A 54,538-nucleotide genomic window follows, 5' to 3' on the forward strand; every position below is an offset into this window, starting at 1 on the left:
GGTCAGGCGGGTGGGGGGCGCCATTGGGCGGCGGCGGAGGCGGCGCTGGAGAGCAGGCGGGGGCTGATCGTGCCGAGGGCGGCGTCCCGGGCCCGCAGGGCCAGCCGGCCCCGGGCCTGCAGGACCGCCGACATCCGGCGGGTCTGCCGCACCACCGTCGCCGCGCGGGGGCGGCGCAACCGGTCGTACGCCTGCACCGCGTCGGGTAGCCGGGACTCGCGCAGCAGCGAGGAGAGGGTGGCGGCGTCCTCGAAGGCGAGGCAGGCGCCCTGCCCCAGGTGCGGCGGCATGGCGTGGGCCGCGTCGCCGAGCAGCACCACCCCGCCGGGGCCGGCCGGGAAGCCGTACGCCCGGGGCAGCGGGCGCAGCTCGCGGACCTCCTGCTGCACCAGGTCGGCCGGGTCGGTGGCGTCGAGCAGGTCGCCGATCGGGGCGGGCCAGCCGGCGTACCAGCGCTTGAGCAGGGCGAGCTGCGTCTCCGGGGGCTCGGGGCGGGGCGCTCCGGCGGCGGTGGCGACCCAGTAGATGCCGCCCCGGCGGGAGGCGCCGGAGGAGCCGCGCTCCCCCAGCGAAGCGGCCACGAAGCGGTAGCCCGCGCCCAGCACCTCACCGCCGACCGGCTGGTCGGCCGGCAGCCGGGGTGCCCGGTACCAGGGGATGACCGCCCGCCAGGCCGCGCAGCCGGAGCTGACCACGGCCGAGGAGGGGGCGAGCCGGCGGCGTACCGCGCTGTCGGTGCCGTCGGCCGCCACCACCAGGTCGGCCTCGACCAGGTGCCCGGCGGTGCCGACCGCGGGCCGCTGGCCGGGGCCGACCCGCACGGTGTCCACGGCCACGCCGGTACGCAGCTCCACCCGGTCGCCGAGCCCGGCGATCAACGCGTCGTGCAGATCCTCCCGGTGCACCACCACCGGCATCCGGTCGGCCGGGGTCGGCCGCGGCTGGACCAGCCAGTGGCCGTCCGGGCGGCGCACCCCGGCGTCGGGCAGCGGGGTGGCGATCGCGTCCAGCCCGGCGCCGAGGCCGAGCGCGTGCAGCGCGCGTACCCCGTTGGGCCAGAGCACCACGGCCGTGGCCTCCGGGCGGACCCGGTCCGCCCGTTCGAGCAGGGTGACCTGCCAGCCGGAGCGGGCCAGCGTGCCGGCCACCGCCAGCCCGCCGAGCCCGGCGCCGACCACCACCGCGGTGCGCATCCCCGCCCCGCTCAGCTGTCCCGGTCGGTGGGCCGGGCGCCGGCGGCGCCCGCCCGGTCGTCCCGCTCCGGCACGTCGCCGTCACCGTCGCGCCCAGCGGCGGCGTCGGGGTCGGGGTCGCCCGAGGGCTCGTCGTCGGTCGCCGGGCGCGTCTCGGCCTCGGGCTCGCCGGGGACCTCGCCGGTCTCCCGGTACGCCCGGAACTGTTCCTCGCTGACCGTCCGGTAGCCCTCCGGGGCGACCGCCCGGGGCCCGTTCTCGGTGCGGGAGAGATCGACCTGGGAGACGTCCCCACCGGCCGGCGGGGCCGGGACGGTCGGCCCGCCCACCGGGATCACGTACTCGCGCGGGCCGCGCACCCGCAGGAAGTAGATCAGCGCGCCGATGAAGACCAGGCCGGCGGTCCAGACGTTGAGGCGGACGCCGAGGATCCGGTTCGCCTCGTCGTTGCGCATGATCTCGATCCAGAACCGGCCGGCGGTGTAGCCCATCACGTAGAGCGCGAAGGCCCGGCCCTTGCCGAACTTGAACCGGCGGTCGAGGGCGAACACCAGGGCGGCGACGCCGACGTTCCACAGCGCCTCGTAGAGGAACGTCGGGTGGTAGAGCCCCGGCTCCAGGACCGGCTGGCCGGAGGCGTCCCGCAGCGCCCGCCCCGGGTCGGCCGGGTCCATCCGGTGGATCTCCAGCCCCCAGGGCAGCGTGGTCCGGCCGCCGTAGAGCTCGTTGTTGAACCAGTTGCCGAACCGGCCGACCGCCTGGGCCAGCGGCAGGCCGGGGGCGAGCGCGTCGGCCACCACGGCGAACGGGAGGCCGAGCTGCCGGGCGGCGATCCAGGCACCGACCGCGCCGCCGGCCACCGCGCCCCAGATGCCGAGACCGCCCTCCCAGATGGCGAACGCCTTCAGCGGTTCGCCACCGGCGCCAAAGTACTTCTCCGGCGAGGTGATCACGTGGTAGATCCGGGCGCCGACGATGCCGGCCGGAACCGCCCAGACCGCGATGTCGAGCACCGCGCCGGGAGCGACGCCGCGCTGGCGCAGCCGGCGCTCGGTGATCCAGCAGGCCAGCACGATGCCGAGGATGATGCAGAGCGCGTAGGCCCGGATCGGCACCGGCCCGAGCTGCCAGACCGCGGTGGTCGGGCTCGGCAGGGCCGCCTGGGGGCTCAACGAGGCGAGGGTCACGGGTGAAGAGGCTACCGTTGCGCACCGCATCCGCGGCACCCCGGTCCGCCGCACTTCGGCCTCGGATGACTTCCGGTTTGCCGGGCCGTACGCTCTTTGTCCATGAGCACGCTCACCTGGGCGGTCGCCGCGGTCCTGACCGACGAGGCCGGTCGGGTGCTGCTGTGCCGGCGCGACCGCGGCGGGCGGTGGGCGTTGCCCGGTGGACGGCTGCACCGCCTGGAGTGCCCGACCGGCGCGGTGGCGGGCGAGGTACGGCGGGAGTCCGGGTGCCCCGTCGAGGTGGCCGACCTGGTCGGCCTCTACCACCTCAGCGGCTCGCCCTGCGGCGGGCCGCCGACGCCGGACCCCCTGCCGGACGTGCTGGTGCACGTGTTCCGGGCGCGCGCCCACCGGGACGCGGCCCTCGCCCCGCCGGCCGGGTACACGCTCTCCTGGCACCTGCCGGACCGGCTGCCGGCGGAGGTCACCCCGGTCACCCGGGCCGCCGTCGCCGACGCCCGGGCCGGACGCTCAGGGGTACTGCGCGACCTGCGTCCCGACCCGGCGACGGGCAACCCGACGGGCGATTCCGTCCCGCCCGCGCCGCGTGGCGCGTCGACGGTCCGGCCCACGCCCTGACCGTCGGAGCGGCCCTGGGCCGCGGGGCGCGCTCCTGTCTGCGGCGGGTCGGGGTGTCCCGGCTTCGGGACATCCCGGCACACCGCAAACCGGGTTGATCACGGTCTGCGGAGCGCGAAACCCGGACGTGTTCAGCGGACGGGGTGGCGGACGCCCTCGGCGAGTTCGGCGCTGAGCGTGCGCAGCGCGGTCAGCCCGGCGGCGAGGTCGGGGGCGTCGAGCACGCAGCGGACCAGGGCGCTGCCCACGATCACGCCGTCGGCGTACCCGGCGACGGTGGCGGCCTGGGCGCCGGTGCCCACGCCGAGGCCGACGCCGACCGGCAGGTCGGTGACCTCGCGGAGCCGGGAGACCAGGACCGGCGCGGCGTCCGAGGTCTGCGCCCGGGCGCCGGTGACGCCCATGAGCGCGGTGGCGTAGACGAAGCCGCGGCAGTGCTCGACGGTCATCTTGAGCCGCGCGTCGGTGGACGAGGGCGAGACCAGGAAGGTGCGGTCCAGGCCGTGGGCGTCCGAGGCGGCCAGCCACTCGCCGGCCTCGTCGGGGATCAGGTCCGGGGTGATCAGGCCGGTGCCGCCGGCGGCGGCGAGGTCGCGGGCGAACGCGTCGGCGCCGTACTGCTCGATCGGGTTCCAGTAGGTCATGGTGACCACCGGCGCGCCGGTGGCCGCCACCGCCTCGATGATGCGCAGCGTGTCGGCGGTGCGGACCCCGCCGGCCAGGGCGATGTCGCTGGCCCGCTGGATCACCGGCCCGTCCATCACCGGGTCGGAGTAGGGAATCTCCACCTCGATGACGTCGACGCCCGCCTCGACCATGGCGGTCATCGCGGCGATGCTGCCCTCGACGGTCGGGAAGCCGGCCGGCATGCAGCCGACCAGCAGGGCCCGCCCGTCGGCGCGGGCCTTGTCGAAGGCCACCCCGATCCGACTCACGCTGTCACTCCTTGTCGAGGATGCCGAAGTACTCGCCGGCGGTGTGCACGTCCTTGTCACCCCGCCCGGAGAGGTTGACCACGATGACCGGCTCCCGGCCGAGTTCGGCGGCGAGCCGGGGGGCGATCGCCAGCGCACCGGCGAGCGCGTGCGAGCTCTCGATCGCCGGAATGATCCCCTCGGTACGGCAGAGCAGCTCGAACGCGGCCATCGCCTCGCGGTCGGTCACCGGCAGGTAGGTGGCCCGGCCGCTGTCGTGCAGCCAGGCGTGCTCCGGGCCGACGCCCGGGTAGTCCAGGCCCGCGGAGATCGAGTGCGACTCGATGGTCTGGCCGTCGGCGTTCTGCAGCACGTAGGTGCGGGTGCCGTGCAGCACGCCGGAGGTGCCGCCGGTGATGCTGGCCGCGTGCCGCCCGGTCTCCACCCCGTCGCCGCCGGCCTCGAAGCCGTACAGCCGCACGTCGGCGTCGTCGACGAAGGCGTGGAAGATGCCCAGCGCGTTGGAGCCGCCGCCGACGCAGGCGGCGACCGCGTCCGGCAGCGAGCCGGTCAGGTCGAGGCACTGCCGGCGGGCCTCCTCGCCGATGCCGCGCACGAAGTCCCGGACCATCTCGGGGAACGGGTGCGGGCCGGCGGCGGTGCCGATCAGGTAGTGGGTGTCGTCGACGTTGGCGACCCAGTCCCGCATCGCCTCGTTCATCGCGTCCTTGAGGGTGCGCGAGCCGGTGGTGACCGGGACGACCGTCGCGCCGAGCATCCGCATCCGGGCCACGTTGAGCGCCTGCCGCTCGGTGTCGACCTCGCCCATGTAGACCACGCAGTCGAGGTCGAACAGGGCGGCCGCGGTGGCGGTGGCCACCCCGTGCTGGCCGGCGCCGGTCTCGGCGATCACCCGGGTCTTGCCCATCCGCTTGGTCAGCAGGGCCTGGCCCAGCACGTTGCGCACCTTGTGCGCCCCGGTGTGGTTGAGGTCCTCCCGCTTGAGCAGCACCCGGGCGCCCACCTTCGCGGAGAACCGCTCGGCGGAGTACAGCAGCGACGGGGTGCCGGCGTAGTCGCGCAGCAGGGCGTCGAACTCGGCGAGGAAGGCCGGATCGGTCATCGCCTTGCGGTACGCGGCGTCCAGCTCGTCCAGCGCCGCGACCAGCGCCTCCGGCACGAACCGCCCGCCGAAGCGGCCGAAGTGACCGGCGGCGTCGGGAAGCTGGCCGGCCGGAGCCGAGGCGTCGGCGCTCATCACGGTGTCCTCTCGCTGCTGACGTCTCCCGGGCGCGGGATCAGCGCACCGGGCGGGGCGTTGCCGGGTGGTTCCCGGCGTTGACCAGCTCGGAGACCGCCTCGCGGGGGCTCTTCTGGGTGACCAGGCCCTCACCCACCAGCACGGCGTCGGCGCCGGCCGAGGCGTACCGGATGAGGTCGTGCGGGCCACGCACGCCGGACTCGGCGATCTTGACGACGCTGCTGGGCAGGCCGGGCGCGATCCGCTCGAAGACCGACCGGTCGACCTCCAGGGTACGCAGGTCGCGGGCGTTGACCCCGATCACCTGCGCACCGGCCTCCAGGGCGCGGTCGGCCTCCTCCTCGTCGTGCACCTCGACCAGTGCGGTCATGCCGAGCGACTCGATCCGCTCCAGCAGGCCCATCAGCACGTTCTGTTCGAGGGCGGCGACGATCAGCAGCACCAGGTCGGCGCCGTGCGCGCGGGCCTCGTGCACCTGGTAGCTGGAGACCACGAAGTCCTTGCGCAGGACCGGCACCCGCACGGCGGCCCGGACGGCGGCCAGGTCGTCCAGCGAGCCGCCGAACCAGCGCCCCTCGGTCAGCACGCTGATCGCCCGCGCGCCACCGGCGGCGTACTGCCCGGCCAGCTCGGCCGGATCGGCGATCTCGGCCAGCCGGCCCTTGGACGGCGAGGAGCGCTTGACCTCCGCGATCACCGCCACGCCGGGCCGGCGCAGGGCCGCGTACGCGTCCAGCGGTGGCGGCGCGGCGGCGGCCAGCTCACGGATCCGCTCCAGCGGAACCTGCTCCTGTCGCCGCGCCACGTCCTCGCGGACGCCGGCCAGGATCTCGTCGAGCACGCTTCCGGACCCGGCCGAACCGGCCTCGTCCCCCTCCGCGTGCGCATGCTCAGCAGTCACCAACGGACTCCCCTCTCCGGGTGTCATGGGCCGATGCTAGGGGGCGGCAGCTGGCGGCGGGTGCCGGGGGTATGGCGCTCCTCACGAAATGGGCTGTGGCATGATGGCCGACTTCCGGTGAACGCGATGTCACGCAGCGCCACCTCTTCCGCCGACCGGCCCGCCTGCCTGCGGCGGAGCCGTCCCGCGAGCATCGATCTTCGCCCATGAACAATGAGAGCACGGCGGCCGGTCCCGCGCAGTGCAATGACGTCCATCGATGCTGTGAGCAAGCTCAAGGATGAACGGCCCTAGTCAGCTCGTTCGCCTCGACGGACAGTTGATCCGGCCGTCACCACGGTGAAACGTGAACGGGGCAGCCTGTCCACCGGCAGACTCGATGACGCGCCTGCCGCAACGTCGGACTCCACCTGCGGGGTGACCTCATGAGCACGACCGAGCCGAACGCCATCGGACTCACCACCATCTCCCGCACCGTCGCGTCGCTGGCCGTCGGCGTGGTGCACACCCTGGAACGTGCCGTGGTGGGCGAGGGCCGGATGCGTACCGCGCGCGGCAACGCCTGGGAGGCCGTCTGCGCCGACCGGGCCCGCGCCGACCAGCGGGCCGAACTGGACCGCCTGGTGGCCGAACTGGCCGCCGCGCGGGCCGCAGCCCGGGACCGCCGCGAGGTCCGCGAGCGGCAGCCGGTCAGCTGACCGTCGGGTCCTCGCCCCGGTCCAGCGCGTCCCACGCCTCGCGGGTGCCCCGCTCGGCGGCCGGGCGCCCGCCGGCCCCGGCCGCACCGCCGCCGCGGCGCTCGTACCGGGCGCCCATCGCCGGCCAGCGCTGACCGCGGGCCGCGGTGAGCGCACCGCCGAGCGCCGCCAGCGCCCCGCCGAGCAGGCAGAGCGCCGGCCACTGCCGGCTCACCTCGCCGTCGAAGGCGGCGAGCAGCCCGTAGCCGCCGCCGGCCGCCACCGCCGCGCCGAGCAGGGCCAGCAGCCCGCCCAGCAGGCGGCGGGCGCGACCCCGGGTGGCCAGCACCGCGCCGCCGCCGGCCAGCCCGACCAGCGCCAGCGCCGACAGCCAGGGCAGCAGGTCCGCGCCCGTGCGGCCCTCCCGGGCCGACGGCAGCGACCCGCGCGGGGTCACCTCCACCACCCAGGTCCGGGTCACCGCCCAGAAGGCCAGGCCCGCCCCGGCCAGGCAGAGCAGCACCGCGTACGCCAGCTCGCGCCGGCCCGGCGCGGACGGCGTATCCGCCCGGGCGGGGGTGTCCGGCGCGGCGGGCGTGTCCGGACCGGTCACCGGGTCGCTCATCGGGCGGGCCGGAGGGTCTCGGCGGCGGCGATGGCGGCGAGCACCGCGGCGGCCTTGTTCCGGGTCTCCTGGTCCTCGCCGGCCGGATCGGAATCGGCCACCACCCCGGCCCCGGCCTGCACGTACGCCCGCCCGTCGCGGATCAGCGCGGTGCGGATGGCGATCGCCATGTCCAGGTCGCCGCCGAAGCCGAAGTAGCCCACGGTGCCGCCGTAGAGGCCCCGCCGGACCGGTTCCAGCTCCTCGATGATCTCCATGGCGCGTACTTTCGGGGCGCCGGAGAGGGTGCCGGCCGGGAAGGTGGCGGCGAGCGCGTCGAAGGCCGTCCGGTCCGCACGCAGCGTGCCCACCACGGTGGAGACGATGTGCATCACGTGGCTGTACCGCTCGATGGTGGCGAACTCCGGCACCTCCACGGTGCCCGGGCGGCACACCCGGCCCAGGTCGTTGCGGCCCAGGTCGACCAGCATCACGTGCTCGGCCCGCTCCTTGGGGTCGGCGAGCAGTTCCGCGGCGAGGTGGGTGTCGGCGTCGGCGGTGGCGCCCCGCGGCCGGGTGCCGGCGATCGGGTGCAGCAGCGCCCGCCGCTGCCCGTCCGGCCCGGCGTTGACCTTCAGGTGCGCCTCCGGGGACGAGCCGACGATGTCGAAGCCGTCGAAGCGCAGCAGGTACATGTACGGGCTGGGGTTGGTGGTGCGCAGCACCCGGTAGACGTCCAGCGGGTCGGCGTGGGTGTCCCGCTCGAAGCGCTGGGCGAGCACGATCTGGAAGCACTCGCCGGCCCGGATCGCCTCCTTGGCCGCCTCGACCGCCTTCGGGTAGCCGCCGTCCGGGGTCCGGCTGACCACCTCGCCGGCCGGCGGCCGGCCGACGGTGGAGATCATGGGCGGAATCGGTCGGGACAGCGCGGTGGTCATCGCGTCGAGCCGCCCCACCGCGTGGTGGTAGGCCGCCGCGACCAGCGCCTGGCGGTCCGGTGCGTCCAGCGGCGGCAGCACCGCGTTGGCGACCAGGATCGCCGAGCCGTCGTAGTGGTCGAGCACCACCAGGTCGGTGGCGAGCATCATGCCCAGCTCCGGCATCCCGAGGTCGTCCTCGGTCAGCTCGGGCAGCCGCTCGAAGCGCCGGATCAGGTCGTAGCCCAGGTAGCCCACCATGCCGCCGGTCAGCGGCGGCATGTCGCTGGCCGGGTCCCAGACCGGACCGGCGAGCGCCTCGACGGTCTCGCGCAGCACCTCGACCGGGTCGCCGGAGGACGGCACCCCGGCCGGGGGCCGGCCGGTCCAGACCGCGACGCCGTCCCGCTCGATCAGCGTCGCGCCGCTGCGCACACCGATGAACGAGTACCGGGACCAGGACATCCCGGCCGAGCCGACGCCCTGCTCGGCGGACTCCAGCAGGAACGTGCCCGGGCCACCGGCGAGCTTGCGGTAGACGCCCACCGGGGTCTCCGCGTCGGCCAGCAGCCGCCGGGTCACCGGCACCACCCGCCAGCGGGCGGCCAGCTCGGTGAAGTCGCCCAGGTCGGGGCTCAGGGTGCCGTCGGTCATCGCCGGGCCTGCCTCTCGTCTGCGCGGGCGCGCTGCGGTCGCGCCCCGCGGTCCGCGCTCACCGCTCGCTCCCGGCGCCGCTCACCGGCAGCTCGGTGAAGAAGCAGGTGCGGTGCCCGGTGTGACAGGCCGCCCCGACCTGGTCGACGCTGACCAGCAGCGCGTCGCCGTCACAGTCCAGCGCGACCGAGCGGACGTACTGGTGGTGGCCGGAGGTGGCCCCCTTGACCCAGTACTCCTGCCGGCTGCGCGACCAGTAGGTGGCCCGGCCGGTGGTCAGCGTGCGGTGCAGCGCCTCGTCGTCCATCCAGGCGACCATCAGCACCTCGCCGGTGTCGTGCTGCCGCACCACGGCGGCGACCAGGCCGTCGGGGGTGCGGCGCAGCCGGGCGGCGACGGCCGGATCGAGGCGGGACGGGCGGACCGCGCCGGCGTCGGCGTCGCTCGGGGAAGACTCAGTCACGGGCACAGTGACCCATTGTCCCGCACGCGGCGCGGGCACCTGCGGGGCGTACCCGTCCCGGCGGGCCGCCCGGGCGAGCTGGGCGACGTAGCGGTCCAGCCGCCCGTCGGCGAGCGCCGCGGCCAGGCCCGGCCCGGCCACCTCCGCGATCCGGTCGGCGTACGGCCGGACCAGCGGGACGACCCCGGCGACCAGGCGCGCCGCGGCGGCGCCGAGCCGGCCGGTGGAGCCGGGGCGCAGCCCGAGGCAGAGCAGCATGTCGTCGCGGTAGCCCGGCGGGGCGACCGGCAGCGCGAGGGCGGCGGCGAAGGCGGCTCGCCGGGACACCACCCGCACGCTCGGATTGGCCAGTCGCAGCACCGAGGGGCAGAGCCGGGCCAGATCGGCGGCGGCGAGGCGTACCCCGAGGTGGTCGCCGGCGGCGCGGGCGCCGGCCACCTTGCCCAGCGTCGCCACCAGCTCCTCCAGCCGGGGCTGGTCGGCGGGCTGGCAGAGCACCGGCAGGTCGATCCGGGGCCGCCAGCCCTCCTCGGCCCAGAGCAGCCGGACCGGCGCGGTGACCGGCAGGCCGAACGCCCAGTCGGCCGGCTCGCCGAGCCGGTCGACCCAGGAGCGGACGTCCCGGGCGGCCACCGAGACGTGCACCAGCCGGCCGTCGACCTCCACCAGGTAGGCCTGACGGGCGGCGTACGGGGTGCGGCCGGCACCGGTGGACTCTCCCGCCGCGCCGACGGTGGCCGGGGCGGACCGGTCGTCGTCGGCGACGAGCACGTCGAAATCGACGTCGCTGTGCGCCGTGGCGGCCCGTCGGGCGTGGCTGCCGCGCAGCAGGATTCCGACGACGGGGCGCTCGGCACCCTCGCGCAGCCGGGTCGCCCAGTCGTCGAAGAATGCACCCGCCAACAACGGAGCGTGATCCACCGCGCCATCGTGCCGTACGTCCGATCGGGGTGCAATGCCCGATGACGGACCTGGTGTCCGATGAGGAGGCTAGTGCCCCACGGTTCGCATTGATGCCTCGGGATACCTTTCGCCGGCGACGGCGTCGGCGGGAACCGCCGCGCGGAGCCGGTCCCGCTGCGCCGGGGTGAGCCGGATCTCGGCCGCCGCCGCGTTCTCCTCCAGGTAGCGGACCCGCTTGGTGCCGGGGATCGGCAGGACGTCCTCGCCCTGGGCCAGCAGCCAGGCCAGCGCGGCCTGGGCCGGGGTGCAGCCGATCTCCTCGGCCACCGCGCGCACCGCCGCGACCAGCCGCAGGTTGGCGTCGAGGTTGCCCTCCGCGAAGCGCGGCACGCCGGCCCGCCAGTCGTCGGCGGCGAGCTGGTCGCGCCCGCCGATCGCCCCGGTGAGCAGCCCCCGCCCGACCGGCGAGTACGCCACCAGCGCCACCCCCAGCTCCCGGCAGGTGTCCAGCATCTCCCCCTCGACGTCCCGGGTGAACAGCGAGTACTCCATCTGCACCGCGGCGACCGGGTGCACCGCGTGCACCGCGTGCGCCGCGCGCAGCGTGGCCGGGCTGACCTCGCTGAGCCCGATCAGGCGGACCTTGCCGGCCGCGACCAGCTCGGCCATCGCGCCGACGGTCTCCTCGATCGGGGTGCCCGGGTCGCGCCGGTGCAGGTAGTACAGGTCGATGGTGTCGATGCCGAGCCGGCCCAGCGAGGCGTCGCAGGCCTCGCGGGCCCAGGCGGCGCTGCTGTCCACGTACGCGCCGGGGGTGCCGGTGCCGCCGGAGCCGTCGCCACGGGTGCGGTTGCCGAACTTGGTGGCCAGGAAGACCTCGTCGCGGCGGGCACGCAGCACCGGGGCGAGCAGTCGCTCGTTCGCGCCGGCGCCGTACATGTCGGCCGTGTCCAGGTGATCGACGCCCAGGTCCAGGGCCCGGTGCAGGGTACGGGTGGACTCGGCGTCGTCGCGACCGCCGTAGGCGAAGCTCATCCCCATGCAGCCCAGCCCGATGGCCGAGACCTCGGGGCCGGCGGCCCCCATCCGACGGCGGATCATCGTCCCTCCTCGGCCTTGCGGTAGATGTCGATCTTGTAGTTGAGCACCTTGAGGTCCTCCTCGAGTTCGGCCATCCGGGCCAGCACCCGGGCCCGGTGCGCCTCGAACAGCGCCCGTCGGGCGCCCAGCGTCCGGTCCCCGAGCCGGGCCAGCTCGGCGTAGCGGCGCATGTCGCGCACCGGCATCCCGGTCCGGCGCAGCCGGGTGAGCAGGCGCAGCCAGTCCAGGTCGGCACCGGTGTAGCGGCGTCGGCCCGCCGAGTCCCGCCCGACCGGGGCGACGAGCCCCTCCTGCTCGTACCAGCGCAGCGTGTAGGTGGTCAGGCCGACCCGGGCCGCTGCCTCGCCCACGGAGATGCCCGTCTCCTGCGTGCTGATGTCCACGCCGCCAGGCTTCCAGTTCGAGAGCACTCGAAGTCAACCGTTGCGGCCGGACACGTATCTCATCTAGCGTTGAGTTCAACATGTGATGAGTTTTGGAGGTGGGCGGTGGAGGACGCGATCTCAGTCCGCGACCTGGTCGTCGACCGGGGCCGGCGGAGGGTGCTGCACGGCATCGGCTGCACCGTTCCCCGGGGCTCGGTGACCGGGCTGCTCGGCCCCAGCGGCAGCGGCAAGACCACCCTGATGCGGGCGGTGGTCGGGGTCCAGGTGATCACCTCGGGCACGGTCACCGTGCTGGGCCGGCCGGCCGGCACGGCGGAGCTGCGCCACCGGGTCGGCTACCTGACCCAGGCGCCCAGCGTCTACGCCGACCTGACCGTGCGGGAGAACGCGCGCTACTTCGCGGCGTTGCAGGGCCGGCCCGCGGCCGACGCCGACCGGGCGATGGCCGACGTCGGGCTGGCCGACGCGGCCACCCAGCTCGTCGGCACCCTCTCCGGCGGGCAACGCAGCCGCGCCTCGCTGGCCTGCGCCCTGGTCGGCGCGCCGGAGCTGGTCATCCTCGACGAGCCGACGGTCGGGCAGGACCCGGTGCTGCGGGCCGACCTGTGGGCCCGGTTCCACGAGATGGCGGCGGCCGGCACCACGCTGCTGGTCTCCAGCCACGTGATGGACGAGGCGGCCCGCTGCGACCGGCTGCTGCTGATCCGGGAGGGCCGGCTGGTCGCCGACGACACTCCGGACGCGATCCGGGAACGCACCGGGGTCGACGACCTGGAAGAGGCGTTCCTGCGGTTGATCCGGTCGAGCGAGGCGGACCGTCGGCCCGCCGGCAAGGAGGCGTGATGAGTGCGAGGATCCTGGCCGCCACGACCGGGCGCATCCTGCGCCAGTTGCGGCACGACAAGCGGACGGTGGCGCTGCTGGTGCTGGTGCCGACGGTGCTGCTGACCCTGGTCTACTACATGTTCGCCGACCAGCCGACCGCACCCGGGCAGCCGTCGGCGTTCGACCGGATCGCCCTGATCATGCTGGGCTTCTTCCCGTTCATCGTGATGTTCCTGGTGACCAGCATCGCGATGCTGCGGGAACGGACCACCGGCACGCTGGAGCGGCTGCTCACCACCCCGCTGAACAAGCTCGACCTGCTCTTCGGCTACGGCATCGCGTTCGGGCTGGCCGGGGCGGTGCAGTCCACCGTCGCCGCGGCCGTGGCGTACTGGCTGTTCGGGATGGAGACCGCCGGCAGCGCCGGGCTGGTCATCCTGGTGGCGGCGCTCAACGCCGTGCTGGCCGTGGCGCTCGGGCTGTTCTGCAGCGCCTTCGCCCGCACCGAGTTCCAGGCGGTCCAGTTCATGCCGGTGGTGGTCGCCCCGCAGCTGCTGCTCTGCGGGCTCTTCGTGCCGCGCGGCGAGATGGCCGGCTGGCTCCAGGCGGTCAGCGACGCGCTCCCCCTGTCGTACGCGGTCGAGGCCCTGCAGGAGGTCGGCGCGCACGCCGAGCCGACCGGCACCATGTGGCGGGACGTGGCGATCGTCGCCGGCGCGGCGCTGGTCGCCCTGGTGCTGGCGGCGGCGACCCTGCGGCGGCGCAGCGGATGATGGCGCGTCGCACCGGCCGCCGTCCCGGCAACCCGGACACCCGGCAGGCCATCCTCGCCGCGGCCCGGACGGCCTTCGCCGAGCGCGGCTTCGACGCGGCCTCGATCCGGGTCATCGCCACCGCCGCCGGGGTCGACCCGGCGCTGGTGCACCACTACTTCGGCAGCAAGGAGGAGCTCTTCCGGGCCACCGTCGAGATCCCGCTGGACCCGGCGGAGCTGCTCCCCGAGGTGCTGGCCGGCGGGGCGGACGCCGTGGGCGAGCGGCTGGTCCGGACGTTCCTGCGGGTGTGGGACTCGCCGGCCGGCAAGGCGGCGGTGGCGCTGCTGCGCTCGGCGGTCAACAACGAGTGGACCGCCCGGTTGCTGCGGGAGTTCCTGGTCACCCAGGTGCTGCGCCGGGTGCTCGACCACCTCGACGTCCCCCCGGCGGAGCTGCCGCTGCGCGGCTCGCTGGTGGCCACCCAGGTCAGCGGGCTGGCCATGATGCGGTACGTCATCCGGTTGGAGCCGGTGGCCTCCGCCGATCCGGAGACCCTGGTGGCGGCGATCGGCCCGACTGTGCAGCGCTACCTCACCGGCGACCTGGGCTGACCCGCTCAGCGGCCGTCCGCCACCGGGCGGGCGGCCGCCGCGCGCGGGCAGAGCATCGGGTGCAGCAGCCGGGACAGCTCCGCCGGGTCGGCCACCGGGTGTCCGAAGGCCAGCCGGGCCCGCCGCCGGTCGCCGGGGCCGCCGTGCGCCACGACCAGGCCGTACCGGTCCAGCCGCACCACCCGGGGCTGCCCGCCCAGGTCGAGGCGGCGCCGCAGGTACGCGGTGACCTGGGGCTCGTGGTGCTCGGCCAGGTCGGCCAGCAGCTCGGGCTCCACCGGGTGCAGCGGGTCCGGCTCGGCGGCGGCGTACTCCCCGGGGTCGATCCGGCGCACCGAGTCGGCGTTCTCCAAGCGGGCCTCGGCCACCTCGAAGCGGTGCAGCCGGAAGCGGGTGCCGACGTCGAGCAGGTCCCCGGTCGGGTCGACGGCCGCGAAGTCGGCGGCGCCCCGACGGGCCTCCGCGCCCCGCAGCGGCGCCGCCCAGCCGGAGACCCAGGCCCGGCCGAGTGACGGCGCACCCGGGGCGGGGGGCAGGTCCAGCACGTCGAGCACCACGGCGACGTCGTCGTCCGCCCCCGGGTCCAGCTCGGCGGCGAGGTCGCTGACCACCGGTACGAGCATCAGCACCCGTCCCTCGGGGTCGGTGGCGTGCCGGACGTGGTACGGCCCCGGGCGGTGCGCGAGGTGGACCAGACCGGGCAACCGGCCGGCCACCAGGGTGCGGATGATCTCGGCGGGGCTCGGTCCCATCGGGGCACCTCCTGCATAGGTTAGGCTTACCTAAGTAGCACCCTAAAGCACCCGAGCGGAGACGTCCACGTGAACCACCCCCGCCCCAAGGCCCGCCTCTCCCGGGCCCTCGGCATCCCCTTGACCCGCAAGTGCGTCCAGTACCTCGAGCGCCGCCCGTACCCGCCGGGCGTGCACGGCCGCGCCCGCCGGCGCACCTCGGACTACCAGGTCCGGCTGCTGGAGAAGCAGCGGCTGCGGCACCAGTACAACGTCAGCGAGGTGCAGCTGCGCCGCGCCTTCGACGACGCGGCGCGGGCCGCCGGCAAGACCGGCGAGACCCTGGTCGCCCTGCTGGAACGGCGCCTCGACGCGGTGGTGCACCGCGCCGGCCTGGCCCGCAGCATCTACCAGGCCCGGCAGCTGGTCGCCCACGGGCACCTCACCGTGGACGGGCGCAAGGTCGACCGGCCGTCGTACCGGCTGCGGCCCGGCCAGGTGGTCGCCGTGCGGGAGCGCAGCCGGCAGCTGCCGCCCTTCCAGCTCGCCGCCACCGGGGCGAACGCGGACGAGGGACCGGGCCGGCCGTACCTCTCGGTCGACCTGACCGGCCTGCGGGCCACCCTGCTGCGCGAGCCGGCCCGGCACGAGGTGCCGGTGATCTGCGACGAGCAGCTGGTGGTCGAGCACTACTCCCGATGAGCGGCGCGGGTCCGGCGCGGTGTGCGCCGGACCCGGCTCAGCGGTTCCGCTCGGCTCGGGATCAACGGGTCCGGCCGGCCCGGCTCAGCGGGTCTGCTCCAGCCAGGAGGCGTAGAGCAGGCCGTAGACGGACTCCGGGTCGCGGACCAGCTCCTCGTGCGGGCCGCGCTGCACGATCCGGCCCCGGTCCACCACGATCACCTCGTCGGCCGCCTGCGCGGTGGAGAGCCGGTGCGCGATGGCCAGGGTGGTCCGGCCCCGGGTGACCGCGTCCAGGGTGCGCTGCAGGCGCACCTCGGTGGCCGGGTCGACGGCGCTGGTGGCCTCGTCGAGGACCAGCAGGTCCGGGTCGGCCACGTACGCCCGGGCGAGCGCGACCAGCTGCCGCTCCCCCACGCTCAGCGACTCGCCGCGCTCGCCGACCGGGGTGGCCAGGCCCGACGGCAGCCCGTCCAGCCAGTCGGCCAGGCCCAGCTCGGTGAAGGCGGTGGTGAGCTGCGCGTCGGTCAGCTCGGGGCGGGCGAAACGGACGTTGTCGCCGACCGTGGCGTCGAAGAGGAAGCCGTCCTGCGGCACCATCACCACCCGGGCGCGCAGCGAGTCGAACCGCACCTCGTCCAGCGGCACCCCAGAGAGCAGCACCTGCCCGGCGGTCGGGTCCATCAGCCGGGTGAGCAGCTTGGCGAAGGTGGTCTTGCCGCTGCCGGTCTCGCCGACCACCGCCACCCGGCTCTTCGCCGGGATGTCCAGCGTGACGTCGTGCAGCACCGGCGGGCCGCCCGGGTAGGCGAACGTCACCCCGGCGAAGCGGATGTCCAGCGGGCCGGGCGGCAGCTCCCGCCCCTGCTCGCCCGGGTCGGCCACGTCGGGGGCGACGTCGAGCACGTCGAGCACCCGGCGCCACCCGGCGATGGCGTTCTGCGCCTCGTTGAGCACCTCGGTGGCGATCTGCACCGGCTGGATGAAGAGCGTGACCAGGAACAGGAACGCGGTGAGCTGGCCGATGGTGAGCGAGCCGTCCACCCCGAGCAGCACCCCGAGGACGACCACGCCGGCCAGCGCGAGACCGGCGGCCAACTCCCCCACCGAGCTGCCCAGGATGCTGATCCGGATCGCCCGCTGCTGGGCCCGCTGCTGCCCCTCGATCGCCGTGTCCAGCCGCCGGGCGGTGCGCCCGGCGATGCCGTACGCCCGGATCACCGGCGCGCCGACCACGCTCTCGGCGATCGTGCCGAGCAGGGTGCCCGTCCGCTGCCGGACCACGCCGTAGGCGGCGCCGAGCCGACGCTGGAGCTGCCGGATCACCAGCACCGCCGGTGCGAAGGCGACGAGCACCACCAGGGTCAACTGCCAGGAGTACGCCAGCATCACGGCCGTGGTGACCACGAGCTGGCCGAGGTTGACGATCAGGATCACGCCGCCCCACTGCAGGAACTGGGTGATCTGGTCGACGTCGCTGGTGACCCGGGAGACCAGCGACCCACGCCGCTCGGACTGCTGGTGCAGCATGGACAGGTCGTGCACGTGCCGGAACGCCCGGGTCCGGACGTTGGCCAGCGCGGTCTCGCTGACCGTGAACAGCCGGCGCATCATCAGGTACCCGCAGCCGGTGGTGATCACCAGCACCGCCGCGGTGACCGCGACCACCGTCCAGACCACGTCCAGGTCGAGGCCGCCGACGATGCCGCCGTCGATGCCCCGCTGCACGGCCACCGGCACGGCCACCCGGCCGACCATGTAGACCAGGGCCAGTGCGAGGGTGCCGGCCAGGCCGGTCCGCAGCTCCGGGGAGAGCGCCAGCCCGCGCCGCAGCGTCCGCCAGGTCGACTCGGCACGCTCCTGCGGCTCCTCCTGCCGCTCCGGCTCCACCGTCGTCGCGCTCACCGGGCCAGCCTCTCGTTCGCGACTGCGGGGCTCCGCTCCGCTGCACTCCTCGCGTTCACCGGGCCGACCTTTCGTTCGCGACTGCGGGGCTCCGCTCCGCTGCACTCCTCGCGCTCACCGGGCCGACCTTTCGTTCGCGACTGCGGGGCTCCGCTCCGCTGCACTCCTCGCGCTCACCGGTCCACCTCCAGGCCTGAGGTCAGTGGCGCCACCTCGTCGTACGTGCGGTTCTGCTCGCGTTCGTGCTCGGCCTGCTCGTACGCGGTCACCAGGTCGGCGTAGCCGGGCACGGTGGCGAGCAGCTCGGTGTGCGTGCCCCGGGCCACCACCCGCCCCTGCTCCAGGTAGATCACCTCGTCGGCGAGCGCGATGGTCGCCCGCCGGTACGCGACCACCAGGATCGACGCGGCGGCGCCCTGCGCCCCGGCCGGGGCGCGCAGCCCGGCCAGGATGGCCGCCTCCACCCTCGGGTCGACGGCGCTGGTCGCGTCGTCGAGCACCAGCAGCCGGGGCCGGCCGGCGAGCGCCCGGGCCAGGGTGAGCCGCTGCCGCTGCCCGCCGGAGAGCGAGGTGCCCCGCTCGCCGACCATGGTGTCCAGCCCCTCGGGGAGCGCGGCGACGAAGCCGTCCGCCTCGGCCAGCCGCAGCGCGGCCCACACGTCCTCGTCACCGAGGCCCGGCCGGTCCAGGGTGATGTTGGCACGCACGGTGTCGTCGAAGACGAACGGCACCTGGGCGACCAGGGCGACCGTCTCCGCCAGCGAGTCCGCGGCCAGCTCGCGCACGTCGACGCCGTCCAGCCTCACCGTGCCGGCGCGCGGGTCGACCAGGCGTACGGCCAGCGAGGCGATGGTGGACTTGCCGGCGCCGGTCGGCCCGACCAGGGCGACCGTCTTGCCGGCCGGCACGGTGAAGGTGACCTCGCCGAGCACCTCGGCGCCGGGCAGGTGCGCCTCGGCCGGTTCGTAGGAGAAGCAGACGTCGGCGAAGGCGAGCGTGGCGGGGGTCGGCTCGGCCGGGTCGAGCCGACGCGCGCCGTACGGCATCTCGCCGGTGGCGTCGAGGACCCGGCGGACCCGGTCCCAGCCGGCGACGCTGCGCGGCAGCTCGGCGAGGACCCAGCCGATCGCCCGCACCGGGAAGGCCAGCACGGTGAAGAGGAAGGCGACGCTGACCAGCTCGGCGACGCTGATCGCGCCGGCTCGCAGCCGGAACGCCCCGACCACCAGCACGGCGAGGGTGCCGAGGCTGGGCAGGGTCTCCAGCAGCGGGTCGAAGACGCCGCGCAGCCGGCCGACGGAGATCAGCGCGTCGCGCAGCTCACCGGCGCGGGCGGAGAACCGGGCGGTCTCCTCGGCCTCGCGGCCCATGGTCTTGACCACCAGGGCGCCGTCGAAGCTCTCGTGGGCGATGCCGCTGACCTCGGCGCGCAGCCGCTGGGCGCGGGCCTGCCGGGGCGCCATCCGCCGGGAGTAGATCACGTTGAGCGCGAAGAGCGCGGGGAACACGGCGAGCCCGACCAGGGCCAGCGCCCAGTCGGTGAGGAAGAGCGAGACGATCGCCCCGACCAGCATGACCAGGGTGCCGACGGCGAACGGCAGCGGGGCGATCGGGTACCAGGCCGCCTCCACGTCCGAGTTGGCGTTGGAGAGCAGCGTGCCGGTGGCGTTGCGCTGGTGCCAGGCCAGCGGCAGATCGAGGTAGCGGCGGGTCACCCGGCGCCGGTAGGCGGCCTGGAGGCGGAACTGCATGTAACCGGCGCCCAGCCGGCGGCCGAAGATGCCCACCACCCGCAGCACGCTGATGCCGAACAGCGCGGTCGCCGCCAGGGCCAGCGCGCCCGTCCCGACGGAGCCCCGGGCGACGGCCGGCACCACCACCTCGCCGACCACCGCGCCCACCACGAAGGCGCTGGCGATGACCATGAGGCCGAAGAGCACGCTGCCGGTGACGGCCACCGCGAAGATGCGCGGTTGTTCCCGGATCGCCCGGCCGAGAACCCAGAGTCCTCTGCCCAGCACGTCCCGACTTGTCCCGCCTGCCACGCTGTCCCCCGCCGTAAGCCGCCTCGTACTCTCTCATCCTTACCGCTCCCGGCCACCTCCGCCGACCCGGAACGGGTATGTCCGCCGTCACGTGCGCAGCGCAGGGCGCTCCGGGCGCCCGCCGGGGGCTGCGCCGGCGCGCCGAGGGCCGCCGGCGGGCCTACCATCTCCCTCATGCCGCGGTACGCCCGATCGGAGCGCGAGGCGCTCGCCGATCTCATGCTGGAGCTGGGACCGGACGCACCGACCGTCAACGAGGGGTGGACGACCCGCGACCTCGCCGCCCACCTGGTGGTACGCGAGCGCCGCCTGGACGCCGCCGGCGGCATCGTGCTGCCGCCACTGCGCGGGTACGCCGAGCGGGTGCGCCGGCGGATCGCCGCCCGGCCCTGGGCGGAGCTGGTGGGGCTGGTGCGCCGGCCGCCGGTGTGGAGCCCGGTCAGCAACCCGCTGGTCGACGAGCTGGCCAACACCCTGGAGTTCTTCATCCACCACGAGGACGTCCGGCGGGCCGGGGCGGGCTGGCAGCCGCGCGACCTGCCGGCGGGCCTGCGGGGGCGGCTCTGGAAGCCGGTCTCCCTGCTGGCCCGCACGGCGCTGCGCCGGTTCCCGGCCGACCTGCTCGTGCAGGCCCCCGGTCACGGCGAGCTGTCGGTGGGCCGGGGCGGCGACCGGGTCCGGCTGGTCGGGTCGCCGGGCGAGCTGGCGCTCTTCCTGTCGGGGCGGCAGCGGGTGGCCCGGGTCCAGGTCGACGGTCCGGCCCCGCTCGCCGACCGGCTCCGCCACGCCCGCCTCGGCCTCTGAGCCGGGTTTCCCACCATGCGCGCCCAGCGACGCCTGCCAATGTGAGGGTGTCGTACTCTTCTGCGCGCCGATCCCGTTCGGGGGCGGCGGGACAGGGGGGCACCATGCGCGGCATCGCCGGGTCGGGACTGCACGAACCCCCCTTCCCGGGCCGGCGGCATCCCGCCACCGACCGGGTGGCCGGGGAGAGCCTGGCCTGGGCCCGCAGTCTGCGGCTGGTCGAGGACGGGCCACGCTGGCGCCGGCTGCGGGCCGCCGAGGCCGCCGAACTCGCCGGCCGGGCCTGCCCACGCGCGCCGGTCGACCGGCTGCGGCTGCTCACCGACCTGATCACCTGGCTGTTCGTGGTGGACGACAGCTGCGACGAGGACGCGCTCGGCGCGGAGCCGGGCCGGCTGGCGCCGACCGTCGGCGAGCTGCTGGGCGTGCTCGACCGGCACGGCACCCACGGCCCGGCGGCACCCGCCGTCGGGCCGCTGGGCGCCGGGCTGGCCGACATCTGCCGGCGGGTACGCGAGCACCGCCGCCCGGCGCTGCTGCTGCGGCTGGCCGCCCAGCTCCGCGAGTATCTGCTGGCCCTGCTCTGGGAGGCGGCCAACCGCCAGCACCGGCGGGTGCCGGAGCTGGCGGAGTACCTCCAGATGCGCCGGCACACCGGCGGCGTACGCCCCAGCCTCACCCTCACCGACCTGGCGTGCGACGTCCACCCCGGGCCGCAGCGGCGGACCGACCGGGCGGTGCTCGCCCTCGACGACCTCACCGCCGACCTGGTCTGCTGGTGCAACGACCTCTTCTCGCACCGCAAGGAGGTCCGCGGCGCCCCCGATCCGCACAACGTGGTGACCGTCATCGCGGCGCGCCACGGGCAGGACGTCGACGCCGCCCTGCGCGCGGGTGCCCAGCTGTACAACGACGGGCTGGAGCGCTACCTCGCCGCCGAGGCGGCGCTGGCCGAGGATCCGGCCATGGCGGCGTACCTCGACGTGCGTCGATCCTGGATCCGGGCCACCTACGACTGGTCGCTGCGAGCGGTCCGGTACGCCTAAGGGTTCCACCACGCGGGACTGGGCCGGCTCACCGCCTCGGGGGCTAGCCGAGGCCCGGGTGCAGGCAATACTCTTCGGTAACCGCAGAACGGCGTGACCCCCGTCACGTCCATCCACCCCCTGAAGGCGGCTACAGCGATGGCTCTCGATGTACCGTACCGTTCGATTCCCGACATGTTCCTCAAGCGCGTGGCCGCCACCGGAGACCGGCACGCGTTCGCCCACCCGGCGCCGGACGACTCCGGCCCCGTCTGGCTGACGTGGGAGCAGGTCGGACAGCGGGCCAAGGCGGTCGCCGCCGGCCTGCACGGCCTGGGCGTCGGCCTGGAGGATCCGGTGGCGATCCTGGCCAACACCCGGCTGGACTGGGTGCTCGCCGACTTCGGCATCATGTGCGCCGGCGGCGCGACCACCACGGTCTACCCCACCACCGAGCCCGAGGACGCGGTCTACATCATCGCGGACTCCAGCTCCCGGGTGCTCTTCGCGGAGAACCCGGCCCAGGCGGCCAAGATCGCCGGGGCGGAGCTGCCCGCGCTCACCCACGTCGTGCTCTTCGACGGCGCCGCCGACCCGGCCGCGGCCGTCCCGCAGCTCACCCTCGCCGAGCTGGAGGAGCAGGGCAGGGCCCGGCTGGCGGCCGAGCCGGACCTGATCGAGCGGCTCGTCGCCCCGATCGGCCCGGAGCACCTGGCCACCCTGATCTACACCTCGGGCACCACCGGCCGGCCGAAGGGCGTCGAGCTGCTGCACGGCGGCTGGTGCTGGGAGGGCGTGGCGCAGGCCGAGATGGGGCTGCTGCGCGACGACGACCTGCAGTACCTCTGGCTCCCGCTGTCCCACTCGTTCGGCAAGACGCTGCTCTGCGGCGCCACCCACGTCGGCCTGCCGACGTACGTGGACGGGCGGGTCGACAAGCTGGTCGACCTGCTCGCCGTGGTCCAGCCGACCCTGATGTGCGGCGCGCCCCGGGTCTTCGAGAAGGTCTACAACAAGGCGGTCACCACGGCCCAGACGGCCGGCGGCGCGAAGGCGAAGATCTTCGCCTGGGGTGTGCGTACCGGCAAGGAGAAGGTCGCGCTGGAGCAGGCCGGGCAGCCGGTCCCGGCCGGGTTGAAGCTGAAGTACGCGCTGGCCGAGAAGCTGGTCTTCAGCAAGCTCCAGGCCCGCCTCGGTGGCCGGATGCGGGTGCTGGTCTCCGGCGCGGCGCCGCTGAGCAAGGAGATCGCCACCTTCTTCGCCGCCGCCAACCTGCCCATCTCCGAGGGGTACGGCCTGACCGAGACCAGCGCCGGCAACTTCGTCAACCCGCCGGAGGGGCTGCGGATCGGCACCGTCGGCAAGGCGATGGGCGACCTGGAGTGCCGGATCGACACCGACGGCGAGATCCTGGTCCGGGGAACGCCGGTGATGCGCGGCTACCACAACCTGCCCGAGGAGACGAAGGCCGCGTTCACCGAGGACGGGTTCTTCCGCACCGGCGACATCGGCAGCCTGGACGACGACGGCTACCTGCGGATCACCGACCGCAAGAAGGACCTGGTCAAGACCTCCGGCGGCAAGTACATCGCCCCGTCGCACATCGAGGGCATGTTCAAGGCGATCTGCCCGTACACCTCCCAGGCGATCGTGATCGGCCAGGCCCGCAACTACTGCACCATGCTGGTCACCCTGGACCCGGACGCGATCAAGGGCTGGACGGCCGGCGGCCCGCTGGAGGGCCGGGACTACGCCGAGGTCGTGGCCTCCCCCGAGGCGAAGGCCATGGTCGAGGAGTACGTCGCGCAGCTCAACGCGAAGCTCAACCGGTGGGAGACGATCAAGAAGGTCACCATCCTGCCGCGCGACCTGACCATCGAGCACGGCGAGATCACCCCGTCTCTCAAGATCAAGCGACGCGGCGTGGAGAACAACTTCGCCGCCGAGATCGACAAGATGTACGCGGGCACGCTGGCCGAGCTCTGACCGCCCTGCGGGGGCCGTGCCGGGTTCGTCGCCCGGCCCGGCCCCCGAGGCGGCCGCTCACAGGTGCCGGCCCCGCCACCTGCTCTGGTCCGCCTCCGCCGCCTCCTGCTCGGCCGCCGCCACCGCCCGGATCCGGCGCCGGCGTGGGCCGTCGACCACGGTCTGGGCCCCGGTGGAGACGACGCAGACGACCGCCAGCAGCCCCAGCGCGACCAGCTCCGGCACCCGGCTCGACAGTGGGCCCACCGCCGCCAGCAGCACCACCGTCGCCAGCGGCACCCAGCGCACCTCGCCCAACGCCCGCCGACCCAGCCCGACCAGGCCGAGCAGGTAGACGGCCACCCCGCCGTGCAGCACCAGCACCCAGAAGCCGCCCAGCGGCACGCCCCACTCCGGGGTGCCCGGGTCCGCCCCCTCGGCCAGCAGGTCCTTGAGCCCCAGGGCGACGACGATGACCCCGGCGATCAGCGGCAGGTGCAGGTAGGTGTAGGCGTCCCGGGCGAGCCGGGCCCGCGCGGCCGGTTCCCGGGCCCGGTGCAGTGCGTGCTCCACCGCCAGGGCCAGGGTGTCGAAGTAGGCCCACCACAGCGCCGAGACGACCGCGATGCCGAGCACCGCGGCGACGATCACCGGCCAGGTCAGCGGCAGTTCCGTGAAGAACCGGGGGCCGAAGCCGAGCGCGATGACCGACTCGCCGAGCGCGACCAGCACGATCAGCGCGTGCCGCTCCGCCCAGTGCCCGGCCGACACCACCGCCCAGTACGCGCCGCCCAGCAGCATGCCCGCCACGTACTCGACCAGCAGGGCCGCGGTCCACAGGGCCAGCCGCAGCCACGCCTCGGCGGCCTCGTGGGGCACCCGGTGGGGCACCAGGGCGGCGGTGGCCAGCAGCGCCGTCGCGATCACCGGCAGGCCGGCGAACAGCAGCCACCGCCGGCGGCGGGCCGGGTCGGGCCACTGCACCCAGCCGAGGACGGAGAGCTGCGACATCCGGACCAGGAGGTAGCAGCCGGCGAAGACCAGCGGGCCGTTGAGCCCGCCCGGCCGGTCCACGAACGCCGCCGGCATGCTCAGCGCCAGCAGGAAGGTGCCGGCCAGGGTGACGAAGCCGATCAGCGGCAGCACGCCCCGGTCGGCGCGGACCAGGTTGCCGACGAGGGCGAAGCCCGTCCAGCACCACCAGAGCAGCGACAGCACCAGCAGGCAGCCGATCAGGTTGCCCGGCGTCGGCCGGCTCGCCGTCACCGTGGTGACGGTCAGGAAGGCGAAGACGAAGACGACGTCGTAGTACAGCTCCAGCCGGGTGGTACGCGAACCGGGCGCGCCGGGGCGTACCCCGCGCGCCCAGCGCAACCGCCCGCCCTGCGCGGCGGCGGCCTCGGCTCCGCCCGGCCGGTCCGCTGCTCCCACCCGGGCAGTCTCGCAGCCGGTGGGAGGCGGCACGGCTGATCGCGACAACCGCGTCCGTCCCGGCAATCCGGCAGCCGGCACCGCGGCGCGGCGTCGCTCAGGCGATGACGGTCGCCTCCCGCCACTGCGGGCGCCCGGCCCGGTCCAGGTCGTAGCGGACCGCGGCGAGCCGGCCCACCGCCTCGATGAGGTCGGCGGCGGGCAGGGTGAAGGGCAGCCGCAGGAAGCGTTCCAGGGTCCCGTCCAGGCCGAACCGGGGACCGGGCGCCAGGCGTACGCCGACCTCCTCGGCGGCCCGGGCCAGCGCGCTGGAGATGGGGCCGTCCAGCTCCGCCCAGAGGGTCACCCCGCCGTGCGGCGCGGTCACCCGCCAGTCCGGCAGGCGCTGCGCGAGCGCGTCGAGCAGGGCGTCGCGCTGCGCGGCGAGCTGGGTGCGGCGGGCCGCCACGATGGCCGGGGCGTCGGCGAGCAGGTGCACCGCGACCAGCTGGTCCAGCACCGGGCTGGCCATGTCGACGCCGACCCGGGCGGCGGCCAGCCGCTGCACCTGCGGGGCGGAGGCGCGGACCCAGCCGATCCGCAGTCCGCCCCAGTACGGCTTGCTCATCCCACCGATGCTGATCACCCGGCTGTGCCGGTCGAAGGTGGCCACCGGCGGCGGCAGCTCGGTGCCGTCCAGCGGGAGGTCCACGAAGGACTCGTCGACCACCAGGTCGGTGCCGGCGTGGTGGGCGGCGGCGACCACCCGTTCGCGCAGCTCCGCCGGCATCAGGTGACCGGTCGGGTTCTGGAAGTCCGGGATCAGGTAGGCCAGCTTGGGCCGGACCTGGCGGATGCTGCCCAGCAGCAGGTCGGCGTCCCAGCCGGCCCCGTCGACGGCCAGGCCGTGGGTGGTGACCCGGGCCCGCCGCGCGGAGAGCGCGGCCAGCGCGTTCGGATAGGTCGGCGACTCCACCAGTACGCTGCCGCCCGGCGCCAGCGCCAGCCGGAGCACCAGGTCCAGCGCGTGCTGGGTGCCGCTGGTCACCATGATCTGCTCGGCGCTGGTCGGCAGCCCCCGCGCGGTGTACGACCGGGCGACCGCTTCGCGCAGCTCGATGATCCCGGTCGGGTGGTAGCCGGCGCCGCCGAGGTAGCGGGGCAGGTCCTCGGCGGCGGCGCGGGCGGCCGGCACGAGCTGCGGCGGAGCGGCCAGCGCAGCGACGCCCAGGTCGATCATGTCGCGGTCGTCGAGCGGGGTCCAGAGCCCGGTACTGGCCACCCGGTGGGTGCCGGGCAGCATGGTCCAGCTGCCCGCGCCGCGCCGGCTGGCCAGGTGCCCGCTCTCCCGCAGCTCCCGGTACGCGGCGGTGACCGTGGTCCGGCTGATCCGCAGCGCCTCGGCCAGCTCCCGCTCGGCCGGCAGGCGTACCCCCAGGGGAAGGCGGCCGTCGGCGAGCAGGCCACGGACCGCGGCGGCGAGCGCGGCGTAGTCCGGGCTGCGCCGGCGGCCCGGCAGCGCGTGCCACTGCCCCAGCAGCCGGGCCAATTGGGTTCCCCGCACCTGGCTGGTCACGGCCACCCCTCCCAAATTGGCTCTTCTCTCGTCATGATTGGCATCTAGGGTGGCATGCATGGCAGCGATTGGCAATCTGCGGCACCGGCCGGTCCGGCGGCTCACCCAGCTCTACGTCGGGCTGGTCCTCGCCATCGGTCCGCTGGCCCAGCTGTTCACCCCGCTCTTCACCGTCGCACCGCGGTCCACTCCCGACACTCCGGTGGCCACCCTCGCTGAGCTGCGCTGACGTCACGGGCGGAAAGTGGGTGTTTCCTTCCCCGACACCTGCGGGCATCATTCCTGCATGGGGGAGAGCGGATGGCGCTGGACGGACGCCTGGATCTTCGTGTCACTGGTGATTGCGAGCGGCGCCGGTCGGCACCGCCGCGCGGTGGACACCCGACGCCCGGAGGGCGTCCGGCTGACCGACGTCATCTCCACGGCGGACCACCTCAACCAGGCCATCCCCGAACGGGAGGACGTCGAGGCCGCGGTGCGCCGGCTGGCCGGCGCGGGCCTGGTCAGCGTCTCCGACGGCTGGTTCCGGCTCACCCCGGACGGGGAGCGGCTCTGGCGCACCCGTCCCAGCGCGGGCGTGGGGACCACGGTGGACACCGTGCAGGGAGTGCTGGTCCGGCGGCACACCCCCGGCAGCGCGGAGTGGCACCTGGACGAGGAGGACCACGCCGCGGCCGTGCAGGAGTACATCGTCCGGTCGATCCCGGCCCCGCGCCGCTCGCCGGAGGGACGAACCGGCCGCTGAGCGGTTGAGTCGCTGTCGTGCGCAGACACGGATGGCGGCGCTGACGGTGCCGGCGGGCCGGCCGGCGACCGGCGTCGCGTAGCGAGGCCGACGGAAGCCACCACCACCGCGAGCGTGATACCTCAGAGTCATCTCGATACCTCACAGGCATCACGCTCATACCGAACGTCATCCGTCGACCCGTGGTGACCGTCGGCCGGGCCGGGCGGGTCAGCGCACCGGGTGACCGGCGGCCTTCAGCGCGTCCTTGACCTCGCCGACGGTCAGCTCGCCGAAGTGGAAGACGCTCGCCGCGAGCACCGCGTCGGCGCCCGCGCCGATGGCCGGCGGGAAGTGTGCCACCTCGCCGGCGCCGCCGCTGGCCACCACCGGCACGTCCACCACCGCGCGGACCGCCTGGATCAGCGTCAGGTCGAAGCCGGCCTTGGTGCCGTCGGCGTCCATCGAGTTGAGCAGGATCTCGCCCGCCCCCAGCTCGGCGCCGCGCCGGGCCCACTCGACCGCGTCCAGGCCGGTGCCCCGCCGGCCGCCGTGGGTGGTCACCTCGAAGCCGCTGGGGGTGGTGCCGGCGGGAGCCCGCCGTACGTCCAGCGAGAGCACCAGCACCTGCCGGCCGAACCGGTCGGCGATCTCGGCGATCAGCTCCGGGCGGGCGATGGCGGCGGTGTTCACCCCGACCTTGTCCGCGCCGGCCCGCAGCAGCGTGTCGACGTCGGCGACCTGGCGTACGCCGCCGCCCACGGTCAGCGGGATGAAGACCGACTCCGCGGTGCGCCGGACCACGTCGAGCATGGTGCCCCGGTCGCTGGAGGAGGCGGTGACGTCGAGGAAGGTCAGCTCGTCCGCGCCGGCCCGGTCGTACGCGGCGGCCAGTTCCACCGGGTCACCGGCGTCGCGCAGGTCGAGGAAGTTGACCCCCTTGACCACGCGCCCGGCGTCCACGTCCAGACACGGGATCACCCGTACCGCCACCGTCATGCCCCGAGCCTATCCAACGGGAACGCGGCGGCGGCCGACCTGTGAGGCCGGCCACCGCCGCGCGCCGGATCGCCGATTCAGACCCGGACGAGCATCTTGCCCAGGTTCTCGCCGCGCAGCAGGCCGAGGAACGCCTCGGGGGCGTTCTCGATGCCGTCGACGATCGTCTCGTCGTACGACAGCTTGCCGTCGCGCAGCCAGCCGGACACGTCCCGCACGAACTGCTCGCGCAGGTTGCCGTGATCGCCGACGAGGAAGCCACGCAGGGTGAGCCGCTTGCCGATGACCATCGCCAGGTTGCGCGGGGCGGCCGGCGGCTCGGTGTCGTTGTACTGCGCGATCATGCCGCAGATGGCGGCCCGGCCGTGCAGCCGCATCGCCGAGATCGCCGCCTCCAGGTGGTCACCGCCGACGTTGTCGAAGTAGACGTCGATGCCGTCGGGGGCGGCCGCCTTCAGCGAGTCGCGCACCGGGCCGTCGTGGTAGTCGAAGGCGGCGTCGAAGCCGAGCGCCTTGAGCCGCTCGACCTTGGCCGCCGAGCCGGCGCTGCCGACCACGTGACCGGCGCCCTTGAGCTTGGCGATCTGGCCCACCAGGCTGCCCACCGAGCCGGCCGCGGCGGAGACGAAGACGCTCTCCCCCGGCTTCATCGCGGCCACGTCGAGCAGCCCCGCGTACGCGGTCAGACCGGTCAGGCCGAGCACGCTCAGGTACGCGCTCACCGGGGCGAGGGCCGGGTCGACCGGCCGGGCGGCCTTGGCGTCGAGCAGCGCGTACTCCCGCCAGCCGAGGCCGTGCAGCACGGTCGCGCCGACCTGCACGCCCTCGGCCTCGCTGGCCACCACCTCGCCGACCGCGCCGCCGTCGAGCGGCGCCCCGAGCGCGAACGGCGGAACGTACGACTTCACGTCGTTCATCCGCCCCCGCATGTACGGGTCGACCGAGATGAACTGGTTGCGGACCACGATCTGGCCCGGGCCGGGGGTCGGCACCTCGGTCTCGACCAGGCGGAAGTTCTCGGCGGTCGGCCAGCCCTGGGGGCGGGAGGCCAGGTGGATCTCGCGGTTGGTGCTCACGCTGTCGTCCTTTCGTACGCGGGGGAAGAGGGGTCCGGCGGCGCTCAGGCCGCGGCGGCCTCGCGGACGGTCAGGGCGACGTCGATGTTGCCGCGGGTGGCGTTCGAGTACGGGCAGACCTGGTGGGCCTGCGCGACCAGTTGCTCGGCGGCGGTGCGCTCGACGGCGGGCAGGTCGACCAGGAGGGCGACGGTCAGCCCGAAGCCGCCGTTGCCGTTGGGGCCGATGCCCACCTCGGCCTCGACGACGGAGCCGGTGACGTCGGCCTTGGCCCGGCGGGCGACCAGGCGCAGCGCGGAGTGGAAGCAGGCCGCGTAGCCGGCGGCGAAGAGCTGCTCGGGGTTGGCCGCGCCGCCGGCGCCGCCCATCTCCTTCGGGACCGCGAGGTCCAGCTCGACGGTGCCGTCGGAGGTGCGGACGTGGCCGTCGCGGCCGTCGCCGGTGGCGAGGGCGGACGCGGTGTAGAGCACCTGCATGGTCACTTCTCCTTCTGTCGCTGGATCTTCTCGGTGACCCGGGTGAGGGTGTCGCGCAGGCCGGTCAGCTCGGCCTCGGTGAGGCCGGTGGCGCAGGCGATCCGCCGCGGCACCTCGTCCATCCGCTGCCGCAGGGCCCGGCCGTCGGCGGTCAGCCCCACCTCCACCCGCCGCTCGTCGCGCGCCGAGCGGGACCGGACCACCAGGCCCGCCGCCTCCAGCCGCTTGAGCAGCGGGGAGAGCGTGCCGGAGTCCAGCCGCAGCGCGGCGCCGAGCTCGGAGACCGTGGGGGCGTCCTCGCGCTCCCAGAGCACCAGCAGCACCAGGTACTGCGGGTAGGTCAGGCCGACCTCGTCGAGGATGGGCCGGTAGACGTCGGTCAGGGCGCGCGACGCCGCGTAGAGCGCGAAGCACACCTGCCGGCGCAGCACCAGATCATCGGTCACCGGGAAACCGTAGCCCACGATTAAGTTGTGCACAACCGATTCGGCCGTGGTGTGACGCCCTCCACCCGCACCGCGCGGGGCGGCCGGGCTCAGCGGTCCCCGAGCCAGGCCTCCAGCTCCACCTCGACCAGGTGGTCCGGGTCGAGCAACCCGGCCACCACCACCATGGTCGCGGCCGGCCGGACGGCGCCGAACACCACGTTGTGCGCCCGGCCCACCTCGTCGGCGTAGCTCCGGTCGGTGACGTACATCCGGGTCCGCACCACGTCGCCCGGCTCCGCGCCCACCTCGGCGAGCGCGTCCAGCCCGATCCGCAGCGCCTGGGCGGTCTGCGCCGCCGCGTCGCCGACGTGCGCCACCCGGCCGTCGACCGTCGACGTGCACCCCGCCGTCCAGGCCAGGTCACCGGCCCGGACTACCCGCGAGTAGCCGTAGACGGCCTCCCACGGGCCGCCCGAGCCCAGCCGGGTCACGGTCACGCGGCGGCCAGCGTTTCCAGCGCCTGGGCGACGGTGAACGCGCCGGCGTAGAGCGCCTTGCCGGCGATCACGCCCTCCACCCCGATCGGCTCCAGAGTGGCCAGCGCCCGCAGGTCGTCCAGGGTGGACACGCCACCGGAGGCGATCACCGGGGCAGCGGTACGCGCGCAGACCTCGCGCAGCAGCTCCAGGTTCGGCCCGCGCATGGTGCCGTCCTTGGTGATGTCGGTGACCACGTACCGCGACGCGCCGGCCTTGTCCAGCCGCTCCAGCACCTCCCACAGGTCACCGCCGTCGCGGGTCCAGCCCCGGGCGGAGAGGGTACGGCCGCGCACGTCCAGCCCGATCGCCACCCGGTCGCCGTACTCGCCGCAGACCCGGTCGCACCACTGCGGGTCCTCCAGCGCGGCGGTGCCGATGTTGACCCGGGCCGCCCCGGTGCCGAGCGCCGCCTGCAACGACTCGTCGTCGCGGATGCCGCCGGAGAGCTCCACCTTCACGTCGAGCTGCCGCACCACCTCGGCGAGCAGGTGCGCGTTGGTGCCCCGGCCGAACGCCGCGTCCAGGTCGACCAGGTGGATCCACTCGGCGCCGTCGGACTGCCAGGCCAGTGCCGCCTCCAGTGGGTCGCCGTACGCGGTCTCGCTACCGGCGGCGCCCTGCACGAGCCGGACGGCCTGGCCGTCGGCGACGTCCACGGCGGGCAACAGGGTGAGGCTCAACTTCTCTCTCCTCGCATCAGATCCGACGGTCCAGCGCGATCACGACGATCGCCGGCAGGACCAGCAGCAGCAGGACGACCAGCACCAAGCGCAACGCCAGGTCGTCGACGAACGTCCAGATCCCGAACAGCGCGGCCAGGCTCAGCCCCACGATCGCGGCCCGCTCCCCGCGGCTGCGCCGGCCCACCCGGCCGGTACGACCCCGCCGCCACTGCGGCGTCAGCTTGCGTACCAGCGTGCGCGTCCGGTGCCGGCGGGCCAGCCGGCGCTGGCGCGCCAGGCGTTCCCGGGCGGCCTCGGCCTCCCGGACGGCACGGCGCCGGGCCCGCTCCTTGCTCACGCCGTACCCCGCAGTGCCCCGGCACCCGAGGTGCCCCGCGGCGGGCCGGCCGGCTCAGCCAACCGTGGCCAGCCAGTTGCGCAGGAGGGCGGCACCGGTGTCGGCCGACTTCTCCGGGTGGAACTGGGCGGCCGACAGCGCGCCCCGCTCCACCGCCGCGACGAAGTCGGTGCCGTGGTGGGCGGTGGTGACCGTGGCCCCGGCGGCGGCGAGCCCGGCGACGTCGTTCACGCCGTACGAGTGGACGAAGTAGAACCGGCTGTCGGCGGGCAGGCCGGCAAAGAGCACCGAGCCGCCCGGCGCGCGCACCGTGTTCCAGCCCATGTGCGGCAGCCGGTCGGCGGGCAGCTTCGTCACCCCGCCGGGCAGCAGCCCGAGCCCCTTGGTGACCACACCGTGCTCGTCGCCGTGCTCGAAGAGGATCTGCATGCCGACGCAGATGCCGAGCACCGGCCGGCCGGCGGCGACCCGCTCGGCGATGACCGGGCCGGCGCCGAGCGCCTCGATTCCCGCCATGCAGGCGGCGTAGGCGCCCACGCCCGGCACCACCAGGCCGTCCGCCGCGGCGGCGGCGCGCAGGTCGTCGGTGACCGTCACCTCGGCACCGGCCCGCTCCAGCGCGCGCTCGGCCGAGCGCAGGTTGCCCGAGCCGTAGTCCAGCACCACGATCCGCCCGCTCATGCCGCCACCTCGCTCCGCTCGGCGGCGGCACGGGGCGCTACAGCGCTGCGCCCGATGATTCGCTCGCTGCGCTCGCTCATCAGCCCTCCCCGGGAAGCAGCCAGAGCACCCCGGCGACGGTGGACAGCGTGGCCAGCAGCGCGCTGACGACCACGGCCCCGCGCGGTGCGCCCTGCTTGTGCAACGACCACGTCCCGCCGACCAGCACGCCGGCCAGGATCAACAGCAGCGTCGGCAGCACCGGCCCCATCAGAGCGCACCCTTGGTGGACGGGATCGCGCCGGCCGAGCGCGGGTCGATGGCGGTGGCCTCGCGCAGCGCCCGGGAGACCGCCTTGAACTGCGCCTCCACCACGTGGTGGGCGTCCGGGTGCCCGCCCGGGCGGGCCGCCCGCAGCACGTCCACGTGCAGGGTGATCCGGGCCGACTGGCCGAAGGACTCCCAGATGTGCCGGGTCATGCTGGTCGGGTAGACCGGGCCGATGTACGGCGCGAGCGGCGGCTCGTCGTGCAGCACGTACGGGCGGCCGGAGAGGTCGACCGCGGCCCGGACGAGGACCTCGTCCATCGGCACGGTCGCCGAGCCGTACCGCCGGATGCCGGCCTTGTCGCCCAGCGCCTGGTCGAAGGCGGCGCCCAGGGCCAGCGCGGTGTCCTCCATCGTGTGGTGGGCGTCGATCTCCAGGTCACCGACGGTGCGCACGGTGAGGTCGAAGCCGCCGTGCCGGGCGATCTGGTGCAGCATGTGGTCGTAGAAACCGACCCCGGTGCTGATCTCGGCCTGGCCGGTGCCGTCGAGGTCGATCTCGACGAGGACCTTGGTCTCCTTGGTGATCCGCTCCACCCGGGCGGTGCGACTCATGAAAGCTTCTCCATCGCTGCGAGGAAGGCGTCGGTCTCGGCGGGGGTGCCGGCGGTGACCCGCAGCCAGCCGGGCAGGCCGACGTCGCGGACCAGCACACCCTGCTCCAGCAGGGTGCGCCAGGCGGCGGCCTGGTCGCCGGCCACCTGGAAGAGCACGAAGTTGGCGTCGCTGTCGGCGACCCGGTGCCCGCGGGCGCGCAGCTCGGCGACGATCCGGTCGCGCTGGGCCTTGATCGCGTCGACGGTGCCGAGCAGGGCGTCGCGGTGCGCCAGCGCCGCCCGGGCGGCGGCCTGGGTGAGCGCCGAGAGGTGGTACGGCAGCCGGACGAGCTGCACGGCGGCCACCACCGCCGGGTCGGCGGCCAGGTAGCCGAGCCGGCCGCCGGCGAAGCCGAACGCCTTGCTCATCGTCCGGGTCACCACCAGCCGCGGGTGGCCGGGCAGCACGGCGAGGGCGCTGACCGTGCCGGGGCGGGCGAACTCGGCGTACGCCTCGTCGACGACCACCATGGCGGGAGCGGCGTCGAGCACCGCGGCGACCACCGCCGGGTCGAGCGCGGTGCCGGTGGGGTTGTTCGGCGAGCAGAGGAAGACCACGTCCGGCCGGTGCTCGCGGATCTGCCGCACCGCGTCGTCGGCGGTCAGCCCGAAGTCGGCGCCCCGGGCGGCCGGGACCCAGCGGGTGCCGGTGCCCAGCGCCAGCAACGGGTGCATCGAGTACGCCGGGGTGAAGCCGAGCGCGCTGCGCCCCGGACCGCCGAACGCCTGGAGCAGCTGCTGCTGGATCTCGTTGGAGCCGTTGGCCGCCCAGACCTGCGCCACGGTGAGCCCGTGCCCGAGGTACGCCGCCAGGTCGGCGCGGAGCGCCACCGCGTCCCGGTCCGGGTACCGGTTGAGGTCGCGCAGCTCCGCCGCGACGGCCTTGCCGATCGCCTCGACCACCGGCTCGGGCACCGGGTACGAGTTCTCGTTGGTGTTCAGCCGCACCGCGACGTCCAGCTGCGGCGCCCCGTACGGCGTCAGGCCCCGCAGGTCGTCGCGGAGCGGCAGGTCGTCCAGGCTGGTCACGCCAGCCCCCGGGGGAAGCGGACGCCGACGGCCTGGCCGTGCGCCGGCAGGTCCTCCACGTTCGCCAGGGTCACCACGTGCGGGGCCACCTCGCGCAGCGCGTCCTGGCTGTACTCCACGAGGTGGATGCCGCGCAGGAAGGACTGCACGGACAGCCCGGACGAGTGCCGGGCGCAGCCGCCGGTGGGCAGCACGTGGTTGGAGCCGGCGCAGTAGTCGCCCAGCGACACCGGCGACCAGGCGCCGACGAAGATCGCCCCGGCGTTGCGGACCCGCAGCGCCCACTCGCGGGCGTCGACGGTCTGGATCTCCAGGTGCTCGGCCGCGTACGCGTCGACGACCCGCAGCCCGGCGTCGAGGTCGTCGACGAGGACGACGCCGCTCTGCTCGCCGCTGAGCGCGGTGGTGACCCGCTCGGCGTGCTTGGTGGCCGGCACCTGCCGGGCCAGCTCCCGCTCCACCGCGTCGGCCAGCGCGACCGACGGGGTGACCAGCACGCTGGCGGCCAGGGGGTCGTGCTCGGCCTGGCTGATCAGGTCGGCGGCGACGTGCGCGGGGTCGGCGGTGTCGTCGGCGAGGATGGCGATCTCGGTCGGGCCGGCCTCGGCGTCGATGCCGACCACGCCGCGCAGCAGCCGCTTGGCGGCGGTGACCCAGATGTTGCCCGGACCGGTGATCATGTCGACCGGGTCGCAGTGCGCGCTGCCCTCGGCGTCGACCGCGGCGCCGTACGCCAGCATCGCCACCGCCTGGGCGCCGCCGACGGCGTACACCTCGTCGACGCCGAGCAGCGCGCAGGCCGCGAGCACCCGGGCGTCGGGCAGGCCGCCGTTGTCCTGCTGCGGCGGGCTGGCCACCACCAGCGACCGCACCCCGGCCGCCTGGGCGGGGACCACGTTCATCACCACGGTCGACGGATACATCGCCAGGCCGCCGGGGACGTAGAGCCCCACCCGGTCGACCGGCACCCAGCGCTCGGTGACCGTGCCGCCGGGGACGACCTGGGTGGTGTGGTCGGTACGCCGCTGGTCGGCGTGCACCTTGCGGGCCCGGGTGATCGACTCCAGCAGCGCGGCGCGTACCTCGGGGTCGAGCGTCCCCTCGGCCTCGGCGATCGCCTCGGCCGGCACCCGCAGCACCTCCGGCGACACCCCGTCGAACCGCTCGCTGGCCTCCCGGATCGCCGGGTACCCATGCTCCCGGACCGCCTCCACGAGCGGGCGGATCCGCTCGACCGCCACGGAGACGTCGAGCTGGGCACGGGGCAGCAGGCGGCGCGGGTCACGGACGCCGCCGCGCAGGTCGATCCGATTCAACACCCTTGCGAGTCTAGGCGGCCTCGCGCCGGTCGGTCCGCGCCGCCCGTACCCCGCAGGCGTGAGCCGAGCCACGCCCGAGGAGTCCGGTCGGGCTAGGCTCGACAGCGTGACTGCGCGGCTGCCGGTGTTCCCGCTCGGAACGGTGCTCTTTCCCGGACTCGTGCTGCCGTTGCACATATTCGAGGAGCGCTACCGCGCGCTGGTGCGCCACCTGGTCGGGCTGCCCGAGGGGGCGCCCCGCGAGTTCGGCGTGGTGGCGATCCAGGCCGGCTGGGAGGTCGCCCCGGGCGCGGGCCGGGCGACGCCGGGCGGCGGCGAGGTGACCCTGCACGAGGTGGGCTGCACCGCCGAGCTGCGGCAGGTCACCGAGCTCGACGACGGGGGCTTCGACATCGTCACGGTGGGCCGGCGGCGGTTCCGGATCGCCGAGGTGGACGACGCCGCCTCGCCGTACCTGACCGCCGAGGTGGAGTGGCTGCCCGAGCCGGGCGGCACCGACGAGATCGCCGAGCTGCTGGCGGCCCGGGTGATCGCGGTCTTCCGGCAGTACCTGGGGCTGATCCGGCCCGACCCGGAGGAGATCTCCGAGCAGCTGCCGGAGGACCCCACCGTCCTGTCCCACCTGGTCGCGGCGACCGCCGCGCTCACCGTCGCCGACCGCCAGCGGCTGCTGGCGATCGACGACACCGCCGCCCGGCTCCGCGCCGAGCTGCGGCTGCTCAACCGCGAGGCGGCTCTGCTGCGCCAGGTGCGGGCGGTTCCGGTGCCGCTGTCGGAGCTGGCGTCGCCTCCGGCACCCAACTGAGGCCGCCGGGCTCGGGCTCCGGGCGCAGCGACGGCCACCGGGACCAGCCGGCCAGCAGGGTGTACGTCACGGCCGCCGCGAACGCCGGCAGCAGCAGGTCCCCGAAGGGCACCGGCAGGAAGCCGAACACCCATTCGATCCCCCCGGCGCGCAGGTCCGCCGGTTTGGTGAAGGCCGTCCCTTCCGGGGCGTTCTCCAGCAGCCGCTGGTAGCCGGAGAGCCCGATCCGGCGGCCGACCTGCCAGGCGACCAGCGCGGCGCCGAGCGCGCCGAGGGCCACCCCGGTCAGCACGGCGGGGCCCCGGCGGCGGCGCAGCACCACCCAGAGCCCGACCGCGGCGAGCAGCCCGAAGCCGAGCCCGAGCAGGCTGAACCAGCCGTCGGCGGCGATCGGCTGCTCCGGCTGCGGCTGGGCGTAGACGGCCCCGTCGGCGGTCTTGAGCACCGGGGTGTCCGGGGCCAGGGCGGCCCAGAGCAGCCCGAGCGGCACACCGAGCACGGTCAGCCCGAGCAGGGTGGCGACGGTCGCCAGGAGCGTCCCGCGGACCCGGTCGCCCGGCTGCTCCGGGGCGCCGGCGTACGCCGGGGGCCAGGGCACGGCCGGTTCCGGCCCGGCGGCCGGCAGCGGCCAGGAGCCGTCGGGGGCGGGCCAGGAGGCACCGCCCGGCGCGGCGGGCGCGGCCGGCGCGGCGGGTCCGGCGGGCCCGGCGGGGGACGAACCGGTCCCGGGCGCACCGGGGAGCGGGGTCCAGCCGTCGTGCGCCGGGCCGCCCGGCGGGCCCGGGGGCGGGGCGGGGCCGGTGGGCGCGGCGGCACGGTCCGGCTCGTCGGGACGGTCGACGGGCCGGTACGGATCGGGGGTGTCCGGACTCACCCGATGATCCTCTCAGGCGGGGCGGCGACGCGGGGCGCCGGAGGCCGGACACCCGCTCAGCGGGCGAACGGCTCCAGCATCACCGCGGCGGCACGCAGCCACGCCTGCCGGGTCTCCGGCTGGAGCTGGTGGTACTCGATCGAGGAGCCGGTCTCCAGCGCCGGGTCGTACGGCACCACGGCGACCGCGCGGGTCCGGGTGGCGAAATGCCGCTCCAGGTCGTCCTGGAGCTGGGAGCGGCCCGGCGTCGGGCAGGAGATCAGGGTGACCGCGTTGTCGGCCAGCTCCCCCATCCCCTCCTCGTGCAGCAGGTCCAGCATCCAGTCCGCGCTGAACGCGGCGTCCTCGCGCGGCACGGTGGTCACCACCAGCTGGTCGGCGGCGTGCATGACGGTGCGCCAGTTGGCGCTCTCCACGTTGTTGCCGGTGTCCACGCAGACCACGTCGTGGGTGCGGCGCAGCAGCTCCAGCACCCGCTTGACGGTGAACTGGTCCAGCCGCTGGGCGAACCGGGGGCTCTCCTCGCCGGCCAGCACGTCGTACGAGCCGTCGGAGGCGTGCCGCAGGTAGTCGTCGAGGGACTCCAGCAGCTCGGCGCCCTCGCGGATCTCGATGTGCGCCAGGTCACTGATCAGGTGGCGGATCGTGCGGGCGTGCCGGGCGCTGCCGGCGCGCAGCCCGAGGGTGCCGCGCAGCTCGTTGTCGTCCCAGGCCAGCACGCCCCGCCCGCGGACACTGCCGACGGTGGCCGCGGCGAGCACGGTGGCGGTGGTCTTGTGCACCCCGCCCTTGGGGTTGGCGAAGGCGAGCACCCGGGGCGTGCCCAGGTCGCGCCGCAGCACGCCGGCGGCCCGCTCCTGCTCGTCCTGCGGGGCCTGCGGGCGCCACTCGATGCGGGCCGGCTCGATGCGGGCCGGCGGATAGCCCCGGTCGGCGGTCACCGCCGGTGGGTACGCCGGTTCGGTGCGGCGGGCCGGCTCCGCCGGGTACGCCGGCTCGGCCGGGCGCACCGGCTCCGGCGGGTAGACCGGCTCCGGCCGGTACGCCGGCTGCTGCGGGTACGCCGGCTCGGGCGGGGCGTAGCCGGGCCGGTAGCCGTCGTCGAGCAGCGAGGCGTAGCGCGACTCGACCGGTGGCGGCGGCTCGTGGCGGTAGCCGTTGTCCAGCAGCGCGTAGCGGCTCTCCACCGGCGGCTCCGGCGGATAGCCGGGCTCGGCCCGGTAGGACGGCTCCGGCGGGTACGCCGGCTCGCTGCGGTAGGGCGGCTCGGGCGGGTACGACGGCTCCATCCGGTACGCCGGGTCGACCCGGTAGGTCGCCTCGGCCCGGTAGCCGGTCTCGGTGCCGTAGCCCGGCTCGACGGGCGGGGGCACGGCGGCGGAGGCGCGCCCGGACCAGCCGGCGCCCGGCCCGCGCCGCGGCAGCGGCTCCCGCGCCGGGGGCGGCTCCTCGGCGCGGCGGTCGGCCTCCGGCTGCTCGCCGGCGCGGCCGCCGAGGCGGGCGCGGTCGAGCAAGGCCCGCCATCGCGGTGCCGGTTCGGCCGACCGGCCCCAGCCGGTCTCGGTGCCGTCCAAGGCTCGCCCTCCCCGCGCGTCGATCTCCGCCTGACAGGCTACGAACGAAACCCTATTCGGACCACACCTGTCCCCGCACATCACCCGGGGGCAAAACTCACCCGCCCGAGGCGGGCCGCGCGCCACCGCCGGTGTCCGGCGAGGTCGGAAGGGGTGCCGGCACCTGCGGAGCGGTCGACCCGGCGGGTGAGGGATCGATCACGTCCCGTGCCTGTTCCGACGAAACGCCCATCGGCGGCCCGGCCGGGTCCAGCGCGGTGTCGGCCGGCGGCCGCACCACGTCGCGCTGTTCGGGCAGCGGCGGGATGACCACCGCCCGGTCCAGCCGGTGCAGCTCCGGCGCCGGGTCCACCGCCCGCACCCCGGGCCGGGCGGCCAGCGTGCGCAGCACCGCCGCGTCGGCACGCACCACCGCGGCGTAGACGCACCCGCACCCCGCCCGGTACGCCCGGGCCTCCCCCGCGGCCACCTCCGCGCCGGTGGCGTACACCCGGTGCAGCTCGCCGGCGGCGGTGGCGGCGCGGGCGCGCTGGTCGGCGGCCTCGCGGTCCTTGCGGTCGGCCACCGTCGCCATCGCGGCGACCACGTCCTGCGGCAGCAGCTGCGCCCCCAGGCGGATCACCTCGGTCTGCCGGTCGGGCAGCGGCACCCGCGCCACCACCTCGGCGACCGGGGCGTCCGCGAGCACCCGGGGCAGTTCCTGCGGCCCGAGGTAGGAGGTGAAGGAGACCAGCGCGTACGTCCCGGACGGCCCGGACGGCGGCAGCGCGGCCAGCTCCGCCGCGGCGGCCCGCAGGTACCCGGGAATGTGGTCGCCGGGCCGGACCCCGACCCGGGTGACCTCGCCGACGGTGCGGTCGCCGACCGGCTCGTCGGAGCGGCCCGCCCACCCGGCGGTGAGCAGCACCGCCCCCACCGCGGCGATCGCGGCCCACCACAGCCACCGGGGGCGGGCAGGCTCCGGCCGGCCCACCGGCGGTGTCGGCCGGTCGGCCGGTGGCGGTGCGGCGGCGCTCACCGGCGCGGGCCCCCTGTCGCTCGGCTCGGGTGCGGTCAGTCGCGCAGGACCGTCAGCGCCCGCGCCAGGTCCTCGGGGTACTCGCTGACGAAGGTGACCTCGTCGCCGCTGCGCGGGTGCAGGAAGCTCAGCGAACGGGCGTGCAGCCACTGCCGGCTCAGCCCGAGCCGGGCCGACAGGGTGGGGTCGGCGCCGTAGGTGATGTCGCCCACGCAAGGGTGGCGCAGCGTCGAGAAGTGCACCCGGATCTGGTGGGTGCGGCCGGTCTCCAGCCGCACGTCCAGCAGGCTCGCCGCCGGGAACGCCTCCATCGTGTCGTAGTGGGTGATGCTCGGCTTGCCGCCGGAGACCACCGCCCAGCGGTAGTCGTGGTGCGGGTGCCGGTCGATCGGGGCGTCGATGGTGCCGCGCAGCGGATCCGGGTGCCCCTGCACCACGGCGTGGTAGCGCTTCTCCACCTCGCGGTACTTGAACGCCCGCTTCAAGGCGGTGTACGCCTGCTCGCTCTTGGCCACCACCATGATCCCGGTGGTGCCGACGTCGAGGCGGTGCACCACGCCCTGCCGCTCGGCGGCGCCGCTGGTGGAGATGCGGTGCCCGACGGCGGCGAGGCCGCCGATCACGGTCGGCCCGGTCCAGCCGGGGCTGGGGTGGGCGGCCACGCCGACCGGCTTGTCCACCACCACGATGTCGTCGTCGGCGTAGATCACGTCCAGGCCCGGCACCGCCTGCGGCACCACCGTCGGCGGCGCGACCGGGGCGGGCAGCGTGACCTCCAGCCAGGAGCCGGCCTTCACCTTGTGCGAGTTGGGCCGCGCCACGCCGTCGACCAGCGCGTCACCGGCGTCGATGAGCGCCGCCGCGGCGGTCCGAGAGAGCCCGAAGAGCCGGGACACCGCCTGGTCCAGGCGCATGCCGTCGAGCCCGTCCGGGACGGGCAGGGAACGCTGGTCGCCGCCGCCGGCGGCGAAGGCGGAGGTCATGCCCGCCCCCCGGGCTCGGCGCCGGCGGTGTCCTGGTCGCCGGCCGGGGCGTCGTCGGTGGCGCGCTCCGCGCCGAGCCGGCTGCCGTCGCGCTGGCGGCCGGTCAGTTCGAGCAGCACGGCGAGGATCACGCCGGAGACCAGCGCGCTGTCCGCCAGGTTGAACACCGGCCAGACCTGCCCGTACGGGTCGAAGAGGCTGACCATGTCGACCACGTGCCCGACGAAGTAGCCGGGAGCGCGGAAGATCCGGTCGGTGAGGTTGCCCAGCGCGCCGCCCAGCACCAGGCCGAGCGAGATCGCCCACGGCAGGGAGCGCAGCCGCACCGCCATCCAGACGATCCAGCCGACCACGCCGATGGTGATCAGCGGGAAGATCCAGGTGTGGTCGGCGCCGATGCTCCAGGCCGCCCCGCTGTTGCGGGTCAGGGTGAGGTAGACGGCGCCGCCGAGCAGGCGTACCGGCTCCCGGTCGTCGAGCGTGATCAGCGCGAGGTGCTTGGTGAGCAGGTCGGCCAGGAGCGCCACGAGGGCGATGGCGGCCAGGACCACGACCGCCTTGCGGCGGGGCGTACCGTCGCCCGGCTCGGTCGTGCCGGATCCGGCGGTCGGTGCTGTGGTCATCGACTCCCCATCGACTCCTCGGCGACGGTGCGGATTCACCGTCGCGCGATCACCGGGGAGCGGACGTCAGCGCCGCTCCTCCAGCTGCTTGCAGGTCACGCAGAGGGTCGCCGACGGGAAGGCGGCGAGCCGCTCCACCGGGATCGGGTTCCCGCAGCGCTCACACCACCCGTAGCCACCCTCGTCGAGGCGTTCCAGGGCCCGCTCGACCTGCGTGATCCGTTCCCGGATGCTGTTGGCGAGAGAGATCTCCTGCTCGCGCTCGAACGTCTTGGTGCCGGTGTCGGCCTGGTCGTCCCCGGCCGAGTCGGTCAGCCGGTCGCGCTGCAGCTCGGTGATCTCGCTCAACGTCTGATCGTACTCGGCTCGCAGCTCGTCCCGACGGGCCGCCAGGGCCGCTCGGATCTTCTCGGTCTCCGCCGCGCTGCGGGTGGCCTTCACCGCAGGCTTGCGGCCGGCGGTCCTGGTGTCGGCTGGCTTCGCCATCGTCAGCTCCCTCAGCCGCGTTGCGCGGCGGTCGGCGGTGTCCGGACAGGGGTCACCGGCCTGGCGTCCCCCACGTAACAAAACGGGCGCACGGCAACGATGGCCGCGCACTCCGGAGGTTGGCAAGAATACGGAACGTACAGGCGTCCGACAACGTGGCGCACCGTCGTGCCGCTATTCAGCCCCTGGTAAGCCCTAATCAGGGCAAAGGGAACGCTAGCAGATCAGCCGTCCCGATCCTCGCCGTACTCGCCAAACCACCTGGCCAGTCGACCCCGCCGGCTGACCGCGCGCAGCCGCCGCTCGACCTCGTCGCGCACCCCCGCCGTCGCCACGATCAACATGCTGTCGCCCGTCTTGAACCGGGTGTCCGGGCCGGGCACGAAGCCCGACCCGTCGCGCAGCACCAGAGTCACCGAGGCGCCCACCGGCAACCGCAGCTCGTCCACGTGCACGCCGGCCAGCCGGGAACCCGGCGGCACCTCCAACTGCAGCAGGTCCGCCCGCATCCGCTCCAGCGGCGCCGTCTCCACCCGGATCTCGGCGAGCTCGGCCGGCGCGGTCACCCGCAACCGGCGGGCGGCCGGCGCCAGGGTGCCCGCCTGCAACAGAGTGAAGATCACCACCAGGACGAAGACCACGTCGAAGAGCCGATCCGCCCCCGGCACCCGTTCGGAGAGCGGGATGGTGGCCAGCACGATGGGCACCGCCCCGCGCAGCCCGGCCCAGGACAGGAACGCCTGTTCCCGCAGGTTGACCCGGAACGGCAGCGCGGCGACCAGCACCGACAGCGGCCGGGCGAGCAGCAGCAGGGCCAGGCCGGCGACCACGGCCGGCAGCACCGCCGCGTCCAGCCGGCTCGGCGTGACCAGCAGCCCGAGCAGCACGAACAACCCGATCTGGGCCAGCCAGGCCAGCCCGTCGGCGAAGCCGAGGATGGCCTGCCGGTGCGGCAGCCGGGCGTTGCCGAGCAGCACCCCGGCCACGTACACGGCGAGGAAGCCGGAGGCGTGCAGCACCGCACCGGCCGCGTACGCCAGCACGGTGAACCCGACGACGGCGATCGGGTAGAGCCCGGACGAGGGCAGCGCCGCGCGGCGCAGCGCGAACCGGCCGGCCAGCCCGGCGGCGAGCCCGACCGCCGCGCCCGCGCCCAGTTCGTAGCCGACCAGGAACACCTCGTACCACCACGGGTGGGCACCTGCGCCGTCGCGGGAGAGGAGCACCACCAGGATCACCACCGGGGCGTCGTTCATCCCGGACTCGGCCTCCAGAGTGGCCACCAGCCGGGGCGGCAGGCGCAACCGGCGCAGCGTGGCGAAGACCGCCGCCGCGTCGGTGGAGGAGAGCACCGCGCCGTAGAGCAGGGCGAGCCGCCAGTCCAGGTCGAGCAGCAGGTGCACCGCCAGGCCGACGACCAGGATGCTGACCAGCACGCCGACCGTGGAGAGGGCGGCGGCCAGCCCGAGCACCGGGCGCAGCGTGCTCCACCGGGCGGTCAGCCCGCCCTCCGCGATGATCACGATCAGCGCGCAGAAGCCGAGCACCCGGGTCAGCTCGGCGTCGTCGAAGTGGATGCCGAGCCCGGCCTCGCCGATCGCCACCCCGAGCGCCAGATAGACCAGCAGACTCGGCACGCCGAGGCGGGTGGAGAAGCGGACCGCGCCGACCGCCACCAGCAGGACGGCGGCACCGAGCAGCAGCGCGAGGTCCATCCCCGGCGTCACGGGTCACCGACCCGCAGCGCCCTCACCCGTCCGATCCGTCGCGCAGCCGGCGGAGTACGTCGGTCAGCCCGGCGGTCGGACGCTCGACGGTGAAGAGCTTGTCGCGGCTGGCCGCGCCGGTGCGCAGGGACACCGCGGCCGGCCGTACGCCGAGCGCCCCGGCCAGCGCCTTCCGGGCCGCCTCGGTGGCCCGGCCGTCGACGGCCGGGGCGTTCACCGCGATCACCAGGGCGGGGCCGTGCGGGCCGTCGAAGCGGCCGCCGACCCGGGCCCGTGCGGCGCCGGGCTTGACGCGTACCGCGACGGTGAGCGGATCTCCGGTGGGCATCGACGCGGCTCAGCTCGGCCGGGCGTCGGCGAGCAGCGTGGTGTCCGGCGCGCAGTCCGCGCACGGGGTGAAGCCGAGCGAGACCGCCTCGGAGACCGGCAGCGGCTCGTCGTCCCGGCCGAGCAGGTGCAGACAGGAGGAGAGGTGGTAGCGGGGGCGGCCGTCGACCACCCGTACCTCGGTGTCGAGCCGGGCCACCCACGCGGCGTCGGCCGGAGACACGTGCTGGGCTTCCGGTTCGTCGTAGACCGGCGCAGCGGGCTCTCCCGGCCAGGCGTCGGCGGGCGCGCCGGGCCAGGACCGGCCGGGCGCGGGGCTCACCGACGGCCACGGGCCGGCGTCGTCGGTGTCGCGGGAGCGCCCGGCGGCCGCCGGGGCCTCCCAGGACGGGTCCGGCGCGCGGCGCGCGGCCCCGCTCTCCGGCTCCCACGGGCTCTCGGCGTGCGGCTCCCACGGCTCGGCGGGACCGGTCACCGGCGGCTCGGGCGGTTGCCGCCACCCGTCGCCACCGGTGCCGCTCGTCGGGGGAACGTGCTGGACGGGGATCTCCGGCTCCACCGGGGCGTAGGGCTCCGGTGGGGCGGTGAAGCGGGGCGTACCCGCGGAGCCCCGTCCCGCGCGCGGCCCGGGCCGGTCCGTCGTCGCCCTGGCGGCGGCCGCCTGGCGGGCGCCCGCGACCAACGCGACGGCGGCCAACAGGCTGGCCGCGATGGAACTGATCAACAGGGTGCTGGAGCCGTCGGCGAGACCGACCACCAGCAGGACGACCGCGACGAGGATGAGCAGCAGACTTGCGACTATCACGGCTCACCCCCGCCGCGTCGTGTCGAGGTGGCGCGATCGGCGGGCCGTCGGGGGACGGCCGCCGACCGTGGATCAGCGACCGGCTTCGAGAGCTCCGGAGCGCCCGCCGCCGTACGAGCCGGCGAGGCCCGCGGCAGCCAACCCGTTGCCGGTGGCGGCACGACCGCCCTCGGCGCGGGTCATCTCGGCCTCGAGGCCCTGGCCCCGGCCGTCGAGATCCCGCAGCTGGCTCTCCAGGTACGCCTTGAGCCGGGTGCGGTACTCGCGCTCGAACTGCTTGAGTTCCTCGATGTGCTTCTGCAGCGCGGTGCGCTTGGCGTCCAGGCCGCCCATGGCCTCCTGGTGCCGCTGCCGGGCGTCACGCTCGAGGGCGTCGGCCTTGGCGCGCGCCTCGCGGGTGACCTCCTCGGCCTTCGACCGGGCCTCGGAGAGGAGCTGGTCGGCCTCGCGGCGGGCGTCGGAGACGTGGTCGTCGGCGGTGCGCTGGGCCATCATCAGCACCCGCAGCGCCTGCTGCTCGCCGTCGGCGCCGCCGGCCGGGCCACCGGTGGAGCGGACCTGCTCCAGCTCGGCCTGCATGGCCCGGGCGGCCTGCTCGGCCGCGGCCTTGTCGCGCTGCACCCGGTCGAGCTGGGCCTTGACGTCGTTGAGCTCCGCCGCGAGACGGGCGTCGCCGCCGGGGCCGGCGGGGGCGCCACCACGGCCGCCGCGCTCCACCTGGGCGCGCAGCTCGTTGTTCTCCTCGATCAGACGGGCAAGCTCACGCTCGACCTCGTCCAGGAAGGCGTCGACCTCCTCCTCGTCATACCCCCGCTTGCCGATCGGCGGTTTCTTGAAGGCGACGTTGTGGACGTCGGCCGGGGTCAGCGGCATCGAAACTCCTCGGGTCAGTTGCGGCCGCGTAGCGGGCTGGGCCACCGGACGGTCATCCGATGATCAACCGCTTCAACACGAACTCCATCAGCACGAACAGGATAACCAGGAGCACAAGGGAGGCCAGGTCGATGCTCACGGTACCAATTCGCAGTGGAGGGATCACACGCCTCAACGCCTTGAGAGGCGGATCAGTGACGCTCCACACGGATTCCAGTCCCGCCGATGCCCCGCGCCCCGGTTGCCACCGGCGACCGTACTGGAGGACGGCGCTGAGGACGAATCGGGCCAACAGCACAATAAGGAAGAGGTACAGCAACAGGTACAGGACTTGGAGCACGATCGACAACACGGCGGGCGAGGTCCCTCTCCTCGGGCGGACTTAGCTCAGGCTGAAAAAGCCGCCCTCAGCGATCTTGGCCTTGTCCTCCGCGGTGACCTGGACGTTGGCCGGTGAGAGCAGGAACACCCGGTTGGTCACGCGCTCGATCGTACCGCGCAGCCCGAACGCCAGCCCGGCGGCGAAGTCCACCAGGCGGCGGGCGTCGGCCTCGTCCATCTCGGTGAGGTTGATGATCACCGGTACGCCGTCGCGGAAGTGCTCGCCGATGGTGCGCGCCTCCCGGTAGGTGGTCGGGTGCAGCGTGGTGATCTGGTAGCGCTGCTCCTCCTCGGCCACCACCGCCCGCTCCCGCGCCTGGGTCTGCGGAGCCAGGGCCAGGTTGTCCCGGGTGTGGTAGGTCAGCGCGCCCGAGGTCTCCCCGGCGCCCGAGCGGGTGATCGACCGGACGCTGGACCGCTCGGCCCGCTCCGGGCGGTCGTCGTCGGCCCGCTCGGCCTCCGCGGCACGGCTCGCGCCGCGCTCGCTGAGCCGGCCCCGCTCGCCGAGCCGCGGACGCGGCGCCGGCGGCTCCTCCGCGTCGTCCTCGTCGTCGTCGGCGAACTCCTCCGAGTACCGGCTCGACCGGTACCGCGACTCGCGATAGGCCGGCTTGTCGTAGCCGTCGTCGTAGGCCCGCTCGTCATCCTCCTCGACGAGACCGAGCCAGACCCCCGCCTTGCGCAGTGCACCCATCCCGCGCCCTTCCGTCCGCCGTGCGGCACGCACCCCCGTGCCGTGTCGCTTGATCACGAATGGGCAATCCATGCCCACCGGATCGGATCGGCAATCCCCCGACAGGCGGTTCGCGGCCGCCCGCCGTGCCCCCGACAACGGGACGCCGTTCCTGAAAACAACACTGATGTAATTTGCTTCTATCGCGGTCAGGCTACCGCAGCGTGGGACGCATTCCGAGCAACGCGCTGCCGACGCGGACATGTGTCGCGCCGTACCCGATGGCCTGTTCCAGGTCGCCGCTCATGCCGGCGGAGAGCGCGCCGGCCTCGGGATGCCGCTCGCGGAAGCGCGCCGCCACCTCGGCGAGCCGGGCGAACGCCCGCTCCGGCTCCCAGCCCAGCGGCGCCACCGCCATCAGCCCGGCCAGCCGCAGCCCGCCCGCCCCGGCCAGCGCCTCGGCCACCGGGCCCAGCCCGCGGTCCGGGTCGGCCGAGTCCGGCAGCGCGCCCCCGCGCGCCGGGTCGCCGTCGATGCTGACCTGCACCAGGGCGTCCAGCGGCCGGTCCCGGCCGGCGGACGCGGCGGCGTCCAGGGCCCGGGCCAGCCGGACGCTGTCCACCGAGTGCACGACGTCGGCGTAGCGGACCACCGAGCGGGCCTTGTTGCGTTGCAGCTGGCCGATGAAGTGCCAGCGGGGGCTCACCCCGGCCGCGGCCACCTCGGCCGCCTTGCCGGACGCCTCCTGGTCGCGGTTCTCCCCCACGTCGGTCACCCCGAGACCGGCCAGCGCGACCACGTCGCCGGCCGGGTACGTCTTGGTGACCGCGATCATGGTGACCTCGGCGCGGTCGCGTCCGGCGGCGGCACAGGCGTCCGCGATGCGGGCACGTACCCGGGCGAGCCCGGCCGCGAGTTCGGCGCGCCGGTCCGGCCGCACCGTGGCTGGTTCGTCGGTCATCGGCGGTGCTCAGGAACCGTTCTTGAGGAAGTCGGGCACGTCGACGTCGTCGAAGAGCACCCGGCGCGGCGACTGCTGCGGGGCCGGCATGGTGGCCGGCGGCGTCACCGGCGGGCTCTGCGGCGCCGGCTGGTTCTGGTTGGTCTTGCGCGGCGCCTCGGCCGCCTTGTACGCCGGCGCGCCGCCGTCGAAGCCGGCCGCGATCACGGTGACCCGCACCTCGTCGCCGAGCGCGTCGTCGATGACCGCCCCGAAGATGATGTTGGCGTCCGGGTGGGCCGCGTCGGTGACCAGCTGGGCCGCGTCGTTGATCTCGAAGAGACCGAGGTCGGAGCCGCCGGCGATGGAGAGCAGCACGCCGCGCGCGCCGTCCATGCTCTGCTCCAGCAGCGGGCTGGAGATGGCCGCCTCGGCCGCCTCCACCGCACGGTTCTCGCCGCGGGCGCTGCCGATGCCCATCAACGCGCTGCCGGCGCCGCTCATCACGCTCTTGACGTCGGCGAAGTCCAGGTTGATCAGACCCGGCGTGGTGATCAGGTCGGTGATGCCCTGGACACCGGAGAGGAGCACCTGGTCGGCGGTGCGGAAGGCGTCCATCATGGAGATGTTGCGGTCGCCGAGCGCCAGCAGCCGGTCGTTGGGGATCACGATCAGCGTGTCGCACTGGTTGCGCAGTTCGTCTATGCCGGACTCGGCCTGCACCTGGCGGCGCTTGCCCTCGAAGGAGAACGGCCGGGTCACCACGCCGATGGTGAGCGCCCCGAGCTTGCGGGCGATGTTGGCCACCACCGGCGCGCCGCCGGTGCCGGTGCCGCCGCCCTCGCCGCAGGTGACGAAGACCATGTCGGCGCCCTTGAGCACCTCCTCGATCTCGTCGCGGTGGTCCTCGGCGGCGTTCTTGCCCACGTCCGGATTGGCGCCGGCGCCGAGGCCCCGGGTCAGCTCCCGGCCGACGTCGAGCTTGACGTCGGCGTCACTCATCAGCAGCGCCTGCGCGTCGGTGTTGATCGCGATGAACTCGACGCCCTTGAGCCCAACCTCGATCATCCGGTTGACGGCGTTGACGCCGCCGCCACCGATGCCGACGACCTTGATGACCGCCAGGTAGTTGTGCGGAGGTGTCATCTCCGGTCCTTCCCTTCGAGATTGGCATCGCCCCGACCGGGTATGGCGTGGCCAGACCGGCGGTCGACGACAGCTGTCACCACAGAGGATTAGGCTTAAACCCTCACCCTCTACTAGAGGCTTACAGTTATGTCAACCACTGATCCTCTTCGGGGCAACGTAAGCGCCCCCACGCCGAGAGCCAAGGACCTGCCCGGCGTGTCGCCGCCCCAAGCGGGACGGGTCACGTTCCGATGCGGAATCACTTGAAGGTCACCACGTCAGGCGCGCTGACGTCGATCGTGTCGGCCTTGCGACCCAGCAGCGCGGTGGCCACCCGCGCCTTGTCCGCTCCCCGGGTCGCGTCACCCCAGACGATCGTCCGGTCCCCCTGGAGGGTGAGGCTGATCCGGGCCAGACCCTCCACAGTGAGCGCGGTGAGTTCCGCGCGCAGCTGCGGAGTGAGCACCGCCAGCACCTCCAGCGCGGCCCGGGTGCCCGGGTCGTCCGGGCCGGGGGTCGCCAGCCGGACCACCGGCAGGCCGTCCGGGGCCCGCGGCACCGTCCGGAACACCACCCCGTCGGCGTCGAAGACCGCGAACTGCCCGTCCCGGGGCACCGCGGCGACCCCGGTCCGCTCGACCACCGTCACCACCAGCGTGCCCGGCCAGTCCCGGGTGACCGTGGCCCGCCGGACCGGGGCCAGCGCGCCGATCCGCCGGCCGGTCGCGGCCAGGTCCACGCGGGCCAGCGGGACGCCGTCCGCGACCTCCGCCGCCTCCCGCACCTCGACCGGGGTGACCAGCTCGGCGCCGACCACGCGCACCTCGCGCACCCCGAACAGCCCGGTGCCGAGCACCGTCCAGGCGATCAGCGTGGCCACGGCGAGCACCGCGGCGGCCACCGCCCAGGGCAGGGCCGCGCGCATCCGCCGCTGCCGCGCCCGGGCCATGAACCGCCGGGTGGACGGCGGGACCGCGTCGCTGCCGGCCCGGACGAGCTGCCAGCGGCGCACCGGACCGCGCCGGGGGCCGCCGCCGTCCGTGCCGGCGGTACGGCCCCGCGCCGGGCCCGGGCTCATCCCGCGGTGGAGGCCGCGCCGTCCGGGTCGACGGCCGTGCCGAGGACCGCCTGGTCGGCGGGACCGGTGGAGGCCCGCGCGGTGAGGGCGTCGAGCAGCTGGTCACCCATCAGGGAGATCGGCGGGGCACCCATGGTCACCACCACGTCACCGGGGCGGGCCCGGCGGGCCACCTCGACCGGGGCGTCCTCCCACGAGTCGACGAACACCTTGTGCGGGGCGTCCAGCGGCACCACCTCGAGAAGCGCCGCCGACCCCTCGCCGGGCTGGCGCAGCTCGCCCGGCCCGAAGACCTCCAGCAGCACCACCTCGTCGGCGATGCCCAGTGCCGCGGCGATCTCCGCCTGCAGGTCCCGGGTGCGGTAGAGCCGGTAGGGCTGGAAGACCACGAGCAGCCGACCGTCCCCGGCCACCTCGCGCAGCGTCTGCAAGGCGAGCGTCATCGAGGTCGGGTGGTACGCGTACTCGTCGTAGACCAGCACGCCGTCCGCGAGGCCCTTGCGCTCGAAGCGCCGGCGTACGCCGGGGAAGCCGCCCAGCGCCGCCTCGGCCGCCTCCACCGGCAGCCCCAGCAGGTACGCGGTGAGCACGGCGGAGGCGCTGTTGAGCCCCATGTGCCGGCCGGGGATCGGCAGCCGGATCTCGCCCAGCGAGCGGCCGTCGATCTCGGCCAGGTAGCGCACGCCCTGCGCGGTGGAGGCCATGTCGTCCAGCCGCAGGTCGGCGTCCGGGGAGAGGCCGTAGGTGTGCACCCGGCGGCCCTCGGCGCGCAGCGTCTCGGCCAGCCGGCGCCCGCCCGGGTCGTCGGCGCAGGTGATGATGAAGCCGTCCGGGTCGGTGAGCCGGGCGAACTCGGCGAAGGTCGCCTCCAGGTTCGCCAGGTCCCCGTAGGTGTTGAGGTGGTCCGCCTCGACGTTGGTGATGATCGAGACGTAGGGGCGGTAGATGAGGAACGAGCGGTCGCTCTCGTCCGCCTCGACCACGAAGTACTCGCCGGTGCCGTGGTGCGCGCCGGAGCCGACCTCGGAGATCTCCCCGCCGATGACGAAGGACGGGTCCGCGCCAGCCTGCTGAAGGACCATGGTCACCATCGAGGTGGTGGTGGTCTTGCCGTGGGTGCCGGCGACCGCCACCGTGCGGCGGCCGGTCATCGCCGCGGCCAGCGCCTCGGAGCGGTGCAGCACCCGCAGGCCGCGCCGGCGGGCCTCGACCATCTCCAAGTGGTCCTGCGGGATGGCCGAGGAGTAGACCACGGTGTCCACGCCGTCGAGGTTGGCCACCTCGTGGGTCATGTGGATGGTGCCGCCGAGCGCGCGCAGGCCGGCCAGCGACGGCCACTCGCGCAGCTCGCTGCCGGAGACCGGCAGGCCACGGGTGAGGAAGAGCCGGGCCAGGCCGCTCATGCCGACCCCACCCACCCCGATCAGGTGGATCCGGCCCAGATCCTCCGCGGTGAGCGTGCCGGCCGGGGTGAACTGCGCGGTGTTCATGCCAGGTACCTTCCCGTCGCGGTGGCCGGCTCCGCCGCGCCACCGTCGTTCACGCCTGCGGGGCTCGCCTGCTCGCTCCTCGCGCTCACCGGGCCACCGCCTCGTAGACGAAGTTCAGCAGCGCGACGTCGCCGTCGCGCCGCCCGTACGCGGCCGCGGCGTTGCCCATCGCGGCGAGCCGGTGGGGGTCGCGGACCAGCGGGATGACCGTCCGCTCCAGCCAGTCCGGGGTCAGCTCGGCGTCGTCGACGAGCAGCCCGCCACCGGCCTCCACCACGGGCAGCGCGTTGCGCTTCTGCTCCTGGTTGCTGTGCGGGTACGGCACGTAGATGGTGGGCAGGCCGATGGCGGCCACCTCGGCGCAGGTCATCGCCCCGCCCCGGGCCAGCATCAGGTCGGCGGCGGCGTACCCCAGCTCCATCTCGGACAGATAGGGCAGGGTCACGTACGGCACCGGCAGGTCGGTGGGGACCGGCACCGGCTCGTTGCGCGCGCCGATGACGTGCAGCACCTGCACGCCGTTGCGGGCCAGTTCCTTGGCGGCGCCGGAGACCGCCAGGTTGATCGAGCGGGCGCCCTGCGAGCCGCCGGCGACGAAGAGCACCGGCAGGTCGGGGCGGAGTCCGAAGTGGGCCCGCGCGGCGTCGCGCATGGCGACCCGGTCCAGCCCGGCGATGCCCCGCCGCAGCGGCACGCCGACCACCCGGGCGTCGCGCAGCGACTCGGCCTGCGCGGGCTGGTGCGGGAAGCCCGCGGCGATGTTCTTGGTGAACTTCATGCCGAGCCGGTTGGCCACGCCCGGCGGCACGTTCACCTCGTGGATCACGATGGGCAGCTCGCGGCGCCAGGCGGCGAGGTAGCCGGGGACGGAGACGTACCCGCCGAAGCCGACCACCACGTCGGCCTGCACCTCGTCGATCACCTTGCCCGCGGCGCGGGCGGCCTTCCACATCCGGTCCGGGGTACGCATCAGGCTCATGTTGACCGAGCGGGGCAGCTGGTACGCCGGGATCTGCCGCAGGTCGTAGCCGGCCGGCGGGATCAGCTCGTTCTCCAGCCCCTTCGGGGTGCCCAGGCAGGTGATCCGGACGCCCGGGTCGTGTCGGCGCAGGCAATCGGCGAAGGCGAGCAGCGGGTAGATGTGCCCACCCGTGCCTCCTCCGCAGAGCACCACCGAACGCAGCGGACCCATCAGCGTCTCCTCTCGCTCGCCGTCCCGCCCCGGGTCCGGCCCTGCCGGCCGCCGCGCGGCGCGGCCTCGTCGTCGGATCGCCGCGCTCGCGACCGGGGTACGGACCCTCGGGCAGCCGGTGGCGTCGCCGGGCGGCGGCGCCGGCCGGGAAGCGGCGGCAACGGGGCCCAGAGTAGTCGGACCCATCGGGCCGGTGGACGGGCATGCAGGGCTCGGGCGGCGTCGGGCTCGGCGCGGGCGAACGAGGCGAGGATGCCGACCGCCGCCAGCGTCACGACCAGGGCGCTGCCGCCGTCGGAGATGAACGGCAGCGGCACACCGGTCAGCGGCAGCAGGCCGATCACCCCACCGATGTTGATCACGGCCTGGCCGACCAGCCAGGCGGTGATCGCGGCGGCGGCGAGCCGGCGGAACGGGTCCTCGACCCGCCGCGCCACGCGCAGCCCGGTGTAGGCCAGCACGGCGAAGAGCACCAGGATGACGGTGCAGCCGACCACCCCGAGCTCCTCGGCGATCACCGCGAAGATGAAGTCGTTGTGCGCCGCCGGCAGCCAGCCGAACTTCAGGCTGCTCTTGCCCAGCCCGACGCCGAACCAGCCGCCGTGCTCGATGGCGTTGCGGGCCTGGACGAGCTGCCAGCAGTCGGTCTCCAGGCAGGTGGCCGGGTCGGGCGGGCTGATGAACGAGGTCAGCCGGGCCAGCCGGTAGTTCTCCTCGCCGACGGCACCGGACCCGGCGCCGAGCGACGCCACGGCCACCAGCACGCCGATGCCGAGCAGGCCCACCGCGGTGAGCGCGGCGAAGACCCGCATCCGCACCCCGGCGGCCCAGAGCAGCCCGACCACGATCGCCAGCAGGCAGAGCATGGTGCCCAGGTCGTTGTAGCCGACCAGCACGAAGAGCAGGCCGACCACCGGGAAGAGCGGGGTGGCCAGCTCCTTCCACCAGCCCAGCGCGGCGCCCTTGCGGGCGATCACGTGCGCCCCCCAGAGCACCAGCGCGAGCTTGGCCAGCTCGGAGGGCTGCACCTGGATCGGGCCGAGGTAGAGCCAGAGCAGGTTGGCCCGCACCGGGCCCAGCGCCTTGATCCGGAACAGCGAGTCCAGGGCCAGCAGCAGGTTGAGCACCAGCAGCAGCACCACGGCGGCGGCGAGCACCGGCCGGCCGAGCGCACGGAAGGTGGTGGCGGGCAGACGCTGGCAGGCCCAGAACGCCACGATCCCGATCACCGCGAAGACGGCCTGCTTGGTCACCGACGCCGAGGCGTCCCCGGCCTCGGCGTAGTCCTTGACGCTGGTCGCGGAGAAGACCATGGTCAGGCCGATCAGCAGCAGCAGGCCGGCGCTGGAGAGCAGCAGGTAGTAGGAGGCCAGCGGGCGGGCCAGCAGGCCGCGCAGCGCCGCCAGGCCACCGGCGGCGTCCAGGCCGGAGACCGCCGCCGGCGGATCGGCGGTACGCCCCGCGCCCGCGACCCGCCGTGCCTGGGTCTGATCCGTCGTCGTCGTGCCGGTACCGCCTCGGTCCTCCCCCACGATCCCATCATCGCCGTTTCGCCGGGCCGGTTCCCGCCGTTCGGCCCGGTCGGCGTGTCGGAATGCGCGACGGGGGCCCCTCGGCTATGAGGGACCCCCGTCGCGGGGCGTCGTGGCCGGGGTGTGCCCCGGTCCGGGCGGGGCCGGGCGGTGCGGCCCGGCGCCCGCGGCTCAGCCCATGCTGGCCAGGAAGTCGCTGTAGAACAGGCCGAGGGCGATGGCGACGCAGATCCCGGCGATGATCCAGAACCGCACCACGATGTTGACCTCGCTCCAGCCGGCGAGCTCGAAGTGGTGCTGCAGCGGCGACATCCGGAACACCCGCTTGCCGGTGGTCCGGAAGGAGATGATCTGGATCACCACCGACATGGTGATGATCACGAACAGCCCGCCGATGATCGGCAGCAGCAGGATCGTCCGGGTGGACATCGCCATGCCGGCGATCAGGCCGCCCAGCCCGAGCGCGCCGGTGTCGCCCATGAAGATCCGGGCCGGCGAGGTGTTCCACCAGAGGAAGCCGACGCAGGCCCCCGCCGCCGCCCCGGCGATCAGCGCGATCTCCAGCGGGTCCCGGACGGCGTAGCAGTAGTTCTCCGGGTTCGCGGTGTAGGTCGGGTCGGCGCACCAGTGCCGGTACTGCCAGAACGCGATCAACGCGTACGCGGCCAGGACCATCACCGAGGCGCCGGTGGCGAGGCCGTCGAGGCCGTCGGTGAGGTTC

Annotated in this window: 58 protein-coding genes and 1 pseudogene (1 of these 59 cut by a window edge); 12 read left to right on the forward strand and 47 right to left on the reverse strand. The window is 74.8% G+C overall.

What is annotated here, in order from left to right:
* Positions 1-2 precede the first annotated feature (2 nt).
* On the reverse strand, positions 3-1,193 hold the full coding sequence (locus ACSNN7_RS08820) for an FAD-dependent oxidoreductase (protein ID WP_436680177.1): 1,191 nt from the start codon (positions 1,191-1,193) through the stop codon (positions 3-5).
* Positions 1,194-1,204: 11 nt separating this feature from the next.
* Positions 1,205-2,380 (reverse strand): prolipoprotein diacylglyceryl transferase, encoded by a 1,176-nt coding sequence (lgt, locus tag ACSNN7_RS08825; RefSeq protein ID WP_436680178.1) that lies wholly within the window; start codon positions 2,378-2,380, stop codon positions 1,205-1,207.
* 102 nt (positions 2,381-2,482) lie between these two features.
* Between lgt and ACSNN7_RS08830 the strand changes: the two genes are divergently transcribed.
* The gene (locus tag ACSNN7_RS08830; RefSeq protein ID WP_436680179.1) at positions 2,483-3,001 is read left to right on the forward strand and encodes an NUDIX hydrolase; all 519 of its coding nucleotides are present in this window, start codon (positions 2,483-2,485) and stop codon (positions 2,999-3,001) included.
* Between the two features lie 131 nt (positions 3,002-3,132).
* Here ACSNN7_RS08830 and trpA read toward each other — a convergent pair whose 3' ends face one another.
* From trpA to trpC, 3 genes are read right to left on the reverse strand one after another with little or no spacing between them, the layout of a single operon-like run.
* On the reverse strand, positions 3,133-3,936 hold the full coding sequence (trpA, locus tag ACSNN7_RS08835) for a tryptophan synthase subunit alpha (protein WP_436680180.1): 804 nt from the start codon (positions 3,934-3,936) through the stop codon (positions 3,133-3,135).
* A 4-nt stretch (positions 3,937-3,940) separates the two neighbouring features.
* Positions 3,941-5,173, reverse strand: coding sequence for a tryptophan synthase subunit beta (gene trpB, locus ACSNN7_RS08840; RefSeq protein ID WP_436680181.1), 1,233 nt, complete (start codon positions 5,171-5,173; stop codon positions 3,941-3,943).
* Between the two features lie 40 nt (positions 5,174-5,213).
* Positions 5,214-6,017, reverse strand: coding sequence for an indole-3-glycerol phosphate synthase TrpC (gene trpC, locus ACSNN7_RS08845; RefSeq protein ID WP_436680240.1), 804 nt, complete (start codon positions 6,015-6,017; stop codon positions 5,214-5,216).
* Between the two features lie 485 nt (positions 6,018-6,502).
* Between trpC and ACSNN7_RS08850 the strand changes: the two genes are divergently transcribed.
* Entirely contained in the window at positions 6,503-6,775 is a 273-nt protein-coding gene (locus ACSNN7_RS08850) for a hypothetical protein (RefSeq protein WP_436680182.1), read from the forward strand.
* On the opposite strand, the gene ACSNN7_RS08855 is transcribed toward ACSNN7_RS08850, so the two are convergent.
* From ACSNN7_RS08855 to ACSNN7_RS08880, 6 genes and pseudogenes are all read right to left on the reverse strand, one after another.
* Positions 6,768-7,379 (reverse strand): Trp biosynthesis-associated membrane protein, encoded by a 612-nt coding sequence (locus ACSNN7_RS08855; protein ID WP_436680183.1) that lies wholly within the window; start codon positions 7,377-7,379, stop codon positions 6,768-6,770. The genes ACSNN7_RS08850 and ACSNN7_RS08855 overlap by 8 nt on opposite strands.
* On the reverse strand, positions 7,376-8,929 hold the full coding sequence (locus ACSNN7_RS08860; protein WP_436680184.1) for an anthranilate synthase component I: 1,554 nt from the start codon (positions 8,927-8,929) through the stop codon (positions 7,376-7,378). The genes ACSNN7_RS08855 and ACSNN7_RS08860 overlap by 4 nt, the downstream gene beginning before the upstream one ends.
* A 58-nt stretch (positions 8,930-8,987) precedes the next feature.
* Positions 8,988-9,431 (reverse strand): phosphoribosyl-AMP cyclohydrolase, encoded by a 444-nt coding sequence (gene hisI, locus ACSNN7_RS08865; RefSeq protein WP_436680241.1) that lies wholly within the window; start codon positions 9,429-9,431, stop codon positions 8,988-8,990.
* 135 nt (positions 9,432-9,566) lie between these two features.
* Positions 9,567-10,313: pseudogene (locus tag ACSNN7_RS08870) on the reverse strand (phosphoribosyl-AMP cyclohydrolase); the annotation flags it as partial.
* Positions 10,314-10,382: 69 nt separating this feature from the next.
* On the reverse strand, positions 10,383-11,396 hold the full coding sequence (locus ACSNN7_RS08875; RefSeq protein ID WP_436680185.1) for an aldo/keto reductase: 1,014 nt from the start codon (positions 11,394-11,396) through the stop codon (positions 10,383-10,385).
* Positions 11,393-11,779, reverse strand: coding sequence for a MerR family transcriptional regulator (locus ACSNN7_RS08880; protein WP_436680186.1), 387 nt, complete (start codon positions 11,777-11,779; stop codon positions 11,393-11,395). The genes ACSNN7_RS08875 and ACSNN7_RS08880 overlap by 4 nt, the downstream gene beginning before the upstream one ends.
* Positions 11,780-11,884: 105 nt before the next feature.
* Between ACSNN7_RS08880 and ACSNN7_RS08885 the strand changes: the two genes are divergently transcribed.
* Genes ACSNN7_RS08885 through ACSNN7_RS08895 form a run of 3 tightly spaced genes read left to right on the forward strand, consistent with a single transcriptional unit; the run spans position 11,885 to position 13,973 of the window.
* Positions 11,885-12,625 (forward strand): ABC transporter ATP-binding protein, encoded by a 741-nt coding sequence (locus ACSNN7_RS08885; RefSeq protein WP_436680187.1) that lies wholly within the window; start codon positions 11,885-11,887, stop codon positions 12,623-12,625.
* Positions 12,625-13,380 (forward strand): ABC transporter permease, encoded by a 756-nt coding sequence (locus tag ACSNN7_RS08890; protein WP_436680188.1) that lies wholly within the window; start codon positions 12,625-12,627, stop codon positions 13,378-13,380. Before ACSNN7_RS08885 ends, ACSNN7_RS08890 begins: the two co-directional genes overlap by 1 nt.
* Positions 13,380-13,973, forward strand: coding sequence for a TetR family transcriptional regulator (locus tag ACSNN7_RS08895; protein WP_436680242.1), 594 nt, complete (start codon positions 13,380-13,382; stop codon positions 13,971-13,973). The genes ACSNN7_RS08890 and ACSNN7_RS08895 overlap by 1 nt, the downstream gene beginning before the upstream one ends.
* Before the next feature lie 5 nt (positions 13,974-13,978).
* On the opposite strand, the gene ACSNN7_RS08900 is transcribed toward ACSNN7_RS08895, so the two are convergent.
* Positions 13,979-14,725: a DUF2470 domain-containing protein gene (locus tag ACSNN7_RS08900; RefSeq protein WP_436680189.1), complete on the reverse strand. Its 747-nt coding sequence runs from the start codon at positions 14,723-14,725 to the stop codon at positions 13,979-13,981.
* A 69-nt stretch (positions 14,726-14,794) separates the two neighbouring features.
* Between ACSNN7_RS08900 and rpsD the strand changes: the two genes are divergently transcribed.
* The gene (gene rpsD, locus ACSNN7_RS08905) at positions 14,795-15,406 is read left to right on the forward strand and encodes a 30S ribosomal protein S4 (RefSeq protein WP_436680190.1); all 612 of its coding nucleotides are present in this window, start codon (positions 14,795-14,797) and stop codon (positions 15,404-15,406) included.
* Between the two features lie 84 nt (positions 15,407-15,490).
* Here the strand turns inward: rpsD and ACSNN7_RS08910 are convergent, their stop codons facing one another.
* Entirely contained in the window at positions 15,491-17,290 is a 1,800-nt protein-coding gene (locus tag ACSNN7_RS08910; RefSeq protein ID WP_436680191.1) for an ABC transporter ATP-binding protein, read from the reverse strand.
* A gap of 173 nt (positions 17,291-17,463) precedes the next feature.
* Positions 17,464-19,311, reverse strand: coding sequence for an ABC transporter ATP-binding protein (locus tag ACSNN7_RS08915; protein ID WP_436680192.1), 1,848 nt, complete (start codon positions 19,309-19,311; stop codon positions 17,464-17,466).
* A 198-nt stretch (positions 19,312-19,509) separates the two neighbouring features.
* On the opposite strand from ACSNN7_RS08915, the gene ACSNN7_RS08920 reads away from it, so the two are divergent.
* From ACSNN7_RS08920 to ACSNN7_RS08930, 3 genes are all read left to right on the forward strand, one after another.
* Positions 19,510-20,139 carry a TIGR03085 family metal-binding protein gene (locus ACSNN7_RS08920; protein WP_436680193.1) on the forward strand — a complete coding sequence of 210 codons (630 nt, stop codon included), beginning with the start codon at positions 19,510-19,512 and terminating at the stop codon, positions 20,137-20,139.
* A gap of 104 nt (positions 20,140-20,243) precedes the next feature.
* Positions 20,244-21,185 (forward strand): terpene synthase family protein, encoded by a 942-nt coding sequence (locus tag ACSNN7_RS08925; RefSeq protein WP_436680194.1) that lies wholly within the window; start codon positions 20,244-20,246, stop codon positions 21,183-21,185.
* A gap of 138 nt (positions 21,186-21,323) precedes the next feature.
* Positions 21,324-23,150, forward strand: a complete 1,827-nt coding sequence (locus ACSNN7_RS08930; RefSeq protein WP_436680195.1) for an AMP-dependent synthetase/ligase — start codon at positions 21,324-21,326, stop codon at positions 23,148-23,150.
* A 57-nt stretch (positions 23,151-23,207) separates the two neighbouring features.
* Here the strand turns inward: ACSNN7_RS08930 and ACSNN7_RS08935 are convergent, their stop codons facing one another.
* Together ACSNN7_RS08935 and ACSNN7_RS08940 are read right to left on the reverse strand one after the other, a co-directional pair.
* Positions 23,208-24,560: a low temperature requirement protein A gene (locus ACSNN7_RS08935; protein WP_436680196.1), complete on the reverse strand. Its 1,353-nt coding sequence runs from the start codon at positions 24,558-24,560 to the stop codon at positions 23,208-23,210.
* Between the two features lie 97 nt (positions 24,561-24,657).
* Positions 24,658-26,115, reverse strand: coding sequence for a PLP-dependent aminotransferase family protein (locus ACSNN7_RS08940; protein WP_436680197.1), 1,458 nt, complete (start codon positions 26,113-26,115; stop codon positions 24,658-24,660).
* A gap of 58 nt (positions 26,116-26,173) precedes the next feature.
* On the opposite strand from ACSNN7_RS08940, the gene ACSNN7_RS08945 reads away from it, so the two are divergent.
* Both ACSNN7_RS08945 and ACSNN7_RS08950 read left to right on the forward strand, forming a co-directional pair.
* A complete protein-coding gene (locus ACSNN7_RS08945; protein WP_436680198.1) occupies positions 26,174-26,344 on the forward strand; it encodes a hypothetical protein in 171 nt (56 codons plus the stop codon).
* Positions 26,345-26,401: 57 nt separating this feature from the next.
* A complete protein-coding gene (locus ACSNN7_RS08950) occupies positions 26,402-26,860 on the forward strand; it encodes a hypothetical protein (protein WP_436680199.1) in 459 nt (152 codons plus the stop codon).
* Positions 26,861-27,070: 210 nt separating this feature from the next.
* On the opposite strand, the gene hisF is transcribed toward ACSNN7_RS08950, so the two are convergent.
* From hisF to hisD, 12 genes are all read right to left on the reverse strand, one after another.
* On the reverse strand, positions 27,071-27,838 hold the full coding sequence (gene hisF / locus ACSNN7_RS08955) for an imidazole glycerol phosphate synthase subunit HisF (protein WP_436680200.1): 768 nt from the start codon (positions 27,836-27,838) through the stop codon (positions 27,071-27,073).
* 77 nt (positions 27,839-27,915) lie between these two features.
* A complete protein-coding gene (locus ACSNN7_RS08960; protein ID WP_436680201.1) occupies positions 27,916-28,914 on the reverse strand; it encodes an NADP-dependent oxidoreductase in 999 nt (332 codons plus the stop codon).
* A gap of 44 nt (positions 28,915-28,958) precedes the next feature.
* Positions 28,959-29,390 carry an organic hydroperoxide resistance protein gene (locus tag ACSNN7_RS08965; protein ID WP_436680243.1) on the reverse strand — a complete coding sequence of 144 codons (432 nt, stop codon included), beginning with the start codon at positions 29,388-29,390 and terminating at the stop codon, positions 28,959-28,961.
* A gap of 2 nt (positions 29,391-29,392) precedes the next feature.
* Positions 29,393-29,836 (reverse strand): MarR family winged helix-turn-helix transcriptional regulator, encoded by a 444-nt coding sequence (locus tag ACSNN7_RS08970; protein ID WP_436680202.1) that lies wholly within the window; start codon positions 29,834-29,836, stop codon positions 29,393-29,395.
* 89 nt (positions 29,837-29,925) lie between these two features.
* Complete coding sequence (locus ACSNN7_RS08975) at positions 29,926-30,315, reverse strand: RidA family protein (RefSeq protein ID WP_436680203.1); 390 nt, start codon at positions 30,313-30,315, stop codon at positions 29,926-29,928.
* Positions 30,312-31,037, reverse strand: a complete 726-nt coding sequence (priA, locus tag ACSNN7_RS08980) for a bifunctional 1-(5-phosphoribosyl)-5-((5-phosphoribosylamino)methylideneamino)imidazole-4-carboxamide isomerase/phosphoribosylanthranilate isomerase PriA (protein WP_436680204.1) — start codon at positions 31,035-31,037, stop codon at positions 30,312-30,314. Before priA ends, ACSNN7_RS08975 begins: the two co-directional genes overlap by 4 nt.
* 16 nt (positions 31,038-31,053) lie before the next feature.
* The gene (locus tag ACSNN7_RS08985; RefSeq protein WP_436680205.1) at positions 31,054-31,377 is read right to left on the reverse strand and encodes a hypothetical protein; all 324 of its coding nucleotides are present in this window, start codon (positions 31,375-31,377) and stop codon (positions 31,054-31,056) included.
* 54 nt (positions 31,378-31,431) lie between these two features.
* Positions 31,432-32,058, reverse strand: a complete 627-nt coding sequence (hisH, locus tag ACSNN7_RS08990; RefSeq protein WP_436680206.1) for an imidazole glycerol phosphate synthase subunit HisH — start codon at positions 32,056-32,058, stop codon at positions 31,432-31,434.
* 79 nt (positions 32,059-32,137) lie between these two features.
* Entirely contained in the window at positions 32,138-32,308 is a 171-nt protein-coding gene (locus tag ACSNN7_RS08995) for a hypothetical protein (protein ID WP_436680207.1), read from the reverse strand.
* On the reverse strand, positions 32,308-32,919 hold the full coding sequence (hisB, locus tag ACSNN7_RS09000; protein ID WP_436680208.1) for an imidazoleglycerol-phosphate dehydratase HisB: 612 nt from the start codon (positions 32,917-32,919) through the stop codon (positions 32,308-32,310). The genes ACSNN7_RS08995 and hisB overlap by 1 nt, the downstream gene beginning before the upstream one ends.
* Positions 32,916-33,989, reverse strand: a complete 1,074-nt coding sequence (locus tag ACSNN7_RS09005; protein WP_436680209.1) for a histidinol-phosphate transaminase — start codon at positions 33,987-33,989, stop codon at positions 32,916-32,918. Before ACSNN7_RS09005 ends, hisB begins: the two co-directional genes overlap by 4 nt.
* Entirely contained in the window at positions 33,986-35,308 is a 1,323-nt protein-coding gene (gene hisD, locus ACSNN7_RS09010) for a histidinol dehydrogenase (RefSeq protein WP_436680211.1), read from the reverse strand. Before hisD ends, ACSNN7_RS09005 begins: the two co-directional genes overlap by 4 nt.
* A 106-nt stretch (positions 35,309-35,414) precedes the next feature.
* On the opposite strand from hisD, the gene ACSNN7_RS09015 reads away from it, so the two are divergent.
* Entirely contained in the window at positions 35,415-36,113 is a 699-nt protein-coding gene (locus ACSNN7_RS09015) for an LON peptidase substrate-binding domain-containing protein (protein WP_436680212.1), read from the forward strand.
* Here ACSNN7_RS09015 and ACSNN7_RS09020 read toward each other — a convergent pair.
* The 19 genes from ACSNN7_RS09020 to mraY all read right to left on the reverse strand — a co-directional run.
* Positions 36,028-36,987: a DUF2567 domain-containing protein gene (locus tag ACSNN7_RS09020; protein WP_436680213.1), complete on the reverse strand. Its 960-nt coding sequence runs from the start codon at positions 36,985-36,987 to the stop codon at positions 36,028-36,030. The two genes, ACSNN7_RS09015 and ACSNN7_RS09020, sit on opposite strands and share 86 nt — an antisense overlap.
* Before the next feature lie 56 nt (positions 36,988-37,043).
* Entirely contained in the window at positions 37,044-38,561 is a 1,518-nt protein-coding gene (locus ACSNN7_RS09025; RefSeq protein ID WP_436680214.1) for an AAA family ATPase, read from the reverse strand.
* Positions 38,562-38,658: 97 nt separating this feature from the next.
* Positions 38,659-39,579: a hypothetical protein gene (locus ACSNN7_RS09030; protein ID WP_436680215.1), complete on the reverse strand. Its 921-nt coding sequence runs from the start codon at positions 39,577-39,579 to the stop codon at positions 38,659-38,661.
* A gap of 35 nt (positions 39,580-39,614) precedes the next feature.
* Complete coding sequence (locus ACSNN7_RS09035) at positions 39,615-40,562, reverse strand: RluA family pseudouridine synthase (RefSeq protein ID WP_436680216.1); 948 nt, start codon at positions 40,560-40,562, stop codon at positions 39,615-39,617.
* Positions 40,559-41,185: a signal peptidase II gene (lspA, locus tag ACSNN7_RS09040; protein ID WP_436680217.1), complete on the reverse strand. Its 627-nt coding sequence runs from the start codon at positions 41,183-41,185 to the stop codon at positions 40,559-40,561. Before lspA ends, ACSNN7_RS09035 begins: the two co-directional genes overlap by 4 nt.
* 66 nt (positions 41,186-41,251) lie before the next feature.
* Positions 41,252-41,671, reverse strand: a complete 420-nt coding sequence (locus ACSNN7_RS09045; protein WP_154943859.1) for a TraR/DksA family transcriptional regulator — start codon at positions 41,669-41,671, stop codon at positions 41,252-41,254.
* A gap of 224 nt (positions 41,672-41,895) precedes the next feature.
* Positions 41,896-43,398, reverse strand: a complete 1,503-nt coding sequence (locus ACSNN7_RS09050; RefSeq protein ID WP_436680218.1) for a potassium/proton antiporter — start codon at positions 43,396-43,398, stop codon at positions 41,896-41,898.
* A 22-nt stretch (positions 43,399-43,420) separates the two neighbouring features.
* The gene (locus ACSNN7_RS09055) at positions 43,421-43,726 is read right to left on the reverse strand and encodes a DUF167 domain-containing protein (protein WP_436680219.1); all 306 of its coding nucleotides are present in this window, start codon (positions 43,724-43,726) and stop codon (positions 43,421-43,423) included.
* Positions 43,727-43,735: 9 nt separating this feature from the next.
* Entirely contained in the window at positions 43,736-44,530 is a 795-nt protein-coding gene (locus tag ACSNN7_RS09060; RefSeq protein ID WP_436680247.1) for a hypothetical protein, read from the reverse strand.
* A 72-nt stretch (positions 44,531-44,602) separates the two neighbouring features.
* The gene (locus ACSNN7_RS09065; RefSeq protein ID WP_436680220.1) at positions 44,603-45,403 is read right to left on the reverse strand and encodes a DivIVA domain-containing protein; all 801 of its coding nucleotides are present in this window, start codon (positions 45,401-45,403) and stop codon (positions 44,603-44,605) included.
* 52 nt (positions 45,404-45,455) lie between these two features.
* On the reverse strand, positions 45,456-45,755 hold the full coding sequence (locus ACSNN7_RS09070) for a YggT family protein (RefSeq protein WP_210774739.1): 300 nt from the start codon (positions 45,753-45,755) through the stop codon (positions 45,456-45,458).
* A 30-nt stretch (positions 45,756-45,785) separates the two neighbouring features.
* Positions 45,786-46,478, reverse strand: a complete 693-nt coding sequence (locus ACSNN7_RS09075; RefSeq protein ID WP_436680221.1) for a cell division protein SepF — start codon at positions 46,476-46,478, stop codon at positions 45,786-45,788.
* Positions 46,479-46,671: 193 nt separating this feature from the next.
* Positions 46,672-47,418: a YggS family pyridoxal phosphate-dependent enzyme gene (locus tag ACSNN7_RS09080; RefSeq protein ID WP_436680222.1), complete on the reverse strand. Its 747-nt coding sequence runs from the start codon at positions 47,416-47,418 to the stop codon at positions 46,672-46,674.
* A 9-nt stretch (positions 47,419-47,427) separates the two neighbouring features.
* Entirely contained in the window at positions 47,428-48,543 is a 1,116-nt protein-coding gene (gene ftsZ / locus ACSNN7_RS09085; RefSeq protein WP_436680223.1) for a cell division protein FtsZ, read from the reverse strand.
* A 241-nt stretch (positions 48,544-48,784) separates the two neighbouring features.
* On the reverse strand, positions 48,785-49,603 hold the full coding sequence (locus ACSNN7_RS09090; protein ID WP_436680224.1) for a cell division protein FtsQ/DivIB: 819 nt from the start codon (positions 49,601-49,603) through the stop codon (positions 48,785-48,787).
* Positions 49,600-51,093, reverse strand: coding sequence for a UDP-N-acetylmuramate--L-alanine ligase (gene murC / locus ACSNN7_RS09095; protein WP_436680225.1), 1,494 nt, complete (start codon positions 51,091-51,093; stop codon positions 49,600-49,602). Before murC ends, ACSNN7_RS09090 begins: the two co-directional genes overlap by 4 nt.
* An 85-nt stretch (positions 51,094-51,178) precedes the next feature.
* Complete coding sequence (gene murG, locus ACSNN7_RS09100) at positions 51,179-52,285, reverse strand: undecaprenyldiphospho-muramoylpentapeptide beta-N-acetylglucosaminyltransferase (protein WP_436680226.1); 1,107 nt, start codon at positions 52,283-52,285, stop codon at positions 51,179-51,181.
* Positions 52,285-53,691, reverse strand: a complete 1,407-nt coding sequence (locus tag ACSNN7_RS09105; protein ID WP_436680244.1) for an FtsW/RodA/SpoVE family cell cycle protein — start codon at positions 53,689-53,691, stop codon at positions 52,285-52,287. The genes murG and ACSNN7_RS09105 overlap by 1 nt, the downstream gene beginning before the upstream one ends.
* 297 nt (positions 53,692-53,988) lie before the next feature.
* A protein-coding gene (gene mraY, locus ACSNN7_RS09110) for a phospho-N-acetylmuramoyl-pentapeptide-transferase (protein ID WP_436680227.1) crosses the window boundary here: on the reverse strand, positions 53,989-54,538 show its end. Its footprint extends 587 nt past the window's final position; the window shows 550 of its 1,137 coding nt (coding positions 588-1,137); its start codon lies beyond the right edge, outside the window — the gene reads right to left on this strand; its stop codon occupies positions 53,989-53,991.

The organism is Micromonospora sp. URMC 105 (assembly GCF_051386295.1).
In the GTDB taxonomy this organism is placed as follows: Bacteria; Actinomycetota; Actinomycetes; order Mycobacteriales; family Micromonosporaceae; genus Micromonospora.

Excerpts from the sequence above, each read along its gene's own strand:
- ACSNN7_RS08820 (WP_436680177.1), bottom strand. The coding sequence starts at position 1,193 with ATGCGCACCGCGGTGGTGGTCGGCGCCGGGCTCGGCGGGCTGGCGGTG.
- ACSNN7_RS08830 (WP_436680179.1), top strand. The coding sequence starts at position 2,483 with ATGAGCACGCTCACCTGGGCGGTCGCCGCGGTCCTGACCGACGAGGCC.
- trpB (WP_436680181.1), bottom strand. The coding sequence starts at position 5,173 with ATGAGCGCCGACGCCTCGGCTCCGGCCGGCCAGCTTCCCGACGCCGCC.
- ACSNN7_RS08850 (WP_436680182.1), top strand. The coding sequence starts at position 6,503 with ATGAGCACGACCGAGCCGAACGCCATCGGACTCACCACCATCTCCCGC.
- ACSNN7_RS08855 (WP_436680183.1), bottom strand. The coding sequence starts at position 7,379 with ATGAGCGACCCGGTGACCGGTCCGGACACGCCCGCCGCGCCGGACACC.
- ACSNN7_RS08860 (WP_436680184.1), bottom strand. The coding sequence starts at position 8,929 with ATGACCGACGGCACCCTGAGCCCCGACCTGGGCGACTTCACCGAGCTG.
- ACSNN7_RS08875 (WP_436680185.1), bottom strand. The coding sequence starts at position 11,396 with ATGATCCGCCGTCGGATGGGGGCCGCCGGCCCCGAGGTCTCGGCCATC.
- ACSNN7_RS08890 (WP_436680188.1), top strand. The coding sequence starts at position 12,625 with ATGAGTGCGAGGATCCTGGCCGCCACGACCGGGCGCATCCTGCGCCAG.
- ACSNN7_RS08895 (WP_436680242.1), top strand. The coding sequence starts at position 13,380 with ATGGCGCGTCGCACCGGCCGCCGTCCCGGCAACCCGGACACCCGGCAG.
- ACSNN7_RS08900 (WP_436680189.1), bottom strand. The coding sequence starts at position 14,725 with ATGGGACCGAGCCCCGCCGAGATCATCCGCACCCTGGTGGCCGGCCGG.
- ACSNN7_RS08920 (WP_436680193.1), top strand. The coding sequence starts at position 19,510 with ATGCCGCGGTACGCCCGATCGGAGCGCGAGGCGCTCGCCGATCTCATG.
- ACSNN7_RS08925 (WP_436680194.1), top strand. The coding sequence starts at position 20,244 with ATGCGCGGCATCGCCGGGTCGGGACTGCACGAACCCCCCTTCCCGGGC.
- ACSNN7_RS08930 (WP_436680195.1), top strand. The coding sequence starts at position 21,324 with ATGGCTCTCGATGTACCGTACCGTTCGATTCCCGACATGTTCCTCAAG.
- ACSNN7_RS08945 (WP_436680198.1), top strand. The coding sequence starts at position 26,174 with ATGGCAGCGATTGGCAATCTGCGGCACCGGCCGGTCCGGCGGCTCACC.
- ACSNN7_RS08950 (WP_436680199.1), top strand. The coding sequence starts at position 26,402 with ATGGGGGAGAGCGGATGGCGCTGGACGGACGCCTGGATCTTCGTGTCA.
- hisF (WP_436680200.1), bottom strand. The coding sequence starts at position 27,838 with ATGACGGTGGCGGTACGGGTGATCCCGTGTCTGGACGTGGACGCCGGG.
- ACSNN7_RS08965 (WP_436680243.1), bottom strand. The coding sequence starts at position 29,390 with ATGCAGGTGCTCTACACCGCGTCCGCCCTCGCCACCGGCGACGGCCGC.
- hisH (WP_436680206.1), bottom strand. The coding sequence starts at position 32,058 with ATGAGCGGGCGGATCGTGGTGCTGGACTACGGCTCGGGCAACCTGCGC.
- ACSNN7_RS08995 (WP_436680207.1), bottom strand. The coding sequence starts at position 32,308 with ATGGGGCCGGTGCTGCCGACGCTGCTGTTGATCCTGGCCGGCGTGCTG.
- hisB (WP_436680208.1), bottom strand. The coding sequence starts at position 32,919 with ATGAGTCGCACCGCCCGGGTGGAGCGGATCACCAAGGAGACCAAGGTC.
- ACSNN7_RS09035 (WP_436680216.1), bottom strand. The coding sequence starts at position 40,562 with ATGACCTCCGCCTTCGCCGCCGGCGGCGGCGACCAGCGTTCCCTGCCC.
- lspA (WP_436680217.1), bottom strand. The coding sequence starts at position 41,185 with ATGACCACAGCACCGACCGCCGGATCCGGCACGACCGAGCCGGGCGAC.
- ACSNN7_RS09045 (WP_154943859.1), bottom strand. The coding sequence starts at position 41,671 with ATGGCGAAGCCAGCCGACACCAGGACCGCCGGCCGCAAGCCTGCGGTG.
- ACSNN7_RS09055 (WP_436680219.1), bottom strand. The coding sequence starts at position 43,726 with ATGCCCACCGGAGATCCGCTCACCGTCGCGGTACGCGTCAAGCCCGGC.
- ACSNN7_RS09065 (WP_436680220.1), bottom strand. The coding sequence starts at position 45,403 with ATGCCGCTGACCCCGGCCGACGTCCACAACGTCGCCTTCAAGAAACCG.
- ACSNN7_RS09075 (WP_436680221.1), bottom strand. The coding sequence starts at position 46,478 with ATGGGTGCACTGCGCAAGGCGGGGGTCTGGCTCGGTCTCGTCGAGGAG.
- ACSNN7_RS09080 (WP_436680222.1), bottom strand. The coding sequence starts at position 47,418 with ATGACCGACGAACCAGCCACGGTGCGGCCGGACCGGCGCGCCGAACTC.
- ftsZ (WP_436680223.1), bottom strand. The coding sequence starts at position 48,543 with ATGACACCTCCGCACAACTACCTGGCGGTCATCAAGGTCGTCGGCATC.
- ACSNN7_RS09090 (WP_436680224.1), bottom strand. The coding sequence starts at position 49,603 with ATGAGCCCGGGCCCGGCGCGGGGCCGTACCGCCGGCACGGACGGCGGC.
- murC (WP_436680225.1), bottom strand. The coding sequence starts at position 51,093 with ATGAACACCGCGCAGTTCACCCCGGCCGGCACGCTCACCGCGGAGGAT.
- murG (WP_436680226.1), bottom strand. The coding sequence starts at position 52,285 with ATGGGTCCGCTGCGTTCGGTGGTGCTCTGCGGAGGAGGCACGGGTGGG.